The sequence below is a fragment of the Companilactobacillus heilongjiangensis genome (genome assembly GCF_000831645.3).
Lineage (GTDB): Bacteria > Bacillota > Bacilli > Lactobacillales > Lactobacillaceae > Companilactobacillus > Companilactobacillus heilongjiangensis.
In genome coordinates this window covers 2710561-2768231 of sequence record NZ_CP012559.1, presented here as the reverse complement: position 1 = coordinate 2768231, position 57671 = coordinate 2710561, and the positions used below count along the sequence as shown (strand labels likewise).

Annotated in this window: 51 protein-coding genes and 1 pseudogene (2 of these 52 only partly in view); 17 read left to right on the top strand and 35 right to left on the bottom strand. The window is 38.1% G+C overall.

The window, feature by feature from the left end; translation table 11 throughout:
- On the bottom strand, window positions 1-1155 hold the 5' portion of the coding sequence (locus JP39_RS12310; protein ID WP_041499066.1) for an NAD-dependent succinate-semialdehyde dehydrogenase. It extends 261 nt beyond the left edge of the window; the window shows 1155 of its 1416 coding nt (coding positions 1-1155); its start codon is at window positions 1153-1155; its stop codon lies beyond the left edge, outside the window.
- Window positions 1156-1351: 196 nt separating this feature from the next.
- On the opposite strand from JP39_RS12310, the gene JP39_RS12305 reads away from it, so the two are divergent.
- Complete coding sequence (locus JP39_RS12305; protein ID WP_041499065.1) at window positions 1352-2290, top strand: AEC family transporter; 939 nt, start codon at window positions 1352-1354, stop codon at window positions 2288-2290.
- Between the two features lie 37 nt (window positions 2291-2327).
- Here JP39_RS12305 and JP39_RS12300 read toward each other — a convergent pair whose 3' ends face one another.
- Complete coding sequence (locus JP39_RS12300; protein ID WP_041499064.1) at window positions 2328-3497, bottom strand: MalY/PatB family protein; 1170 nt, start codon at window positions 3495-3497, stop codon at window positions 2328-2330.
- Window positions 3498-4019: 522 nt separating this feature from the next.
- Here JP39_RS12300 and JP39_RS12295 point away from each other — a divergent pair.
- The 3 genes from JP39_RS12295 (at window position 4020) to JP39_RS12285 (ending at window position 9858) form a co-directional block, all read left to right on the top strand.
- Window positions 4020-5408, top strand: coding sequence for an amino acid permease (locus JP39_RS12295; RefSeq protein WP_048699242.1), 1389 nt, complete (start codon window positions 4020-4022; stop codon window positions 5406-5408).
- Window positions 5409-5651: 243 nt separating this feature from the next.
- The gene (locus tag JP39_RS12290; RefSeq protein WP_041499062.1) at window positions 5652-5852 is read left to right on the top strand and encodes a cold-shock protein; all 201 of its coding nucleotides are present in this window, start codon (window positions 5652-5654) and stop codon (window positions 5850-5852) included.
- A 259-nt stretch (window positions 5853-6111) separates the two neighbouring features.
- Window positions 6112-9858, top strand: a complete 3747-nt coding sequence (locus JP39_RS12285) for an SLAP domain-containing protein (protein WP_041499060.1) — start codon at window positions 6112-6114, stop codon at window positions 9856-9858.
- A gap of 365 nt (window positions 9859-10223) precedes the next feature.
- Here the strand turns inward: JP39_RS12285 and guaB are convergent, their stop codons facing one another.
- Window positions 10224-11702, bottom strand: coding sequence for an IMP dehydrogenase (gene guaB, locus JP39_RS12280; RefSeq protein ID WP_041499059.1), 1479 nt, complete (start codon window positions 11700-11702; stop codon window positions 10224-10226).
- 131 nt (window positions 11703-11833) lie between these two features.
- Entirely contained in the window at window positions 11834-12079 is a 246-nt protein-coding gene (locus JP39_RS12275; RefSeq protein ID WP_041499058.1) for a hypothetical protein, read from the bottom strand.
- Between the two features lie 256 nt (window positions 12080-12335).
- On the opposite strand from JP39_RS12275, the gene JP39_RS12270 reads away from it, so the two are divergent.
- The 4 genes from JP39_RS12270 (at window position 12336) to JP39_RS12255 (ending at window position 16396) form a co-directional block, all read left to right on the top strand.
- Window positions 12336-12647 carry a nucleoside triphosphate pyrophosphohydrolase gene (locus tag JP39_RS12270; protein WP_041499056.1) on the top strand — a complete coding sequence of 104 codons (312 nt, stop codon included), beginning with the start codon at window positions 12336-12338 and terminating at the stop codon, window positions 12645-12647.
- 587 nt (window positions 12648-13234) lie between these two features.
- Entirely contained in the window at window positions 13235-13606 is a 372-nt protein-coding gene (locus JP39_RS12265) for a DUF1304 domain-containing protein (RefSeq protein ID WP_041499055.1), read from the top strand.
- A 541-nt stretch (window positions 13607-14147) separates the two neighbouring features.
- Window positions 14148-15764 (top strand): putative polysaccharide biosynthesis protein, encoded by a 1617-nt coding sequence (locus JP39_RS12260; protein ID WP_041499054.1) that lies wholly within the window; start codon window positions 14148-14150, stop codon window positions 15762-15764.
- 155 nt (window positions 15765-15919) lie between these two features.
- Entirely contained in the window at window positions 15920-16396 is a 477-nt protein-coding gene (locus JP39_RS12255) for a nucleoside deaminase (RefSeq protein WP_041499053.1), read from the top strand.
- A gap of 40 nt (window positions 16397-16436) precedes the next feature.
- Here JP39_RS12255 and JP39_RS12250 read toward each other — a convergent pair whose 3' ends face one another.
- From JP39_RS12250 to JP39_RS12235, 4 genes are all read right to left on the bottom strand, one after another.
- Window positions 16437-17858: a glycoside hydrolase family 32 protein gene (locus JP39_RS12250; protein WP_041499050.1), complete on the bottom strand. Its 1422-nt coding sequence runs from the start codon at window positions 17856-17858 to the stop codon at window positions 16437-16439.
- 11 nt (window positions 17859-17869) lie between these two features.
- Entirely contained in the window at window positions 17870-19222 is a 1353-nt protein-coding gene (locus JP39_RS12245) for a right-handed parallel beta-helix repeat-containing protein (RefSeq protein ID WP_041499049.1), read from the bottom strand.
- Between the two features lie 320 nt (window positions 19223-19542).
- Window positions 19543-20898 carry an MFS transporter gene (locus JP39_RS12240; protein ID WP_041499048.1) on the bottom strand — a complete coding sequence of 452 codons (1356 nt, stop codon included), beginning with the start codon at window positions 20896-20898 and terminating at the stop codon, window positions 19543-19545.
- A 134-nt stretch (window positions 20899-21032) separates the two neighbouring features.
- A complete protein-coding gene (locus tag JP39_RS12235) occupies window positions 21033-22019 on the bottom strand; it encodes a LacI family DNA-binding transcriptional regulator (RefSeq protein ID WP_041499047.1) in 987 nt (328 codons plus the stop codon).
- A 169-nt stretch (window positions 22020-22188) separates the two neighbouring features.
- On the opposite strand from JP39_RS12235, the gene scrK reads away from it, so the two are divergent.
- Both scrK and JP39_RS12225 read left to right on the top strand, forming a co-directional pair.
- On the top strand, window positions 22189-23061 hold the full coding sequence (gene scrK, locus JP39_RS12230; protein ID WP_041499045.1) for a fructokinase ScrK: 873 nt from the start codon (window positions 22189-22191) through the stop codon (window positions 23059-23061).
- 138 nt (window positions 23062-23199) lie between these two features.
- Window positions 23200-23922, top strand: a complete 723-nt coding sequence (locus JP39_RS12225) for a TVP38/TMEM64 family protein (RefSeq protein ID WP_082330705.1) — start codon at window positions 23200-23202, stop codon at window positions 23920-23922.
- 176 nt (window positions 23923-24098) lie between these two features.
- On the opposite strand, the gene JP39_RS12220 is transcribed toward JP39_RS12225, so the two are convergent.
- The 10 genes from JP39_RS12220 to JP39_RS12175 form a co-directional block, all read right to left on the bottom strand.
- A complete protein-coding gene (locus JP39_RS12220) occupies window positions 24099-24506 on the bottom strand; it encodes a GtrA family protein (protein ID WP_041499044.1) in 408 nt (135 codons plus the stop codon).
- A 511-nt stretch (window positions 24507-25017) separates the two neighbouring features.
- The gene (locus JP39_RS12215; RefSeq protein ID WP_041499043.1) at window positions 25018-25815 is read right to left on the bottom strand and encodes a metal ABC transporter permease; all 798 of its coding nucleotides are present in this window, start codon (window positions 25813-25815) and stop codon (window positions 25018-25020) included.
- 3 nt (window positions 25816-25818) lie between these two features.
- The gene (locus JP39_RS12210) at window positions 25819-26484 is read right to left on the bottom strand and encodes a metal ABC transporter ATP-binding protein (RefSeq protein ID WP_048699252.1); all 666 of its coding nucleotides are present in this window, start codon (window positions 26482-26484) and stop codon (window positions 25819-25821) included.
- A 2-nt stretch (window positions 26485-26486) separates the two neighbouring features.
- Window positions 26487-27362, bottom strand: coding sequence for a metal ABC transporter solute-binding protein, Zn/Mn family (locus tag JP39_RS12205; RefSeq protein ID WP_041499040.1), 876 nt, complete (start codon window positions 27360-27362; stop codon window positions 26487-26489).
- Window positions 27363-28386: 1024 nt separating this feature from the next.
- On the bottom strand, window positions 28387-28947 hold the full coding sequence (locus tag JP39_RS12200) for a hypothetical protein (protein WP_041499039.1): 561 nt from the start codon (window positions 28945-28947) through the stop codon (window positions 28387-28389).
- 73 nt (window positions 28948-29020) lie between these two features.
- Window positions 29021-29758, bottom strand: coding sequence for an aspartate/glutamate racemase family protein (locus JP39_RS12195; RefSeq protein WP_041499037.1), 738 nt, complete (start codon window positions 29756-29758; stop codon window positions 29021-29023).
- A 4-nt stretch (window positions 29759-29762) separates the two neighbouring features.
- Window positions 29763-31292 carry a UDP-N-acetylmuramoyl-L-alanyl-D-glutamate--2,6-diaminopimelate ligase gene (locus JP39_RS12190; protein ID WP_041499036.1) on the bottom strand — a complete coding sequence of 510 codons (1530 nt, stop codon included), beginning with the start codon at window positions 31290-31292 and terminating at the stop codon, window positions 29763-29765.
- A gap of 360 nt (window positions 31293-31652) precedes the next feature.
- Window positions 31653-32891, bottom strand: coding sequence for a D-alanyl-D-alanine carboxypeptidase family protein (locus tag JP39_RS12185; RefSeq protein ID WP_041499035.1), 1239 nt, complete (start codon window positions 32889-32891; stop codon window positions 31653-31655).
- 27 nt (window positions 32892-32918) lie between these two features.
- Complete coding sequence (locus JP39_RS12180) at window positions 32919-34007, bottom strand: sensor histidine kinase (RefSeq protein ID WP_041499034.1); 1089 nt, start codon at window positions 34005-34007, stop codon at window positions 32919-32921.
- Window positions 34008-34009: 2 nt separating this feature from the next.
- A complete protein-coding gene (locus tag JP39_RS12175) occupies window positions 34010-34696 on the bottom strand; it encodes a response regulator transcription factor (protein WP_041499032.1) in 687 nt (228 codons plus the stop codon).
- Window positions 34697-35184: 488 nt separating this feature from the next.
- Between JP39_RS12175 and JP39_RS12170 the strand changes: the two genes are divergently transcribed.
- Complete coding sequence (locus tag JP39_RS12170) at window positions 35185-35382, top strand: hypothetical protein (RefSeq protein ID WP_041499031.1); 198 nt, start codon at window positions 35185-35187, stop codon at window positions 35380-35382.
- A gap of 27 nt (window positions 35383-35409) precedes the next feature.
- The gene (locus tag JP39_RS12165) at window positions 35410-35736 is read left to right on the top strand and encodes an iron chaperone (protein WP_041499030.1); all 327 of its coding nucleotides are present in this window, start codon (window positions 35410-35412) and stop codon (window positions 35734-35736) included.
- 256 nt (window positions 35737-35992) lie between these two features.
- Here JP39_RS12165 and JP39_RS12160 read toward each other — a convergent pair whose 3' ends face one another.
- A complete protein-coding gene (locus JP39_RS12160; RefSeq protein ID WP_041499029.1) occupies window positions 35993-37408 on the bottom strand; it encodes a DASS family sodium-coupled anion symporter in 1416 nt (471 codons plus the stop codon).
- Between the two features lie 13 nt (window positions 37409-37421).
- The gene (locus JP39_RS12155; RefSeq protein WP_041499028.1) at window positions 37422-39200 is read right to left on the bottom strand and encodes an FAD-binding protein; all 1779 of its coding nucleotides are present in this window, start codon (window positions 39198-39200) and stop codon (window positions 37422-37424) included.
- Window positions 39201-40080: 880 nt separating this feature from the next.
- Here JP39_RS12155 and JP39_RS12150 point away from each other — a divergent pair.
- Window positions 40081-40962, top strand: coding sequence for a LysR family transcriptional regulator (locus JP39_RS12150; protein WP_041499026.1), 882 nt, complete (start codon window positions 40081-40083; stop codon window positions 40960-40962).
- Here the strand turns inward: JP39_RS12150 and JP39_RS12145 are convergent, their stop codons facing one another.
- The 7 genes from JP39_RS12145 to rsmG form a co-directional block, all read right to left on the bottom strand.
- Window positions 40963-41382 (bottom strand): nuclear transport factor 2 family protein, encoded by a 420-nt coding sequence (locus JP39_RS12145; RefSeq protein WP_041499025.1) that lies wholly within the window; start codon window positions 41380-41382, stop codon window positions 40963-40965.
- 289 nt (window positions 41383-41671) lie between these two features.
- Window positions 41672-42424, bottom strand: a complete 753-nt coding sequence (locus JP39_RS12140) for a DUF1129 family protein (protein WP_041499023.1) — start codon at window positions 42422-42424, stop codon at window positions 41672-41674.
- A gap of 15 nt (window positions 42425-42439) precedes the next feature.
- Window positions 42440-43543, bottom strand: coding sequence for a redox-regulated ATPase YchF (gene ychF / locus JP39_RS12135; RefSeq protein ID WP_041499022.1), 1104 nt, complete (start codon window positions 43541-43543; stop codon window positions 42440-42442).
- 3 nt (window positions 43544-43546) lie between these two features.
- A complete protein-coding gene (locus tag JP39_RS12130; protein WP_041499021.1) occupies window positions 43547-43810 on the bottom strand; it encodes a DUF951 domain-containing protein in 264 nt (87 codons plus the stop codon).
- A gap of 9 nt (window positions 43811-43819) precedes the next feature.
- Window positions 43820-44689, bottom strand: a complete 870-nt coding sequence (locus JP39_RS12125; RefSeq protein WP_041499019.1) for a ParB/RepB/Spo0J family partition protein — start codon at window positions 44687-44689, stop codon at window positions 43820-43822.
- Window positions 44670-45446 (bottom strand): ParA family protein, encoded by a 777-nt coding sequence (locus tag JP39_RS12120; protein WP_041499017.1) that lies wholly within the window; start codon window positions 45444-45446, stop codon window positions 44670-44672. The genes JP39_RS12125 and JP39_RS12120 overlap by 20 nt, the downstream gene beginning before the upstream one ends.
- A gap of 577 nt (window positions 45447-46023) precedes the next feature.
- Window positions 46024-46749, bottom strand: a complete 726-nt coding sequence (rsmG, locus tag JP39_RS12115; RefSeq protein WP_041499016.1) for a 16S rRNA (guanine(527)-N(7))-methyltransferase RsmG — start codon at window positions 46747-46749, stop codon at window positions 46024-46026.
- Window positions 46750-46914: 165 nt separating this feature from the next.
- On the opposite strand from rsmG, the gene JP39_RS12110 reads away from it, so the two are divergent.
- Together JP39_RS12110 and JP39_RS12105 are read left to right on the top strand one after the other, a co-directional pair.
- Window positions 46915-47349 (top strand): GNAT family N-acetyltransferase, encoded by a 435-nt coding sequence (locus JP39_RS12110; RefSeq protein ID WP_041499015.1) that lies wholly within the window; start codon window positions 46915-46917, stop codon window positions 47347-47349.
- 11 nt (window positions 47350-47360) lie between these two features.
- Entirely contained in the window at window positions 47361-47888 is a 528-nt protein-coding gene (locus JP39_RS12105) for a GNAT family N-acetyltransferase (RefSeq protein WP_041499014.1), read from the top strand.
- A 356-nt stretch (window positions 47889-48244) separates the two neighbouring features.
- Here the strand turns inward: JP39_RS12105 and JP39_RS12100 are convergent, their stop codons facing one another.
- Window positions 48245-49867: an ABC transporter permease gene (locus tag JP39_RS12100; protein ID WP_041499012.1), complete on the bottom strand. Its 1623-nt coding sequence runs from the start codon at window positions 49865-49867 to the stop codon at window positions 48245-48247.
- Between the two features lie 5 nt (window positions 49868-49872).
- Window positions 49873-50784: an ABC transporter ATP-binding protein gene (locus tag JP39_RS12095; RefSeq protein ID WP_245626335.1), complete on the bottom strand. Its 912-nt coding sequence runs from the start codon at window positions 50782-50784 to the stop codon at window positions 49873-49875.
- A 199-nt stretch (window positions 50785-50983) separates the two neighbouring features.
- Between JP39_RS12095 and JP39_RS12090 the strand changes: the two genes are divergently transcribed.
- Window positions 50984-51586 carry a TetR/AcrR family transcriptional regulator gene (locus JP39_RS12090; protein ID WP_041499009.1) on the top strand — a complete coding sequence of 201 codons (603 nt, stop codon included), beginning with the start codon at window positions 50984-50986 and terminating at the stop codon, window positions 51584-51586.
- Window positions 51587-51803: 217 nt separating this feature from the next.
- On the opposite strand, the gene JP39_RS12085 is transcribed toward JP39_RS12090, so the two are convergent.
- The 3 genes and pseudogenes from JP39_RS12085 to JP39_RS12075 form a co-directional block, all read right to left on the bottom strand.
- Window positions 51804-52079 (bottom strand): helix-turn-helix domain-containing protein, encoded by a 276-nt coding sequence (locus tag JP39_RS12085; RefSeq protein ID WP_041499008.1) that lies wholly within the window; start codon window positions 52077-52079, stop codon window positions 51804-51806.
- Window positions 52060-52439 (bottom strand): annotated as a pseudogene (locus JP39_RS12080) (type II toxin-antitoxin system RelE/ParE family toxin). The gene JP39_RS12085 and the pseudogene JP39_RS12080 overlap by 20 nt, the downstream one beginning before the upstream one ends.
- 96 nt (window positions 52440-52535) lie before the next feature.
- The gene (locus JP39_RS12075) at window positions 52536-54875 is read right to left on the bottom strand and encodes an ABC transporter ATP-binding protein/permease (RefSeq protein ID WP_041499007.1); all 2340 of its coding nucleotides are present in this window, start codon (window positions 54873-54875) and stop codon (window positions 52536-52538) included.
- Between the two features lie 191 nt (window positions 54876-55066).
- On the opposite strand from JP39_RS12075, the gene JP39_RS12070 reads away from it, so the two are divergent.
- Window positions 55067-55609: a TetR/AcrR family transcriptional regulator gene (locus JP39_RS12070; protein ID WP_041499006.1), complete on the top strand. Its 543-nt coding sequence runs from the start codon at window positions 55067-55069 to the stop codon at window positions 55607-55609.
- Window positions 55610-55743: 134 nt separating this feature from the next.
- Here JP39_RS12070 and yaaA read toward each other — a convergent pair whose 3' ends face one another.
- The 3 genes from yaaA to JP39_RS12055 form a co-directional block, all read right to left on the bottom strand.
- On the bottom strand, window positions 55744-56490 hold the full coding sequence (gene yaaA / locus JP39_RS12065; RefSeq protein ID WP_041499004.1) for a peroxide stress protein YaaA: 747 nt from the start codon (window positions 56488-56490) through the stop codon (window positions 55744-55746).
- Window positions 56491-56895: 405 nt separating this feature from the next.
- Window positions 56896-57435 carry a DUF1697 domain-containing protein gene (locus tag JP39_RS12060; protein ID WP_041499003.1) on the bottom strand — a complete coding sequence of 180 codons (540 nt, stop codon included), beginning with the start codon at window positions 57433-57435 and terminating at the stop codon, window positions 56896-56898.
- 143 nt (window positions 57436-57578) lie between these two features.
- Window positions 57579-57671, bottom strand: the 3' portion of a protein-coding gene (locus JP39_RS12055) for a CopY/TcrY family copper transport repressor (RefSeq protein WP_041499002.1). The gene runs 357 nt beyond the window's last position; 93 of the gene's 450 nt are visible here — the last part of the coding sequence; its start codon lies beyond the right edge, outside the window — the gene reads right to left on this strand; its stop codon occupies window positions 57579-57581.

The following is a 57671-nucleotide window of genomic DNA, read 5'->3' as shown; positions in this document are numbered from 1 at the left end:
TTCAGAATCATTGGCTAAATCGATTGCCTCTTGATCAGAACTGACCTTGAATACTTGAGCAACAGGTCCAAACATTTCATCGTAAAATTCAGGGTTATCAGGAGCAATGTCAGTCAAAATAGTTGGTTGAATAAATTGACCAGGCAAGTCGATTGGTTGATTGCCATAGTAAACCTTAGCACCACCAGCAACAGCTTTGTCAATTTGACCTTGCAACTTCTCCTTAGCACGCTTGGAATTCATTGGGGCAATCGTAGTCTTTGGATCCATTGGATCGCCGGGAACCAATTTTTCAAAGTTAGCTTTTAGTTTCTTCAAGAATTCATCGTACAAATTGTCAGCAACGATAAATCGCTTGGCTGAAGTACATACTTGACCCGCGTTATAAATCCGGACACGCCATGCCAAATCGACTGCTTTATCAACGTCAGCGTCTGACAAAACAACAAAGGCATCGGAGCCACCGAGTTCCATTGAGTTCTTCTTCAAACTCTTGGCTGCTGATTCGGCAACTGATTGCCCACCACGCTTGGATCCGGTCAAAGCAACGCCTTGAACACGAGGATCAGCAATGATATCAGCTACTTGGTCGTAACTGGCAAATAAGTTTGTCAAACTACCCTCGGGAGCACCAGCATCTTTAACAATCTTTTCAAATGCGGCAGCTGAGCCAGGAGTATTTGAAGCATGTTTCAAAATCATCGGATTGCCGACCATAAAGTTAGGGGCAAAGACACGCATGATTTGATAATATGGAAAGTTCCAAGGTTCAACCATCATCAAAACACCAGTTGCTTGGTGTAAAATTTCGGCATCCCCAGTATTGCGACTGCTGAGTGGAGTTGGTTTCAACATGTCGGTGCCGTTGTCAGCATAATAGTCAGCGATGATGGCACAGAGTTCAACTTCACCTTTTGATTCAGCGTAAAGTTTACCCATGTCAGTTGTTGCGATTTTTGCCAATTCGTCTTCATTCTCACGCAAACGGTCAGCAATTTCGTGCAAAATAACAGCTCGACTTTCGACAGGTTCATCACGCCACTGTTTATATAGTGCATGTCCAGTGCTCAATGCTGTTTCAATTTCTTCAGATGTAGCGTCAGGGTACGATTTTACGAGTTCATTTGTATATGGATTGACTGTTTTATAAGCCATAATCAATTCCTCCTATTTAAAAGGTACTTATTATCTTATGGTTCTATTGTAAGACAGCGATTACATTTTACAAGAATTTAGACTCGTCCACTTTTTATATTGGACCGTACCTATTTTCACTACAATATTCTCTTTTCAAAATTTTTCAAAAAAGTGTAACATAAGCCGTATATATAATATGAAAGGTGTCCTTTATATGGGTGTTTTCTTTTCCAGTATTCAAGGAATTCTAATAATCATCGGTTTAATCGCTGTGGGCTACGGCCTCAGTGCACTTGGTTGGTTTTCTGAAAATTCAACTAGATTAATCGCCAAGTTAGTCACACAAGTGGCTTTGCCAACATACATGATTTCGACCATTACTAAAGATTTTACGGCCGCAAAGTTGATCAAATTGTTGCCCGACTTGGCAATTCCTGTCATTTCAATGACCATTTTGATCTTTATTTCAATTCTCCTGATTAAAATCCTCAAAATTGACCCCAAACATAAAGGACTCTTCTCTTCCATGTTCTTTAACTCCAATACCGTCTTCGTTGGCTTACCCGTCAACATGGCACTCTTTGGAGAAAAAAGTTTACCCTACGTCCTTGTTTATTACATGGCTAACACGACATTTTTCTGGACATTGGGAACATACTTAATCCAAATGGATGGTGAAATTAAGGGTCATTTCAAACTCAAGACAACTCTCAAGAAAGTATTCTCCCCACCATTAATGGGATTCATCATTGGTTTGATTTTAGTAATGCTCAATATTCATTTGCCAAAATTCTTGATGTCTGACTTTGAATACTTGGGTGGGCTAACTATTCCGTTATCAATGATATTCATCGGTATTTCAATCTATAACGCCGGTCTCAAAAATATTTCTTTCCACAAAGACAACTGGGCAATCCTCTTTGGACGCTTCTTATGTGCTCCACTGTTAATGGCAGCGTTGTTCCTCTTCATACCTGCTACACCATTGATGAGACAAGTCTTCATTGTTCAGGCAGCAATGCCCGTTATGACAAACGCCCCCGTTGTTGCCAAACTTTATCACGCCGATTCAGACTACGCGGCAATCATGGTTACCGAAACCACTTTGTTGAGTTTAATCGTTGTGCCAATTATTATGGTTTTAATTAAATAGCAAAAAACGCTGAGATTTTTTAAGTCTCAGCGTTTTTTTATTTCCTATTAGTAAACTTATTAATACCTTTTCTCAATCTCTCAACACCATCTTCAACGTTACATCTAGGTGTAGCCAAATTCATTCTTAAGAAACAGTTCCCATTGCCACGATACTTAGTACCTTCAGCCAAATACAAACCAGTTTCGTCACGCAAGAATTGATTAAAGTCATCCGATTTATCAGTCAATTGTCGACAATCGATCCATGCCAGATAGGTTGATTCAGCTGGGATAACTTTGATTTCGGGGATATTATCTTGAACAAATTTTTCCAAATATTCACGATTACCTTGGATATATTTACGCAATTCATGAAGCCATTCGTGACCTTCAGTATAAGCTGCAATTGAGGCATCGACTGCCAAAATTCCAGGTTCATTTATACCGTCAACGGAAACAGCTCTGGTAGCTCTTTGACGCAATTGTTCATTTGGAATAATCATTGTTGCGGCGTGCAGAATAGCCACATTAAACGTTTTACTTGGTGAAACTAGGGAAATACTATTGTCAGTCACATCAGAATCTAATGAAGCAAATGGAACATAGTCGTGACCTGGCATCGTTAAATCGCCATGAATTTCATCAGAAATAATTAGGACATTATGTTGCTTAGCCATCTGCCCAATCTTAGTTAACGTTGCCTTATCCCAAATATGACCACTTGGATTGTGCGGATTGCAGACAATCATGACGCTAGTTTGGGGATCAAGCATCTTCGTTTCCAAATCTTTCCAATCAATGCTGTACTGCCCATTCTTGTAAGTCAGCTCACTGTTCAAAATGTGACGGCCATTGTTTTCAATTGCTTGGAAAAATGAATTGTAATTGGGCTCTTGAATCAAAACGTTGTCACCAACATCAGTTAAGTGGCGCAAAATCGAACCAATCGTTGGCATTATTCCGTTGCTGAAAACCAACCAATCAGTCTCTGGCTCAAAGTTGTGTTCAATCTTGTACCAACTGGAAACTGCTTTGAAATAGGCTTCTGGAACATATTGATAACCAAAAATACCACGGTCCACATCTTTGTGCATAGCTTCCACAATCGCTGGAGCCGTTTGGATATCCATATCAGCGACCCACATTGGTAGCTCATGTTCCTTGACGTTCCATTTCACAGAGTTGGCGTTACGACGATCATTTATCTTATCAAAATTAAATTGCATTGGTCTCACCCCTTCTTTATTTACCTAAAGGGTATCACTAAAGCCGTCTGCCGTCTCCAGAGCTGAGAGTATTTCGCCTAGTTATAATCAGTTAATCTATAGAAGTAATATCCTAATCATCAATTATTAAAATATCTGGATATTTTTGTAATTAAGAATTCTATATTAATGAAATAATTGTGTTTGTAGTATTAATTCATCAATATTCTTAGCAATCCGTGAAAACAAAAAAACTTTGGCCTCCGGTTTCGAGATAGTGAAACAGCAGTGTGTGTGGCGTTAAGCTGACGATTTTCCAGTCTTACACCACAGGTCGACTTTTGAGACGTGTATTTCGGCTCAAAAGCGAGATTCGAGACCACCCTGTGGCTCGATTTGGCCCACACGCAGGCTGCCTATCTCGAAACCGGATACGGCATACTTATTTACATTAAATTTAAGCTAATTACATTAGATAAAACTGTAAATTTAATACCTAACATGTCATAATGAAATGTACATTAATTTAGGGAGCGCTCATCTATGCCATCGCTGTTTCGTAAAAAAGATATTGTTAATGATTTACTACATGAACAAACCAGTTTAGCTCGAACTTTAACTGCTAAAGACCTCATTATCATGGGTGTCGGCGTTATTGTTGGCTCTGGTATTTTTATCACACCAGGAATTATTGCCGCAAATTATGCTGGCCCGGGTGTTATTTTAACGTATCTTTTAGCAGCGTTAGTCTGTATCGGAGCGGCGTTTTGTTACTCTGAATTCTCCTCAACAATTCCTTTAGCAGGTAGCGCTTATACTTATTCTTACTCAGTTTATGGCGAAATTATTGCTTGGATCGTTGGCTGGTCGCTGATTTCAGAATATCTATTTGCGGCATCATCAACAGCTGTTAGTTGGTCCGCTTACTTCCGAAATCTCCTAGCTGGCTTTGGCATTCATTTACCAAAAGTTTTGCAATCAGCTGCTGGAACTGTCGGCAACCCTGAAGGGCGTTTTGACATCGTTGCATTCGTGATTGTTTTAATCGCCACAACGTTGTTATTGCAAGGCATGACGGAATCCATGAAAGTTAATACCATCATGGTTTATATCAAAATATTTGTTATTTTATTATTCGTTGCCGTAACGGTGTTCTATGTTAAACCTAAGAATTACAATCCATTTCTACCATTCGGTTTGGGCGGAATCGGTCGTGGTGCAGCGGTCGCTTTCTATGCCTTTCTCGGATTTGACACCGTTTCTTCAGCCAGTGAAGAAGTTAAAAATCCCAAACGTAATATGCCGATTGGAATTATCGCCTCATTACTAATAGTTGCTATTCTTTACAGTTTGGTCTCACTCGTTTTAGTCGGAGCGGTAAATTACAAACAACTAAACGTTGCCGATCCTGTTTCACATGCTTTGAATATTTTAAATCTCAATTGGGTCTCAGGTATCGTTTCATTAGGTGCCATTATGGGAATGACAACCGTTTTGCTAGTCGTTATCTACGGTGGAACACGTCTGATTTTCTCGCTCAGTCGTGATGGCTTGTTACCTAAACAATTCAAGAATCTCAGCAAACAAGGTGTTCCCGTTCGCAGTACTTTCTTAGTCGGCCTAGTTGCCGCAACAGTCGCAGCCATGGTGCCAATTGAAAAAATCACTGAATTAGTTAATATCGGAACACTTTTAGCTTTCGCCGTAACATCGATTGGCGTTATCTCACTTAGACACAGTAAAAATACCCGTGATCTGAAACCAGCCTTTAGAATCCCACTATATCCAATCTTCCCCATTGTTTCCTTCATAGCCTGCGTTTACTTAATGACACAACTACAAGCCTTCACTTGGAAAATGTATGCCGGTTGGACTGCCATTGGGTTAATTATTTACTTTGGTTATGGCTACAAGCATAGTAACGAAAAGTAAGTTTATGTAAAAAGAGTCAAATAACGATATATCATGATGGTTTTAATGCCATTTACGTTTAATAAAAAAATAAATAGTACAAATTAGCACAAAACAGTTTCTTTTTCAGAGAAAAAGGGGCATAATACCACTATTGTGTTAAATAGTTGGTTAGAAGTTTAATTTTTCGATTGAATGGTTACTTTCTGATATTGGCTTAAAAATGCAAAAAAATTTGCGCAATAGCGCTGGAGGTTCTCATTCATGGAACATGGTACAGTTAAATGGTTTAACCCTGATAAAGGTTTTGGTTTTATTACTCGCGAAGATGGTAGTGACGTTTTTGCTCACTTCTCAGCTATCCAAGGTGACGGATTCAAGACTTTAGACGAAGGTCAACACGTAACATTCGACGTAGAAGACGGCGATCGTGGACCACAAGCTGCTAATATCGTTAAAGACTAATTAGTAGATTATAAGAAAAGTCACAGAAATGTGGCTTTTTTTTGTGCCCTAAAATATCATTAAGCTTCGATTAAATAATCACATAAACTTCTACCCTTTATTTTAAAATATAATTTTCAAAAAATGATTAATTGATAAAAACTACCTTTTTAGAAAAAGATTCTTACAAAATATGAAATATCTAATTTCCTTCAAATACTATAATTTATTAGTATCATTATAGGAATTTCTTATTTAATAAGAGGATAGAGGGTAAATTATGAGATTTCAACAATTAAAACGTGACCCTAATTCAGTCATGAGAAAAAAATTAGTTAAATCTAAGAAGGCATGGGTTGTGGTAAGCAGCCTTTCAATTGCCGGTGGATTGTTAATGATGACAGCACCAAGTTATGTCGCTAAGGCCGAGGTAACTACTGCTGCACCAACAACTCAAACAGAAACTAAGCCTTCCAGTACGGGGACTACTTCGCAAGACAGTTCAAAAGTAACTGTTCCTGCAACCTCAGCCCCAGCACCAACTACTACTGACGATGGCAGCGGTTCTAAAACTGCTGAAGTACCTACAACTAAGCCAGCAGTAGAAAGTGGTACTGAAGTTAAAAGTACTGAGGACACTTCAGACTTAACTAAAGAATCAGCTCCAGAAACAACACCTAAAGAAACTAGTGAAACTACACCAACTGTAGAAAAGCCTACTGTAAAAGATGCTCCTATTGAAGCTCCTAGTACAGAAACAGAAACTGCTGCTCCAGATACTAAGGTTGCTGCTTTATCTGTTGCCGCACCAGCTACTGGAGTAGAACAAGAAACTACAGTTCCTGACGGTTCTACTGATGAAAAAACTGTTGTAACTCCTGCAGATCCAGAAGCCACTGTTCCTGATGGTGAAGATACTGAAGTTAAGGCTGCTTTAGACTCATCAACACCTTTAGATTCTAAAACATTAGGTAAGACCGCGGTAAATGGTTTACTTGCTGACGGCTTGACTGCTGAAACCCTCGCTGCTCCTGTAGCTGAACTAGCACCTGTACCCGTTCCAGACGTTGATGATAAAGGTACAGGTTGGACTTATACTTCATCTAGTAAGAATCTGGATATTAATGGTCCATTAACAGATTTCAAGGCTGGGGATACAGACCATTGGAATGGTCATGCAAGCACCATCACCAATATTACAGTATCTGCACCAGTTACGGCCCCTACAAATTCATCTTATATGTTTGCTAATATGGAGAATCTTAAAACCATAAATATAGATAAATTTGATACCCTGACTACCACCAATATGGAAGGCATGTTCAAAAATGACCCTAACTTACTTTCAGTGGACTTTTCCCACGGCAGTGTTCATTCCGCTAGTAATATTAGCCACATGTTTGAAAATGACACTCTTCTAGAAACATTAAAATTTTCCAATTCCAGCTTTAAATCTATTGAAAACGGAAGTTATGCTTTTGCTAACTGTACATCACTAAAAAATCTCATAAATACAGACGTAACTACTGGTAAAATTAGTACATCTACTTGGCAAGCTTCTAATGCAACTGATTTAAGAGCAATGTTTAAAAATGATATTTCACTTAAAGACATGAACGTAGCTAGTTGGGGATGGACACAACAAGGTAACAGACCTATCGCTGAATGGCCTAATACTGGAGACTCATCTAAAGGTGAAGGTATGTTTGACGGAACTAGCTTTGATACTATAACGTTAAATGAAAACTTATACTTTAGTCCAGAGACTGGGTTAACATCTAACGACGGAACAACGTGGACCAGTGACGATGCTGCACATACACATACATTTTCTGGAATTCCAGTATTTACAAATGGAAAGATAACTAATGGTCTTGGATTTACATATGATGGAGTTGATGATAAAGGTCAAAGCATTAAACTTTCAACTATCCTTGAATTCAAACCTTCTGGTAAAGTTAATACAAATGATGCAGTTACTAACTATGTTACTGTTCCTATAACACTTAATGGAGTTCCTTCTACAGTTACAGTTAAAACATCTGGGAACCTTGGAAAACAGTATGACACTGCTAGTACTGATCCATCTATGACTATCGATGGAATAACTTACACAACAACGAACGCGAACTCTCGTGTTGTACTTGGTCAGACACAAGCCAAAGCATTAGATACAATTGCATATGTTTCGACACCTGCTAAAGGAGGAACAATTTCAATACCTACCAATGTCAATGGACAAAATATAACTGTCACTGTTCCTGACTATTATGAGAATGGACAAAAAAGTGTAACAATTGATGAAACAGATTTACCAGAAGGTTACCATCTAACTGATAGTTCTGTTAACACAGTCACCGTTACATATAATGGTGACTCAGCTGATAGTAAATTTACTATAGACCCATCAAACGTTCAAATTGCTGGTGATAACGTACCCGCCGGTAATATTACTGTATCAACTGATCACGGTGACGTTTCTATTCCTGTTGAGCCTGGTTCAGTTGGCGATACTAAGACCGTTAACGTCGCCGACGCTGTTCTTCCTGCTGGCTATCATTTAGATCCAAATCAACCTAAGACTATCAGTGTTACTATCACTGCTGATAAGGACAATCCTTATTCTACTAAAGACCCTGTTGCCATCGCTGGTGACGACGTCCCAGCTGGTAGTATTACTGTATCAACTGATCACGGTGATGTTTCTATTCCCGTTGAACCTGGTTCCGTTGGCGATACTAAGACCGTTAACGTCGCTGACGCTGTTCTTCCTGCCGGCTATCATTTAGATCCAAATCAACCTAAGACTATCAGTGTTACTATCACTGCTGATAAGGACAATCCTTATTCCACTAAAGACCCTGTTGCCATCGCTGGTGACGACGTCCCAGCTGGTAGTATTACTGTATCAACTGATCACGGTGATGTTTCTATTCCCGTTGAACCTGGTTCCGTTGGCGATACTAAGATTGTTAACGTCGCCGACGCTGTTCTTCCTGCTGGCTATCATTTAGATTCAAATCAACCTAAGACTATCAGTGTTACCATCACTGCCAATAAGACCGCTCCTTACGTCTTTAACGCAGAGGAAGTTAAGTTGACAGGTACTTCAAATGATCCTCAAACATTAACAATTAAAAATCCAAATGGAACAATATCTAAACTACCTATTCCTGGTGGTAATTATGGCGATAGTCCTCAAACAATTACAGCTCCATCAGTAGCTGGTTATACTGCTCCATCAGTAATCGTTACCTACAACGCTAGTGGAATCCCAACAATCACTTATGCCATAGATACTACAAAGGCAATCACAGCTGACGATGAACTTTCATACACAAGAATCCCATCATCTAGTGGTTCAAGTACCGTCAAACCCGTAGATCCAACTGAAGGTGTAATTGAACAAAAAGTTCAAACAATCTCAACTTATTCTGACAAACCAGACGTTGAACTTTATCAAATCGGTTCTGACAATAAGATGTCACAAATTTCAAATCGTGATCTTGCTACTGCCTCAAACTGGTATAGCGATGCCACCGTCACAATTGATGGTGTTAGTTACTACCGTGTTGCTACTAACGAATGGGCTAAGATGAGTCAAGCTTATCCATACCAAGCACTCAACTTACATATCAGAACTTATAACGACTCTGAAAAAGCTTTGTACAAAGCTGAAAACATCGTTATAAGTAATGAAACACTCGCTCCAAGCAGCAGCTGGATTACAGACCGTGAAACTTACGTTATCAACAATACTAAGTACTATCGTGTTGCTACTAACGAATTCGTTAACGCTGATGATGTCTATGTTTACTCACCAGTAAGCATGGTCGTTACAACTCACGCTAACCAATACACAACTGTTTACAACGCTAAAGGCGCTGCGGTTACCGACAGATCATTAAATAGTGATAGTAGTTGGAAAGTTGATAGTATTGCATATATCAACGGTGATAAATATTATCGTGTTGCTACTGATGAATTTGTTAAAGCTAGCGACGTTGACGTTAATACTCTTCGTTAAAAAGATTTAAGCATTCAAAAAATACAATAGTTACCAAAAAGACCTACCTAAACTTCTTATGTATGAAGTTTAGGTAGGTCTTTTTTCTGTTTATATATGCAGTGGCTTTAAAACGAGTTCCGACAGGGCAACTCCTTCCGCTTTTCATATTCAAGCAAATCACACGCAAAACCAGCGTGCAATCCACTTAAATACGAAAGTGCTCGGGAGCTGACCGCCCTGTCTCCACTCTCTGATTTTAAAACGAGTTCCACAGGCCAATTTCTTCCGCTTTGCCTAACTTCCCAAATCATCCGCAAGGTACGCGGACAATTCGTGAAGTCATGCAAATGCTCGGAAATTCCCGGGCCTGCTCCACTCTCTGATTATTTCACTGAATAATTAGGTGCTTCTTTAGTAATAGTAACATCATGTGGATGTGATTCTCTCAAACCTGCATTTGAGATTTGAACGAATTGGGCATCTTGTAATTCTGTTAGATTATGAGCACCAACGTAACCCATACCTGAACGTAATCCACCAAGTAATTGATAAATTACATCGCCGACAGCACCTTTGGCAGCTACTCTACCTTCGATACCTTCGGGAACTAACTTATTAGCTTCGTTAACGCCACTTTGGAAGTAACGATCTGAAGAACCATGTGACATTGCGGCAAGGCTTCCCATACCACGATATGTCTTGAAACGACGACCTTGATAAATTTCGAATTCACCGGGTGCTTCGTCAGTACCAGCCAACATTGAGCCAAGCATAACGGCGTTACCACCACCTGCTAGAGCCTTTACGATGTCACCTGAATACTTGATACCACCATCAGCAATAATTGTCTTACCGTACTCGTGAGCAACACTAGCGGCGTCATAGATAGCTGTTAGTTGAGGCACACCGACACCGGCAACGATTCTTGTTGTACAGATTGAACCAGGTCCGATACCAACTTTAACAACATCAACTCCGGCATCATATAGAGCTCTAGTTCCTTCAGCGGTTGCCACATTACCAGCAATCAATGTAGCTTCAGGAAACTTCTCTCTGATTTGAGTAATCTTTCTGAGCACACCGGCTGAGTGACCATGGGCAGTATCGATGATAATTGCATCGGCGCCAGCTTTAAGCAAGGCTTCGGCACGTTCAAAAGTATCGCTTGTTACACCAACAGCTGCAGCAACTAAGAGACGGCCATATTGATCTTTAGCCGCATTGGGAAATTCTTTAACTTTTTCAATATCCTTGATTGTAACTAGTCCGCCGAGACGACCATTTTCGTCAATCAAAGGTAATTTTTCAATCTTGTGTTCTTGGAGAATTTGTTCAGCTTCTTTAAGTGATGTACCAACTGGCGCAGTAATCAAGTCTTCACTAGTCATTACAGTACCAATTTGTACTGAGTAATCTGTGATAAAACGAAGATCACGGTTCGTAATAATACCAACTAATTTCAAATCAGTTGTGTTAGTAACGATGGGAACGCCACTGATACGATATGTACTCATCAACTTTTCAGCTTCACTAACTTTATCGTCAGCAGTTAAGTAAATTGGGTCGATGATAACCCCATTTTCAGAACGCTTAACTTTTGAAACCTCGTCAGCTTGTTGTTCAATACTCATATTCTTGTGAATAACACCTAATCCACCTTGACGAGCCATTGCGATGGCCATTGGTGCTTCGGTAACTGTATCCATACTTGCACTCAAAATTGGAGTGTTTAGTTTAATATTCTTAGCTAATTGAACTGATAAATCTACTTCATTTGGTAAAACGTGACTCTCTGCTGGTATCAATAAAACATCATCAAAAGTGAATCCCTTTTTATCAAATTTTGTATCCCATGCCGACATGATGTTCCTCCTAAGATTTTATCTTTACCTATTAGTGGGTAAAATTTATAAACATGGTATCTAATTTCACAGCGTTAGTCAATTAAAGTTTGTGAAATAAAAAAGGGCCTGCCCACTGAAAGACAAGTCCATTAATACATTTTTATCGCTATAACTTTATAATTTAATAACTTTTGTTTTTTCAAATAAAAGTCAAAACTGCGTTTCTTCAAGCACAGCTTGTATTTGATAACATCATTTTTCTTGGAGATCAGTTCATCGATTCGATACAAACCATCGTTATGATTGCGTTTCAAATAATCAGCAGTCGCATTATCAACTGAGATTTTGGCAATTATGTCTTTATCTTCTAAAACATCCTCACAGGCCTGGATCATCCTCCTACGAATAAAATCATTTATGAATAAAGTAATAATTATACCTATTATAAACAGTAAGAGGAGTCCACCAAATACTTCCGTAAAAATCAAATTTGATAGATTCATAAGCATCAACACTTTTTATAATTTTATTTAAATAAATCATATCACGCTAATATTATTGTTATCAAATTGCCTGCTTGTCTATTATGACTTGGTACTTTTTTATCTTCATGGTAAGATTTCCCTACAGACGTTTTAGGGGGATCTACATATGAAAAAGTTAGTTCGGGACAAAATACCCGATATTCTTTCCGATGTTGCCGAATTCGAAGTTCTCTCCAATGAGGACTACCGATCATCACTCCGCGACAAAGTCACCGAAGAAGCCATCGAAGTCAAACAAGCTGAAACACGGGCCAATCTAGTCGAAGAATTAGGGGACCTAGAGGAAGTCATCCGTGCCATTTTAGAAGACGCTTCAATTACTTATGAAGAAATGGACAGCCTTCGCCAAGCAAAAATTAATCAAAAGGGTAAATTTGCGCAAAAATTTGTTATGATAAAGCCTGATGAAGAATCGTAAAATGTTATGGTTCTTCTTTTTTTTCCGTCTCCAGAGCTGAGAAATATTCACTGGCTGTGCGGACCGGCTCGAGCCACAGTGCGGTCTCGAACCTCGGTTTGAATGCTTGCACAAACCGCAAGTATCCAAACACGCCCGGTGATGTAATGGCTAAAGCCATAACATCACTTCCACTGCCCACAAATATTTCTCAGCTCTTCCGACTAGTTATCTGTTATTAAATTGAGTGTATGAATACTAGATATAATCGTTGCTGTAGCAGCCTAAATTATGGTTTATTTAGCAAGTCAATTTAATACTTTATTATTCGTAATATATAGAAACCAAACCAATCGGAAGGTATGAGAATATTTACCAGCTGTGGGTGTGGCGTTAGAGCTTTAGCTCTTACACCACCGGGCAAGTTTTGAGATTCGCGTACTTTGCGAAACTCAAAATCGAGGTTCGAGACCGCACTTCGGCTCGGACCGGTCCGCATAGCAGGTAAATATTCTCATACCTGGAGACACCCTCACCAAAGCTTATTTGTACAACAATTCAAAACAGTTTATTATGGTACTTATACTTTTAATAGAAAGAAGATTACAATGCAAATCTTAACTTTATTTTTAGTGGCATTAGTTGCCCTAGAACACATTGGAATTGCCGGTTTAGAGATGTTTGCCAAACCAGATATTCAAGCTAATGCTTTCGATATGCCAGTTAACTTTGTAAAAACCAAAGAAGCGCAAACTGCACTTTCTAACCAAGGAATTTACAACGGTATGCTCGGCGTTTTAATTTTAATGATGATATTATTTTTCACAGGTTCGACTTTAAAAACAATTTTAATTCTGTTGATGATTTATATTATTGTAGTGGCAGTGTATGGCGCCGTTACAGCAACCAAGAAAATCCTATATATGCAAGGATTACCAGCCCTAATCGCTTTGATATTTGTGTTGATTTTTTATAAGTAATGCCGTCTCCAGAACTGAGAGTATTTCGCCTGCTGTGCGGAACGGTCCGAGCCAAAGTACGGTCTCGAACCTCGGTTTGAAGCCTTACCATAGTTCGGTAAGTCTCCAAACACGTCCAGTGGCGTAATGGCTAAAGCCATAACACCACTTCCACTGCTGGTGAATACTCTCAGCTCTTCCGACTAGTTTCATTTTTTGATTGATACTTTTTCTTAACAATCAATTTCAGTATTGCTCTAGTTTAAAGCATATCTAAACCAGTCCACTAAAGGAAAGATTTAAATATTCCAAATATTATGAAGTATAGAAAACCCGAGCCGGAGGCAGGGAAACATGGTCAGCAGTGCGTGTGTTGTTATGGCTTTAGCCATTACAACACCGATGTATTTTGAGATTTGCGAACCATGCAAAGCTCAAAATCAAGGCGCGAGACCTCGGCTCGCACCGGTCGCACAGCAGACTATATTACAGTCAGCCTCCGGCGGCACTTTTCAATACCTTCTATAATATATAAGTAATCTTATAAAGAATGGAAAACAAAATGAAAAAAGATTCATTATTAAAAAGTTCCCTCTGGATTTCGCTAAGCGGAATTCTTTCTAGGATTCTGTCCGTTATCTACATCATTCCATGGAACATCTGGATTGGACCTATTGCTGTTGGGGCTGCGAATGCCCTATACGGTAAAGTCTATAACATTTATAACCTCTTCTTGATCATTGCCACTGCCGGTATTCCTTCAGCTATTTCAAAAGAGGTTGCTGCTCACAATGCTTTAGGACGTTTTGATCAAAGTGAAAAGCTCTTTAAAAAATATACGATTTATATGTCGTTAGTCGGTGTCGTCTTAGCCTTCATCATGTTCTTTGGAGCAAAATATGTGGCTATCGTTCTAGCTGCCGGCGATATGCGTGTTGTAACGCCGATTAAATATTTGAGTGTGGCAATGCTAATCATCCCTGCCCTCGGTATTCTACGTGGTTACATCCAAGGTTATGCGTTTATTTCTTACTCCGCCTTTTCTCAAGTTATCGAACAAATTGCTCGTGTTGCTTACATGCTTTATGCCACATACACAATTATGATTCTTCAAAAAGGTAACTACATGACTGCTGTTAACCAATCAACTTTAGCTTCATTCATTGGTGCAACGCTCGCTTACTTATTCTTACTGTGGATTCGTATCAAAGTTCGCCGTTCTGTTACCGTTACAGACATCAAAACGACAACTGACATTCCAACAGACGAAAATACACCTGACATTAACTTCAATTCCATGCTTCGTTCAGCTATTCCATTCCTATTAGTTGATACGATTATGACCGTTTTACAGTTATTCGATCAAACAACATTCAGTTGGATTTATGAATTAATTTTGCACGCTAGTCAACGTACAATCGATGATCTTTACGCTATGTTTGGATTCCAAGCTAACAAATTAATCATGGTGTTAGTTTCTCTAGCAATTTCCGTATCATCTTCAGTTATCCCAGCACTTTCAGCTATGATTAGCCGCAAGGTCGGTACAGAACAAATTCAAAAATTGATGCGTAACATCGTTCAATTTACAGTGTTCATTATTTTGCCAGCAACTTTTGGTATGATTGCCATCAGTCGCCAATTATGGACAGTCTTTGTTTTCTACGACCAAAGTATCCTCGGTTCTAAAGTGCTGATGGTATCCTGTTTTGAAGCATTTTTCTATTGTGTCTTCATGATTTTGGAAAACATTTTACAAGTTTCACATCACGTCAAAAAATCACTCATCTACCTAGCAATTGCCTACCTACTTAAAGTTGTCCTACAATTGCCACTAACGCTGGCTATGGGCGTCTATGGACCACTGGTAGCCTCAACAATTGCCTTCATGGTCATGGGACATTTTGCATTTAGATTGATCAACAAACAATTCCAAGTTGTCGATAAAGCGTTGGGTAAAAAATTACTCCGCATTCTAATCGACGGTTTAATCATGCTGGTGGTAGTTGCTGTAGCCGACTTCCTAGTGGTCAAAGTTATTTCTGACGCAACTAAGATTGGCGCAACAATTGTCATCATCATCTGTGGTTTGATAGGAGTCGCCGTTTATGGATTCCTCAGTTATAAAGATGGCTCGTTGAACATTTTGAAAGATATTCGTGATACAAAAATTTATTAATACGATAGTATGACAAAACATGGTCAACTTTCGAGCATTAAGGCAAATATGGACTGTAATCCGATTTTGGATTACAGTCCATATTTATATACAACATATTTAAAATACATATATTTTTGAATTATAATAATCATAAATTAGGGGGTGTTTATTTAATGGCATATGAAAAGAAGTTTATGGAACTGGCTGCTAACGAGGCTCAAAAAAATGTTGATACCGACGTTGGCGGTCCATTTGGAACTGTAATTGTTAAAGACGGCATAGTTATTGCTCAAGGTAGAAACCACGTTTTATCAAGCAATGATCCCACAGCCCACGGTGAAATTTACACTATTCGGAAAGCCTGTCAAAAACTAGGCACACATGACCTATCCGGCTGTGAACTCTATACGAACGCTTACCCTTGTCCAATGTGTCTCGGTGCAATTATCTGGTCTAATATCAAAACTTGTTACTATGGCAACACGGCTGAAGATGCTAAAAATATCGGTTTTCGTGACGATGCTATTTATCAATTTATGGAAGATGGCCTTTCAGATAAGAGCGTCCTTAATCTGGAACAACACGACCGCGATACTACTATTAGAGCGTTCAACAATTTTGATAAAGATGCTGAACGTACGATTTATTAGGAAAAAAGAAGCTCGGATTTTTAAAATCCAAGCTTCTTTTTTAGAATTTAACAGCTTTACCTTCCAATTCATAAACATCTGCTGAAACATTAGTTTCTTTATCAGTAACTACGTTCAATTTAGCTTCATCAGCATAGAATCTTTCGGTAAAGGTTCTAACACCATCATTAACAAAAATCTCAACGGAACTCGTATCCACAAACAAATGTAACTTCAAACTACTACCAACATTTAACAAAGCCTCACGCTCGCCATCGTCACCTGTTCGATTCAAAATCGCCTTACCACTTTGATACTTCAAACTGAGAATATCTTTATCCTGAGAGTCCTTCAACTCAATCCCAGTACCCTCTAAGTCTGTCGCTTTAAAGTCTAATAAAGCTTCGTACTGCTTTGTGCCAGAAGTTAATTGTTTAGATCCATTCACTACACTATTTTCATGAACCAAATCGCTAGTTCTCAATTGTTCCAACTCTTTAATCGGTCTCATTTGTAGAATGCCATCTTGGTAAATCAGCTCACGTGGCAATGTCAAAGCTCCAGCCCAACCATCTTTACTTTCAGGCATAGCGCTTTCCCACATATCCATCCAACCGACGACAACTCGACGACCATCTGGGGTCAAAGTCGTTTGAGTAGCATAGAAATCATGACCGTTGTCCAATTCAGTAAATTCGCCATGTTCAAAGTAATTAGTAGCATACTTATAATTGCCAACTAAATAACCAGTATTAAACAAATTCTTAAATCGACCATTATTTTCTTTGATACCTTGAGGCGACATCAATAGAATATCGTTATCTGCCAATCTAAAGAAATCTGGACACTCCCAAACATAACCTTGTTTTTCAACTCCAATCGATTTAGCAAATGGTCCAACATAATTCCAATCGGTCAAATTAGCTGACTTATATAACAGCGTCCGACCAACTTTTGACTTATCTTGACTGCCCAGAATCAAGTACCAGTTCCCATTGTTGTACCAAACCTTTGGGTCACGGAAATGGATTGTATTGTCTACTGGAGGTGTAGCGATAATAGGATTATTTTTATATTTCTTAAAATGAATGCCGTCTTCACTAATAGCTAAATTTTGATTTTGCCAAAAATTATCTGGATCTCCATCGCCATAATAATGGTGACCGGTGTAAATCAAATACATCTTGTTATTGTAAAAGACCGCACTACCTGAGAAACAGCCGTCTTTATCTTCTTCATCACCTGGTGTCAAAGCAATAGGCAAGGTTTCCCAGTGGACTAAATCCTTGCTACGAGCGTGTCCCCAGTGCATTGGACCCCATTTGGAATCGTTGGGATAATGTTGATAAAAGATATGGTAATATCCTTGGAAATAACAGAATCCATTGGGATCATTGATCCAACCAGATGGTGCCATGATGTGATAGCCCAATCTGTAACGTTTATTAGTTAATTTGATAGGTTCAACTTTTAATTCTTGCATGATTTCTCCTTTTAATCTTTATCTTCAGCGAATGAAATTGTTGGTGTAGCTCTAAATCCATTGACCATTTTGTCGATAATAACTTGATTGTCATTTCCAGAATCAAGCACCATATTTCTTTGTGACTTATCTTCAACCAATACCGTTGTTACGTCGAATGAGGCTGATTCTTCAGTCGTCAACAAGGCATCAACCTGAGAAGCAAATGCGGAATCTCCGCTACCTGAATGAGCTTCTGAGGCGACAACATTGTTATTAGAAATATAATTCTCACTACCCGCAGCAATTCTTATGATGACTGGTTTAACTCCAGCTGGTTTCAAATATTCTTTATCCATGATTTCAGAGAAATGATTGCCAATAACTGAATTATTATTGCCACTAATGTATAGCAATCCGTAAGAATCATCGATGCCATTGTCATGTTTTTGCATTGGTTTCCAAGGTTCACGATCATGTAAAAAGTGATTGGACGAAATAAGATTTTCAGAACAGCTTTGGCTGAGAACTACCATACCAGCATAAAAGGCATGCAAGATATTATTCGAAACTAATGAACGAGTAACGGTATCAAAGTAAATTGTGCTAGCACCACGTGGAAAGATATTATTTGCAGTGATTAACAATTGGGCAAAGTTTTGAGCATAAATGGAATAACCTTTGAAACCCGCACCCATCAAATTATCGGTGACTTTCGAAGCTTGACCCCAACCACGTAACTCAATACAGTTGCCACATTCAGCGATAAAGTTGTTGTGAATCGTCAATGCATCGGCGTTATAAACCGTAATTCCGTGTTCCAAATAAACAAAGCCCATACCCGTGATACGGAATGAATCTTGGGCGCTACCAACGTAAATACCAGTTTTTCCATTAACATAAGTATTATCAGGATTTTCTTCGCCAGAACCATCGTCAACAAAATGAACACCATCGATACAGAAATCAGAAAATTCAACCGAACTAATTCTTGGATCACCTTCTCTTTTAACTAAGAAAGCTGCTCCTTCAGACTCATCAGCAGTTGATTCCAAATCTACCAAGACACGACTACCACCGGGCCACAACTCATGTAAATTAGACCATTCATTTTGAGGTACATTGAAACGAATACTTGAAGAAGTAAACCCATGTCCAGAACCGACAATTTTTAGAAAACTAATATCGATGACAACTTGAGTTTTTAAATGGTAGTCAGCTGGTGGCAGATAAATTACAGCACCAGGTTTGCCACCATTGTTGTCGTCACTGTTATTTTGTCTTTTCTTAATATCTGCAATAATACTGTTGATTACAGCGCCAACATCTTCATATGGATTACCTACTGGCCATTCAGTTACGTCATAATAATTTTTATTACTCATTTTTTATATCTCCTTTAGTACATCATGTGTTATTTAAATATCTCGTCTTCAGAGCTGGGAAATATTCAAATGTATTTATTTTCAGTTCATTCTTGATACTCAATCTAATTTTAATTATTCATACTATGTAAAAATAAATCAGTTGGAAGAGCTGAGAGTATTTATCCGCAGCGAAAGTGGCGTTATGGCTTTAGCCATTACACCACCGGACGTGTTGGAGACTTGCTGGTTTTGCAAGGCTTCAACCGAGGTTCGAGACCGCTCTTTGGCTCGAACCGTGCCGCGCAGCAGATGAATACTCTCAGCTCTGGAAACGGCAACTAGGCATTAGCTAAATCTGCTCTAACCTTTGCTTCATTATTTTCAAATCTAGAATAGAAGAACATCGGAACAGCCGCAGCAATAAATAGAATTGCTGGCAACCAAACGAATGAAAAATTGATTCCGAATAATGATTGCTGACTTTGAACTTGGTTAGGAACGTAACCAAAATATTGCATGATTTTTGATGGAATGAATCCACCGATACCACTGCCTGCTTTAACGCAGAAAGCGCTACCAATTGATGTCAAAAAACCACTGGCACGAATACCATTTTTCCATTGTCCATAATCAACGGCATCGGCTAACATCAAGAATGGCATTGAAGCAGCCATACCCGTGCCGATTGAACCGATACAATACAATGTAACGATAGCAACTCGGTTACTACCAACGAATTGGAATCCGATATTTGCCACAGCTGCCAAAAATAGTGAGGCAATGAAAACTGTTCTCTTATTGGTCTTTTTAACAAACATTGGAATCAAGATCATTCCAAGAACGGCGACAACGGATAAGCCACCAGCCACTGGTACTAATGATTTAGCATGAATATTATATTGGAAATAGTAAATCATACCTGAACTTCTGACGGTTGTTCCAATCCAGTACAATAAGTTCGTTATAACGATTAAAACCCAAGGCCAGTTGCTCTTAGTTGCTTTAACACTCTGTTTTAGTGAAATAGATTTCGTATTAGTTACGTTAACTTCACGTAAATTCCAAAAGGCAATTAAAAAAGCAGTGATTGATACGATGCCTAATACTAAAAGCGTATATGAATATCCTTTACGATCATTACCTTGTCCCAACAATTGAACCATTGGCAAAACGACACTGTTGGCAACTAATAGACCAATATTTCCACCAACCATCCGGTAAGAGTTCAAAACTGTTCTTTGTTCAGGGTCATTAGTCAAATTTGGCAAAATTGATGTCATTGGTGTACTGATACCGGTATATAGAATACCCGAAAGAACATAGGTAATTCCGGCGTAAACAATCTTACTAGTTCCTGTTAAACCCGGCGTTGTAAATGTTAACCAAGTAAAAATTGCGAACGGTGCACATAACCATAGAAAGTATGGCCGGCTTTGACCCCAACGTGTGTGCGTGTGATCAATCAAAAATCCCCAAATTGGTGCATCAACCATATCTAAGAGTCTAGTAACCAAAAGGATGGTTCCGGCAACTCCAATTGCTAATCCAAAAGTATCTGTATAAAAATACAATAAGTACGTGCTAATACTTACAAATAGAACATTCCCACCAAAATCAGTGAGCGAATAACTTAACTTACGAAACAATGGAATTTCTTCAGATTTATCAACTTTTTCATCTATCTCTGTTTCCATGTTATCTTCTCCATTTCTTAAACTAGCAGCTTTAATGTCAACCGGTTGACATATTGCTATAAAAAAATAAGCACTTAACAAAACGTATTGTAAATGCTTACATAAAATATGTCAACCGGTTATCATCTTTTTCTTTAGACTGTTTTTCCACGCCAGACTTTGACAGGTAACACTTGATCATATCCAGCACTATTGTCAGTAATTCTTTCAATCAACATATTGACTGCAATATCAGCCATTTCATCGATTGGCTGCATAATGGTTGTCAACTTAGGTAACAAAATCCGCGTAGCTTCCGCCCCATCGTATCCGACAATCTTTAAATCTTCAGGAACTTTATAACCAAGGTCTTCAGCAATATCAATCACTTGAGCTGCATCCATATCATTAGAAATGAACATACCATCAACATCTGGATGCTCTTTGAATATCTGTTTGATAAAGTCAACTTTTTGATTAGCTCCATTATCAATATCAGTAAAATCTGACGTGTAAATTATCGGTATCATGCCATTTTCTCGCATAGTATCTTCATAGGCCTGACGTCTTTTTTGAGCAGGTGATTTTAAATTTTGTGGGCCATTAGTATGAATAATTACTTTAGCACCGCTATCTATCAGGAGTTCAGTTGCCAACTTTCCCCCTTGATAGTTATCGGATGAAATAACAGGGATATCTTTATTAACGATTCGATCAATCGCAACAATTGGCAAATTAGTATGCTCGTATTCGTCAATACCTTGGTTGTGGGCACCAACAATTAGACCGTCAACTTGATGTGACATTAACTCTTGAAGATATAATTTTTCCTTATCTGGATTATTCATTGAGTCGCCAAGCAATACTTTAAAACCGGCATTGAACAACTTTTTTTCCATTGTCGCAACTAATTGACCGAAAAAAGGATTATTGACAGTCGGAAAAATTAAACCAACTAATTTAGTCTCCTGTTTGAATAACTGGCGAGCAACTGCGTTGGGTTGATAATTCAGTTTGTCCATCGCATCGTGAACTTTTTTAATAGTTTTTTCACTCAAATAACCGCGTTTATTCAAAACTCTTGAAACAGTAGTCTTTGAGACGCCTGCTAATTCAGCAACATCATCTATTCTTACCTTCATTATTTCACCCACACTATTTTCTCAGTAGTTCAATTATATCATGCCATTTAAGCTAACTTTAGTTTTAAAAATACACAAGTACCAAAACAAAATTTAATTTGACGTAAAAAAAAATTAATAGTATCGTAAGTCGGTGAAAACGATTACTTAAATTTGAGGAGAAATAAATATGCTAGTAGGAAGTATTGAAGCTGGTGGCACAAAATTTGTCTGTGCTGTCGGTGATGAAGATTATCGTATCAAGGACAGCGTCCATTTCCCCACTACTACACCTGAGGAAACTTTACAAAAAGCCATCGATTATTTTAAGAAATTTGACATTGAAGCTCTTGGTATTGCATCATTTGGACCAATTGAACTTCGCAAAAACTCACCAAAATATGGTTACATCACATCGACACCAAAACCAGGTTGGAAAGACACTGATTTCATCGGCAAGATGAAAGAAAACTTTGACGTACCAATGTTCTGGACCACTGACGTTAACGGATCAGCTTTCGGTGAATATACAATGTCGACTCTAGCAAACGAAAAAATCGACTCACTAGTCTACTACACAATTGGTACTGGTGTTGGTGCCGGAGCTATTTCTGACGGTAAATTTGTCGGAAATATGGGGCACCCCGAAATGGGACACACATTCTTGAAACGTCACCCTGACGACCTTGATTTCAAAGGTATCTGTCCATTCCACGGCGACTGTCTTGAGGGATTAGTTGCTGGACCAACATTTGATGCTCGTTTAGGCAAACCCGGTAAAGACGTGCCATTGACTGACCACGTTTGGGACATCATGGCTTACTATGTTGCTCAAGCTGCTATCCAAGCAACTTTGATTCTTCGTCCAGACAAGATTGTCTTTGGTGGCGGAGTTGTCAGCGAGCCCTTCTTAGTAAAAGTACGTGCTCAATTCAAAGAACTTCTTAACGATTATGTTGAAGTTCCTGACCTCGAAAAATACATCACGATGCCAGTAGTCAAAAATAACGGTTCTGCAACGTTAGGTGACTTTGCTTTAGCAATTCGTGAATTACAAGACTAATCAATTAATTAATACAAATAAAGCTAGTAACCTTCAAAGATTACTAGCTTTATTTGTATTTTCACTGGATCTATTACGTTACTTTCACAAACAACTATGCTAAGTTGAACTTATAAATATTCTTTTTGGGGGCAATTAATGAAGCTTTGGCATAAAGTACTTTTCATTTCACTAGGCATCTTAGGACTAGTTGGACTATTATTTGCCATCTGGATCAATTATCGTGAAGTAGTCACGACTTTCTTTGCCTATGCCTTCGATCGCCAAACGCTGATTAATTTATTGCGACACCAAGGAAAGCATAACGCCGTTTTGTTTATGGCTGTAATTGCGATAGGATCGGCGATCCCTGGTATGCCCATAGCGGCTGTAGCGGTGTTGAGTGGAGTCTGTTTTGGTAGTTGGTTAGGCTTTGGAATTAACATTGTCGGAATCTTCTTCGGCAACCTATTAGCTTTATACATTTTAGGAGAATTTCCACATAAAGCCAGACCAAGTCGTTTTCGTCCCATTGCTGACCGCCTAAAAAATATGAATCATCCAAGATTGGGATTAAGTATCGGCTATGCGGTCCCAATGTTGCCGACATTATTGGTTAATTATGCCGCAATCGAAATGAAAATGTCCTTACGAAATAAAGCCATTTGTATCCTAATCGGATCACTGCCAGTCTCATTCCTATACGCTTTCGGTGGTGATGCACTCCTAATTGGAAATACTAAAACAGTCGTTATAACGGTGGTTCTGATTCTCTTATTATTCGAACTGTATGAAGTTATCAGACGAGACCAACGCGTAACATTGAAAATGCCAGCTAACTTAACAAAAATTCACGAAGAGATTAAAAATGAACGCAGTTAAATAGCCAAATAAAAGGGGCCATGACATAACTCTTTTTTCTTAAACATGCAGCATAAACGTGCAACAAAACATAGCTTTTTCCGCTTAAAACAAACAAGACTAGCAATCCAAAATCGGATTACTAGTCTTGTTTGCCTTAATGCTCGAAAGCTGACCATGTTTTGTCACACTCTCTGCTAGTTTCTTTTTCTAAAAATAATAAATTTACTAAAGACATAATTAAGTAAAACAACTACAACATTAGCAATCAGCTTAACGATAAAGCCATTGCCATGTAACAGAATCATTCCGATAAACATCGTTCCTTGATCAATCAACCAAGAACCACCTCTAAATAAGAAGAACGAACCCATTTCTTGGAAAAAGGCTTTCCAAGTAGTCGTATGAGAATCGAAAACCCATAGTTTGTTAGTAACGTAGGCAAAAATAACCGAGATCAAATATGCAATAGCGTTAGCAATTTGAGAATTCATACCCATCATTCGCCATAATAAGGCAAAGGCTGCGTAATTTACTACTGTAGTTAAGACTCCGAAAAACAAATAAGGAATCGCATCCTTATATTTATTCCACAATTCTTTCATAATTTACTACTTTCCTTAGTTATTGGCCGTCTGGCCGTCTCCAGGGCTGAAAACATTTACCTGCTATGCGGACCGGCTCGAGCCAAAATACGGTCTCGAACCTCGGTTTGAAGCCTTGCACAGTTAGCAAGTCTCCAAACACGCTCGGTGGTGTAATGGCTGAAGCCATAACGCCACACCCACAGCTGGTAAATATTTTCAGCCCTTCCGACTAATTTATGAATCTATACATATCAATACTAATTATCTAATAAACGTTTAAGTATATTTAAAAATATCATAAACAATAAAATTCAACGATTATAAAAAATGTAAAAAATACATTAGCCGGAGGTTGGCAGTGATTTTGTACGCTGTGGAAGTGGCGTTAGAGCTTTAGCTCTTACACCACAGGGCGACTTTGGAGACTTGCCGAACTATGGCAAGCCTTCAAAGCGAGGGGCGAGACCTTGGCTCGTCCCGGTCCTCATAGCGGACAGAAATCACTGCCAACCTCCGGCGGCTCCCCAATCTAATGATTAAGTTTCCAGTTTTTATAACTCAAGCCCAAGAAGTAGGCTATAACTTCAAAGCCCGAAATAAAGAATGTAACTGGCCAATTGGTAATAAATGCCAAATACAATCCTAACCAAACTCCAGCCAATGACAAACCAACTGAAACCATAATCAACTTAGGCACGGTGTGAACGACGTATTTAGCTGTCGCACCTGGTAATGTCAAAAGTACAAAAACCAATAATGAACCTACGATTTGAGCCCCGATACTGACGCTTAGAGCCAATGTTACTAAGAAAGCAATCGATAGTAATCTGGTCTTTAAACCGGCTGCACGGGCGCCTATATGGTCAAATGAATCAAATGAGAGTGGTTTATAGAAAATAATGAAGACGAATATGACGAATAATGCCAAAATCATCAACTGATTGACTTCTTTGGAACTGATTCCCACGATACTTCCAAACAAAATATTTGTTGCATAACTGCTTGATTCCGAAGATAGCGATAAAAACAGGATTCCTAAACCAATAAATAATGACGAAATCGCACTGATTGAAGCTTCTCGACGTGACGATTCCGAACTCAAACTACCAACGGCAACGGAACTGACCAATGTAAAAAGGATCATCCCTGCTAATGGTGAAATTCCAATTAAAATACCAAATGAAGCACCCGCAAAACCGATTTCTGACAAGGTATGAGACAGAAATGACATGTTTCTAGAAACGACGAATACTCCGACTAATCCGGCTGTTATCGCAATAAATGTACTAGCAATAAAGGCCTCGCGCATAAATTCATACTCAAACATAATCTAACCTCCCATATCAAACATATCTTCAGAAACATCGGCCACGTTCACTTCTTCAATCGTCTTGTGCTTGAAGAAAAGTGCTCGACTAGTGTACTTTTTCGTCAACTCATAATCATGAGTAATGAAGATAACAGTTAAATTATATTTGTGATTCAATTCTTCCACGAGATCCATCAGTTGCATCTTAACTTCAACATCCAAACTGGCCGTGGACTCATCCAAAATCAAAACTTTCGGGTCATTTAACAACGCTTGAGCTAAATAAGCCTTCTGTTTTTCACCGCCAGATGCTAAACCTAACGGACGATTTTTCAATTCCGTCAACTTAGTTTTTTCCAAAATTTCTTCAATAATGGCATTATCGTGACGGCGTTTGGTTGGACTTAAAGTGAACTTCAAATTCAGACGAACAAACTGCTCAATATCCAAAGGATAATCGATATCAATATTGCGAAATTGGGGCACGTAACCAATTGTCTGCTTGTCGATTTTTAACTCGCCGCTAGTTTTCTTTTCTAATCCCATCATGATTTTAACTAAAGTCGTTTTACCTGAACCATTGGGACCAATCAAACTAATAAAATCACCCGCTTGAATCTTGAAATTCAGATTCTTAAAAACGAGTTGTTTTCCAAAGCTTTTGCTTAAATTTTTTGCCTCAATCACAGCTATTTCTTCACTATCCTTTCAATCTGAGCGACGTTTCCATCCATCCAGTCATAATATCCTAAATCACTAGGCAACGTTTCCGTAAAGTAAACGATTGGCACATGGTATTGCTTAGCTAAACTGGTCATCTTAGTAATAATACCGCTGGTAACTTGTTTATTAACAACTAAAAAACTGACCTGATGATTCTTCAAACCATTTTCCATATCCTTAACATCTTCAATTGAAGGGTCAGTATCATCCTCAATCGCTTTAGCAAAGTGTGGATTGGCAATCGTTACGCCGAGGTCTTTTAGCAGATAATAAGGCAAAGGTTCCGTGACATAAGCCTTTTTCCCATTAGTATACTTTTTCAAAGCATCTTCTCTTTGGATTAAACTATCTAATTTTAAATCATATTTCTTAAAGTTAGCTTGATAATAAGCTTTATTTTTGGGATCAACTTTACTCATACGTTGATAAATTGACTGGCTCAACTTTTGAACATTCCGAACGCCAAACCAAACATGTTCATTGTCGCCATCTTTTTTATCAAGCACATCCCCGGCAAAATCAATCAAATTTTTATTCTGACTATTTGCGGTAACAATTTTGTTGACCCAATCGTCATAACCCAAGCCACTCGACACAACCAATCGCGAATCCGCAATCAATTTAGCATCGTTACTTGAGGGCGAAAAACTGTGGGGATCAACATTAACTGACTTGATGATCGATTCCACTTTATATTTATTACCCACAACACTCTTAATTGGCTCAATGTAAGTATTGACCGTTGTTGTGATGATTTTTGGAGATGTTGGTCGATGACTGCATCCCCCGATAAAAATCAGTAGCGAAAATAAAGCCAATAATAATCCTTTTCTTTTCCGCATTTATTATCCTCTGTTTATATATTTGCTTGTTGCCGCCTCCGGGTTCGAGGGAGATAGGTTAACCTGCTGTGGGGACCGGTGCGAGCCAAAGTGCGGTCTCGCACCTCGATTTTGAGCCGAAAACCACGTCTCAAAACTCGTCCTAGTGTTGTAATGGCTGAAGCCATAACAACTCTTCCCACTGCTGGTTACCTATCTCCCTCGAACCCTCCGGCTAATGCATTTTTATACAATCATCAATAATACGTTGAACAAATAATATTCAGCTTGTATATCAATGATTGAAATCCCTTAATGGTTCTTGCTTTTGAACTTATGTTTTTAGTTCCATAACGCATGGATTATATTTCAGTATATAAAACTGGTTGAGCATAAAAACAATTGAATACTCTTACGTTCAATTAATATAGATCAATTAGTCGGAAGAGCTGGGAAATATTTGTGTGCCGTGGTAGTGGCATAAGTACGGGAGGAAGCTCCCGTACTTATACCACCGGGCGTGTTTGGAGACTTGACGCACTTTGTCAAGGCTTCAAACCGAGGTTCGAGACCGTACTTTGGCTCGGACCGGTCCGCACAGCTTGTGAATATTTCCCAGCTCTGTAGACGGCATATTTAACCAACACTACCCATTTCTATATATTCGAACCAATTTATAAAATTAATTCTACTATCAAATATTAAACAATAATATGTTCAATACGTCTGACCAATTAATTTTAAACCAAAACCCGAGCCTCCGGTCGTCAGTAATGTAGTCCCAGCCATGGAGGTGGCGTTATGGCTTTAGCCGTTACACCACGGGACGAGCTTGGAGACTTACCGGTTTATGGTAAGGCTTCAAGTCGAGGTTCGAGACCGCACTTCGGCTCGGACCGGTCCCCATAGCGGACTACATTACTGACGACCGGAGGCGGTATATTTCATTACCAACCAAAATAGAGGCCAGAACAAAACATAAATGTTTTGTACCGACCTCCTAAAAATATAACTAATTATTATTGTAAAGGCAAGCTACACGCCATTACCAAATTTGGAAATACTGTCCATTTGCGGGAACTAAATAGCTTCCAACAGGTGAATCGGAATTTTTACTATAGATATTTATTTGATATCCAGTAACGTTATCCCAAGTAACTTTTCCATTGGCAACATATTGCGTTGTTGACTTGTCATATGTTGAACTCAATTTATCTGCCAAGAATTGAACTGCTTGATCAGCTGTTGTTAGGCTAACTTGTGTCTGTTGTTGGCCTTGGCTTTGTGATGTCTGATCATCATTAGTTGTACTTGAATCATTTGTATTGCTGTTATTAGTACTGTTGTCATTCGTTTGGTTAGTATTACTATTATTTGATGAATTTTGACTATCTGTTGTCTTTGATTCATCCGAACTTGAATTTGTATCTGAAGCACTCTTAGTGTCTGCTGGAGCTGACTTGGTCGTCTTAGCAGGGGCTTTTTTACTACTACTTGTAGAAGTATCAGAGCTTGATGTTGATTGTGTACTTGCTGATTGTTGTGAACAACCCGCTAATAAAATCCCTGAGAAGATAACTGCGAAGATAGATAATCTTTTAAGCATTGGAAAATACCTCCTTATACACCCAACATTATATCGAATGCCGGTTTATTTTCGCAATGTTTCTCATGAAACATTAATAAATCTTAGTAAAATCGATTTTTTCGCCACGACGAATTTTTTCGGCAAATTCAATGGACTTGTCAACGATAATCCCTTGTCCATCAATCACGTTGTAAGGATGGTCACCGGCTTTTTCTTGAGCTAGCGACAACTCTGTACAGCCAAGAACAATGACATCACAACCAAACTTATCGTGCATTGTCTGCAAAATATGGTGATACTTTTCGGCGTTAACTTGACCTTTGACTTTAATATCGTCGTAAATCAAACTTTCAACCTGATTCTGAACTTCTTGGTCACCCAAACTATATTCGAAACCAGCATCTTTAATTTCATTTTCGTAAATATGATCAGCAATCGTACCCTTAGTAGCAATCAAACCAATTCTTTTAGCATTAGGATACTGCTTTTTCATTACGCTAATAGCCATGTGTGGCATGTGAATCAAAGGCACATCAGTGGCCGCTTGCAATTCTTTATAGTAATAATGAGCTGTATTACAGATTAAAACCATGAATTCAGGATGAAACATGCTCTGTTGCTTGATATCCTCAACCAATGGAGGTAAAAAACTAGGTTTACTGTTGTCCAAGATATGTGCTGTTCGATCAGGAACTGTTGAGTGATTTACCAAAATATAGTCCAAGTAATCTTGGTCCTTTTCAGTTGGTGTCCGTTCATTCAACAAATGCACATAACTTTCAGTGGCTAAACTTCCCATGCCACCTAATACGGTAAAGAATTTTTTCATAATTCTAATCCTCAATATCCTTCAAAATTTTCTTAGCAACTACTGGGTCGCTTGGATATGGTACGTCCACGCCTTTCGTCTTTTGATAGGCATCGTTTCCTTTAGCAGCAAGGACCACAATGTCATCACCGTGACTAGATTCAATCATTTCACGAATAGCAGTTGGACGGTCAAGTTCAATCTTCACGTCAACTTTCGTGTGATCGATTCCGGAATCAATTTGGCGACAAATATCAGCAGGATCTTCGAATCCAGGGTCATCAGTTGTCAAAATAGCGGCATCGGCTAATTCAGTTAAAACTTTAGCAAAGCCGGCACGTCTAGAAACTCCCTTATCACCGGGACTACCAACGACTACCTTGATTCTTGAGTCTGGATATTCACGTCTTAGAAAACTCAATAAAGCATTCATACTAGCATAATTGTGTGCATAATCAACAAATATTGTCCCATGAGCTTTGGTATTAATGTGTTCCATTCTGCCGGGCACAAAAGCTGACTTCAAACTTTCAGCAATTATTTCGTTTTTAACACCAATCTTCTTAGCAGCAATAATTGCGGCAGCGGCGTTGAGTTCATTGAAATCACCAACAAGACCTAATGCATAAGTATATTCACTGTGTTCTTGCAAATCTTCAGCTTTATCGCTTTCAGCTGTGAATGTGAAGACGGAATCGTTTAAATTAGACTCTTTGTTACGGATACTGAAGTCTGTGTCACCAACTTCATTTTTAGCAAAACGATAAATATCTTTATCATCACTTGTTTGTTTAGCGGCCGCATAAACTGTGTCATAGTAATCAGTTTGACGGTTAATAATATTAACTTTCGAGTTGATCATCAATTGCTTCTTGCAGTTCAAATAATCAGCGTAAGTAGGATGTTCGTTAGGTCCGATATGGTCGGGTGTAATGTTCAAGAAACCACCGATATCAAATTTCAAACCGTAAACACGGTTCTTCTTATAGGCTTGGGAAGAAACTTCCATAACCAAATATTTGATGCCATTGTCAACACAAGCACGCATATCGTGGAATAATTCCATTGATTCAGGAGTTGTTAAATCTGATTTAAATTCATCTTCAGGCTTTGGTCCAACAATTCGGTCAACAGTTGAGAATAGTCCGACTTGTTTTGGATAAGCACGTTTTAAAATATCGTAAAGAAAATATGAAGTTGTTGTCTTACCTTTAGTTCCAGTGAAGGCAACAATAAATAAGTCATTTTGAGGATTCCCATAAAACTCTGCACTCAAGAGTGACAAGGCTTTAGAAGCATCCTTAACAATTAGACGGTCAATATCAGTGCTGTATTCTTTTTCAGAAACATAGATTGCGGCACCATTTTTAATTGCTTGATCCAAGTATTCGCCCTTGAATCCGTTCCCTTTACAAAAGAAGATTCCGTTAGTTTGGTCTTCTTTTGAATTGTAACTAATCTTAGTTACTTCGAGGTTTTCATCTGTTACTGAACTTGAAACCAGTAAATCGTGTTCCTTTAAAATTGCTAAAGCATTCTTGATCTTTAAACTCATATTACACGCTCCTTAATTTAAAAGGTAAAAGTTTATTGCCGCTTCCGGTTGACAGAGAATTTCGCCTGCTGTGAGGACCGGTCCGAGCCAAAGTACGGTCTCGAACCTCGCTTTTGAGCCGAACACCGCGTCTCAAAAGTCGTCCTTTATAATCAGGTCTTTCGCCCTGATCATAACTTCACTGCTGGTGAATTCTCTGTCAACCTCCAGCTAGGTTACTCGTTGTTTGTTTTGGATAAAAACAGTTTACCATCACAAGTTTACACATATTAAATGAGTCGAAAGAACTAATGAATAATCTCCGCTCTTCCGACTAATTTATTTCTCTATATGTACAAATATAATTACATTCTTTCACTCCTAGAATAGATGCTGAAAGAATTCTATTATTTGATCCCACCATGATTTATGGTTGGTCTCCTTATGAATTGCTTTTTTAACAATTGTTTGTTTATAAGGTAGATAGCCACCGTCTGTGTTGGTTGCAATCAACTTCACTGTTTTCTTATTGTGAATCGCGGTAAATCCTAAATCGTTTCTGCTTACATTATAACGTAAATTTTCAACATTATTATTTTTTAGGAGCCAAGTATAAACAGGTTCATATGTTTTATATTTTTTATTATTAATAGTTATGGTCTGATTTTTTTTAATTACTTCTTTGCGTTCATAATTATCGGCTAAGAAATGGACTAACTTTTGGGTGCTACGGAAACGTTTGTCGCGGTCTTCTTTTTCACCTTGAGCGTTCAAAACAATTGTTACCATTCTGGTATCTTGGATTGGCAAGGTTCCTACGAATGATTCGCCAGCCGCATCGGTTGTTCCGGTTTTTAGGCCGTCAAATTCATAGCCTTCTTGGTAATCACGATGTCCTTTTAACAATAAATTCAAAGAATCATATGTCTTTGTTTCATTGCCTACTGGGAAATCTAATTTTGCTTTAGATGTTGTTTGTAAAATTTCAGGATATTCATCTAGCACGTGTTTGACGATAACACCGATGTCATTAGCTGATAGTTTGTTTTCATCTTGGTCGGTTCCTAAATACATATCAGGTTGTAAATCTGAATTATTCAATCCGGACACATTATAGAGTTCGGCACCTTTAATGCCCCAGTCTTTGACCGTCTTACGCATCAATTTGACGAATTCACCTTGACTGCCGGCAACTTTATCAGCCAACATCATGGCAGCTGAATTGGAAGAAACTATCCATGCAGCCTCATATAAATCTTTGACACTGTAAGTTTTATCTGCATCCAAACGAACATTGGTTAACTCATTTTTCTGGGTCATATCCGCTTGAGCTTGCGTTGGTCGCAACATATCTTTTTCGGTAAATTTGCCCTCTTTGATAGCCTTTGTGACTAAATATAAGGTGACAATTTTGGTAATCGAACCGATGGCAACTTTCTCATCCGCGTCTTTTTTGTAAACTACTTGTCCGGTATGCTCGTCAAAAATCATCCCAGCTGTAGCATTCATTTCTAACTGTGGTGTAGCGGTATCCTCAGCGTGAACAGTTGATGCAAAAACTGGTAACGTCAAAATGATGATCGACATTACCAATGTTAATTTCTTAAAAAACTTCCTCATATTAAACCTCACAAATCAATCTTGAAATTAAGAAATTGGAAAATGGCTAATAAATGATGTTTTCTCATCATCAGATGTTACAGCAATCGTTCCACCATGCAATTGCACCATACTCTGGGCAATCGCCAAACCTAAACCAGTTCCACCGGTCTTTTTAGAACGAGAATCCTCAACCCGATAGAAACGGTCAAAGACATGTTTTAAAGAATCCTCAGGTATCGGTTGACCATTATTGGCAACTGTCACCACGACTTCTTTATCTTTCTTTTCAGCCGTTAACCAGATATGAGTGGCACCTTTACCATATTTCAAGGCGTTCATGATCAAATTATTAAAGACACGACCGAGTTTTTCCGTATCGCCCTTCATGAGAATCTTGTCTGGAGTGGAATTAACCATAATTTCCATCCCGCGTTTATTGGCTTCTAACTCAAAGTCAGCTGACAATTGATCCAACATTTGGGCCATATCGAACTTGGTCATATTCAAACGACTTGTTGCATGCTGAACATTGGCATACTCGAAAAGTGAGTTGACCAAATTTTGCATTTCTTGCGATTTTTTATAAGCGATATGGGTGTATTTTAAAATCTGACCCAAATCGTTATAATTTTTACTTTCAATCAATCCTAAATAGCCAATCACGGACGTCAAAGGCGTTCTAATATCGTGACTGACATTGCTGATCAGTTCATCCTTACTCTCCTCAGATTGCCGCTGCTCTTCAGCTCGACGGTTCATATTGGAAATTAACAGGTTAAAACTATCAACAATACTTTGGAGACTCTGGTTGACCTTAATATCGACTGGCTTGGTTAAATTATCATCGGCAGTCTTTTGCAAAATTCGTTTGATTTGGTCCAATTCCATCCGGTGATAAACACTAATTACAATTAAATAAGTCAGAAAAATTTCCAATGCCAAAACAACGACGACGACCCACAACTTATCGGCTATTAAACTTTGCCAATTTGTTAGCAAGTTCGTCATCAATTTAGCCTTACCAATGTTACTAATTAAAATTACGTTTATTATCTGAAATAAAAGAAAGGTGCCTATTCCTTCAACAAGGAGGACACCTTTTTCTCCTACATTCAGTTTGATTCGTTTGTTCAAAATCAAACCTCCACTTTGTAGCCTACACCCCAAACGGTTTCGATAACTTTTTCACCGTTGGTAGCTTCTTCTAGTTTGTCTCTTAAATGGCTAACGTGTACCATAACTGTCTTGGCCGAGACAACACTCTCTTGTTTCCAAACACGTTCAAAGATTTCATCTGCTGAAAAGACACGATTTGGATGACTAGCAAGTAAATAGAGCACGCCAAACTCTAAGGCTGTGAGCTGAACCTTTTGTCCAGAATCAGTCACAACTTCATGAGAATCTTTGTAAATCGTAATTGGGCCAACTTCAAGTTTATCAGGAACATTCTTTGAAGTTTGTTGGGTACTACGACGTAGCAATGATCGAATACGAGCCATAATTTCCAATGGATTAAATGGCTTGGTAACGTAATCGTCAGCACCAGTAATCAGACCTTGAATCTTATCCATATCGGTAGTTTTAGCCGATACAATAATAATTGGTATTTGTGAGTTCTTGCGAACACGTTTTACAACTTCAATACCATCGATACCAGGCATCATAATGTCCAAAACCATCAGCGCTATATCGCTATGAGCAGACAATTGGTCTAGTGCCTCTTGACCAGAGTTAGCCGAAACCGGATCGTAACCCTCGTTCTTTATATAAATACTGAGTAATTCTACAATTTCTTTATCATCATCGACAACTAAGATTTTCATTTAAATAAACCTCACAAGCGAACATATATTTACAAGTCTACAACTAGTTAGTATTATACAATAAGATGTAAGTAGATTACTAATTGGTTGGTGGGCCGTCTCCAGGAATGAGAATATTTTACCCGCTATGCGGACCGATTCGAGCCAAGGTCTCGAATCTCGGTTTGAAGCCTTGCCAAAGTACGGCAAGTCTCCAAACTCGCCCGGTGGTGTAATGGCTAAAGCCATAACGCCACACCCACAGCGGGTAAATATTCTCATTCCTTCCGACTTATTGGGTGTTTCATGTGTAACGCTTGCTTCTAATAATAAATAAAATTTAAATTCCTATAAAAAGCAATCAATCCAATATCACCGGATGAGTTTTGAGACTACTATTTGGCTCAGACTGTTACGAACAACCATTTAACATTTCTCAGCTCTGGAGACGGCCACATCAAACAATTACCAGTTTTTAAAATCCTGCATGACTATGAAAGAGAGCCTACATGGAATACTTAAAGAAAAGAATGAAGTTCATTTTGATTATGATCTTCTCTGTGGCAATTATTGCCTTTGTACAATTCGAAATTCACTTTGATTCTAATATCTCGCTTAAAAAAGTTGGTTTTATGATGACCATTCTGCAAGCCGCCGCTGGTGGTTACGGATTATATGGTCTGGTTCAATTCTTTAGAGTTAAATAATATTATTAAAAAGTTGAGGACAAATTTATGGATGAATATCTTCAAACGCACGATGACCCCAAGGATCAAGCTTTAACTAGAAAAATGTATCAAATAATTTCTGAGGTTTTACCTGATGCTGAGGTTCGTTTGTCTTACGGATTAGTTGGTTTTTATCAGCCTAAACAAATATGCTTCTTTGGAATTAATAAGCAACATATTGGCTTTTACCCCACTGATAAACCGATTGAACATTTCAAAGAGGAAATTGCCCCTTATTTGAGTGGGAAAACTACTTTGAAGTTTCCTAAGGATGAGGCGGCTATTCCGGCGGAATTAATCCAGAAGATTGCTGTCTGGAATTTAGAGAATTAAAAAAAGTATCTTAGTGCCAAAAAATTCACTTCCCTATATGGAAAGTGAATTTTTTTGTTTACTCATAATAACTAGTCGGAAGAGCTGAGAGTATTAACCAGCTGTGGGTGTGGCGTTATGGCTTTAGCCATTACACCACCGGGCGTGTTTGGATACTTGCGGTTTGTGCAAGGATTCAAACCGAGGCCTGAGACCGCTTCTTGGCTCAGGCCGGTCCGCATAGCAGGTTAATACTCTCAGCTCTGGAGACGTCAACCTACCAATAGCCGATAACTTTAGTCCACAAAAGACCGCCGCCTAGCCAGATAATATTATAAATAACACCAAAGATGGCACTTAATCTCCACCAATCTTTTGACTTAACATAACCTGTCGTCGAAAGCATCGCTGCTGGTCCGGCTGAATATGGTGTTGTTGAACAGAAAATTGAGCCGGCAAATCCTAACATCAAACCTGCCATTAACTTTGGTACTCCGGCGCCCAAGGCGATTGATAGGAATCCGGCCAAGAGTGCTGAAATTTGAGTTGTGATACTTGGGAAAATATAGTGTAGATAGAAGTAAGCCAAGAATAGGATTACTAATACCCAAACCCAGTTAACGCCGTGTAGCATTGATCCGAGTGTCTTTGAAAACCATGGGAAGAATCCTAAAGTCGTTAATTTAGCTGACATCAACATGATAATTGATAGCCAGATTAGTAAATTCCAAGCACCTTTTTGAGCCATCATATCTTTGACGCTGATAACTCCGGTGACCAATAGGATTGAAACGGCAATAAATCCAACCATTGTCGCATCGATGCCAAATTTTGCTCCAACCAACCACAACAATAATGCGATTACGAAGACACCAGACATGATTTTTTCAGAGACGGACATTTTGCCCATTTCATCAAGTTTCTTGGTTGCCCAACCGTTGGCATGTGGTGTTTCTTTGACCTCGGGTGGATATAATTTGAATAATAAAAATGGCACTAATATCAATGAGATCAAACCTGGTACGATAGCTGCCATGAACCATTGCAACCATGAAATTGTAATACCTTGAGCGTTCGCAATTCCCAACGCCACCATGTTTCCGGCCAATCCTGTCAAAAACATAGTTGATGTAACGATATTAACTTGGTATTCGTTGAAAACTAAATATGAACCGAGCTTTCTTTCGGTACCCTTTTTAGGATCTGAACCCATTTCGTTGGAAAGTGAGTTGATAATTGGATACATAATTCCGTTTACACGAGCAATATTACTAGGAATAGCAATCGCCATCAGTGTTTCAACAACTGACAATGAGTATGCCAAGCCCAAAGTTTTCTTACCGAAAGCTTTGACGAAAATATAAGCAATTCGCTTACCTAATCCAGAATTGATGAAGCCAGCTGACATGAATAAACACATGGCAACTAGCCAAGCAGTCGTATTACCAAAAGCTGCTGTAACTTCTTTCGTTTGAAAAATCTTGAAAACCAGTCCAATTGTCACGGCAATTAAAGTTGTCGCTGTCATTGGCAATGGTTTGGTGATACAAGCCACAATTGTTGCAACGAAGATTGCGAACAGATACCACGCTTCAACACTGATGGCACCTGGTCTAATTGGAGTGCAGAGCCAAATGAGAATGCCAAGCACTAGTGGCAAAATAAATCCTTTATAGTTTACTTTAGCTAACATGAACCTCTACCCCCTATTTATTTTTTTGATCTAAAGCTTTTTTAACAGCATTTTTGAAACCTTTACTTGTAGCAGATGCTCCAGAAACGACATCGACATCATAAGTATTTTGTTTCAACATTTCATCACGTAAAACGGGAATTGCTTTACCGCCGATATCTGGCGTTTCAGCTTGTTGAAGTGTTTCGATATCGGTCATCTTATCCCCGTCAACCGTTACTCGAACAGCAATTGGCAAGTCGCCCATACCTTGCTCAGCGATACCGATATATTGGTTGTCGCCCGCTTCAAAGTCTGCGGAACTTTGCTTGGCATCTGATCTTAAATCTTCACCTGCTTTGGAAGCTGAAGTAATGATATCAATTTCAGGAGCTTGGTCTTTAGCTTTAGCAGCATTAGTACCAGCCAAACGACCGGAAACAAGCAAGTCAGCGACTGAACTGCCACCGATATATTTCGTAGCGAATGGATCTCCCAATTCACCGGCTTCATAAAGATGTGGAATAACTTGACCTTCCATATCCAAAACTTCACAGTTGCTATTTCTTCTAGCGCCACCATGTGTGTGCAAAATATTATGACGAATGGCGATTGCATAAAATGGTCCTTTAGCAAATTTTCTCATTGTATCAGCGGGACGGTCAGCGACATAATCACGACCTTGGTCAACGAAGAAATTGAAATCAGTTACGGATTGTTCCAATCTTGGAGCGTTAATTTTATCAGCTAATTCAGCCAATGTATCAGCCTTAATTGCATGCGTAATAACTTTCTTAACTTGACCAGCTTTAGGTGATTCATCATTTTGAAGTTGTTCATATTCTGCTTGATCCATCACGATATGAGGGTGATTTTGGTTAGGCAACATTACATAATCACCGTGATTATATTGGTAACCGTGGCGGTCTTCACATTGTTCATTCAAATATCTTGTACCATCATCGCCGGCAATAAAGACACTACCTGTGAAAAGTGATTTCCATTGAATCATGTAAGCAAATTGTTCGTGTTCCTTACCTTCATTGAGTGAGAAAGCGTGGGAATCAAAGTTCGACATATGCCAGAGACGGGCGCCCGCTTCAACGGCTAAATCAACACCTTTACCTTTGTTATAAAGTGTTCCGATTGGAGCTAATGAACCGCGGCCCAAGAAGTTTTGAACCATTTCTGGATTATTTTCATAACCACCAGAACTCATCACGACACCATTTTTAGCAGCGATATTTCTGAGTGTTCCTTTGTGATTAACTTGGACACCCAAAATTGTTTGCGTCTTAGGATCTTGAATCAAATGTTCAGCTGGCGATTCATACCAAACGTCAATATTATCCAATCGGTCATAAACACCTTGGTGCAATAACTTCCAAAAACTACCGTCATAAAGTGTGGTCATTGACTGGTGAACCATGCCGTCAGAATTTTTGAATTCGTAATATTCGCTACGTTTGTGCATTCCTGACTTGTGAGGTTCTTTGCCAAAATACTTTTCAGCATAACCAGGCAATTGCATGATTTCTTTAACAAAGTTATTCAAAGTATCTTCGTCGTGGTCGAATGGCGCAAAACTTTGGAGGTAATAATCCTTAGCTTTGTCAAAATCAACTGCTGTGGCAAAAGCACCAGCCGCATAGCGAGTATTTCCACCTTCGCTACCTTCCGGTGCGGCGTCGATCAACAATACCTTGGCATCTTGATCAGCCGCAAATCTAGCTGCAGTGGCTCCAGCACCACCGAATCCGATAACTACAACATCATATTTTGTATCCCATTTAAGATTATCTTGATAGTTCATATCGATAACCTCCCCTAATTTATTTAATTACTAACTAAAAGTTGAAAGTTGACCGTCTCCAGGGAAGAGAATATTCACCTGCTATGCGGACCGGCCCGAGCCACAGTACGGTCTCGAACCTCGGTTTGAAGCCTTACCAAAGACCGGTAAGTCTCCAAACGCGCCCGGTGGTGTAATGGCTAAAGCCATAACGCCACACCCACAGCGGGTAAATATTCTCTTCCCTTCCGACTAATTTATTTTTTAAAATCAATAAAGAATTCTGATTATTTAAATAAATTGTTACATTGAGGGCTATATCAAATTTCCATCTTTTAGTTACTACTGATAATTTGTAATATAAACCTGATTTACTTATATATCTAATTTATCTTTGTGAATAAAATACTCCTTTATATCATGGATATCCCTTGTTATTACTAGACTAATTGTATTTGTGAAACTCATAACTTATAATAAAATAAAATCTACTTATTAATATTATTTATAAGTGTGGGTGCAGATGACGGCTTCGAGAGATGGAGTTTGCCTCAGATAAATTCCATGCCAGTTCAAGGATTCTTACACTTATATGCAATGTACAAAGTAGAATTCTGATTTATATACAAATGATTCTTTTAATTATTGAGATATATTAAACATCTAATAAATACAAAAGAATCAATGAAATAAACCAGCCGGAGGTTGGAATTAATATAGCCTGCTGTGAAAGTGGCGTTACGGCTTTAGCCGTTACACCACAGGACGACTTTTGAAATTCGCGTACCTTGCGAAGTTCAAAATCGAGGGTCGAGACCGCACTTTGGCTCGAGCCGGTCCCATAGCGGCTATATTAATTCCAACCTCCGGCGGCATCCCTCAAAATCCAAAGGAGAAAACCATGAATGACAGAGATTTAATGTATTTTTGTAAACTGATTGAATTGGGTTCTTATACTAAAACTGCAACTTTTTATGAAGTTACTCAGCCAACGATTTCTTCGGCAATTAAGCGTCTAGCTCAAAAGTACAACGACCCGCTGATTACACAAAAAAACCGCAAAAGTAAGCTTGAACTTACTGCTGCGGGTACTATTCTTTATCAAAAAGGTTTAAAAATTATTAGTGATATCAAGAGTCTGAATCACGATGTCGAACACGCTAACGACAAGAAAATTCGGATTGCCTTCTCTGGTATTGCTGGTGGATTCTACATGCCCGATATTGTCGTGGAATTTTATAAAGCGGGGATTTCTTCCATGCTTGATCCAACTTTTGTCCGCTCTTCTTCGGCTTTGAAAAATCTTTCTAACGGTAAAGTTGATGTCGCTGTCTATTCTTGGAACGTCCCTTTTAACGACCCCAAATACTATCTACGAACGCTGGAAACTACCGAATTTGTTGTCATAGTTAAATCGGACGACCCTTTGGCTGGACTGGATAATATTCCGATTTCTACTTTGAGAGAGTTCAATTTTATTGCCCGTTCGCGTGGCTATTTAACGACTGAGGCACTATTGGAAACTTGTCATAAAGAGGATTTTCAACCCAATATTATTTATAATTCTACGACCATGGAATTGATGATTAGCTTGGTCCAACGTGGTATGGGTGCTGCTTTTGTGCCGGAAAATCGGATTAAAAATATCCCTGGAATTTCAATTATTCATATCAATCATGAACATCGTATGTATTCTTATTCTCAAATTGCTATGCGGAAGAGTTTCATCCCTAATAAATATCAGCGTAAGGGTATCGAGATATTACGTAATTTTCGAAAATAATTAGACTAAAGGTTTTTTAGCATCGAAATTCACGTCCATTGGTCGGATGATTGACCATGTTGAATGAACCACTTTCCAGTCGTCGCCTTCACGTTGGTAAATTTCAATACAGTTGTAACGCATATCGTTCAATGATGTCTCGGCAAATAATTGGTAAGTCAAAATGGCTGTATCGCTGTTTAGTTGTACTCGTGGATCTCTGAAATCGTATGTATCGGCGAATAGTTTACCTTCAACGTTTCCGAGAACAAACTTTTTAATCTCTGCATATGTATCGACACGGTGATTCATAAAACTATCAAAATATGTAAAGTTTTTCTGTGACCAGAGATTTAGATATCCTGATGTATCGCCTTTGAACCATTTGTTTAGGGCGTTTTTTTCTAAAGTTATAATTTCATTTGTTTGTTCGTTATTCATTTGCTCGTATCTCCCTTGGTTTTGGTTGATTATGTTATTAATTTAGACTATGACGTTGCGTTACAGTCAAGGAGATGTTTGGGATTAAAAAAACTAGAGTATTTAGAAGCCCGGATTGGGATTTCTTTATACTCTAGTTTTTTTTATATATGCAGTGGCTCTAAAACGAGTTCCGACAGGGCAACTCCTTCCGCTTTTCATTATTTAGTAAATCGCCCGCAAAATCGGCGTGCAATTCACTAAACAACGAAAATGCTCGGGAGCTGACCGCCCTTGTCTCCACTCTCTTCTAAAAGAACGATCTCTCTTTATATCCTGTCATTGAACGGAACAAGAATCTTCCACCGAATGCTACAATTGCTGCAATAAAGTAGCCGATTGCATTTAGAGGTGGGTTGATTGTTGTTGGTATTACTGACATTGCTGCTAGGAATACAAACATGAATACCATTCCGACTACTAAGTAGCCGATTGTAATTCCCCAGCCTGGTCTTTCAGATTTAGGTTTCTTCATTTGGTTGTTGAACCATGATAATAAAGCACCCCACATAGCTGATAAGACAATCAACGTGATGATACCTGTTTGACTGTTAGGGTCATTCTTAGAACCGTTTCCTGTCAATGCGACAACCCCATATAGCAATCCAAACAATGAAAAGAACAACAATGAAGTATCTAGCCATGAAGCCCAGAATGGTGTCTTCTTAGGTTTCTTAACTGGATGAGTTATGGATTGAGCTCTTTGTGTTACAGGTCCATACAATTGGTTTGCTGGGATACCTTTAATTTGGTTTTCGATGATTTCTGGTAACAACTTGTCAATTTCTGCCTTGGCTTCGTCTTCCTTAAATCCATCGTCCATCAAGTATTTATTGAGTTTAAAAATGTATTCTGCATTCTTGTTACTCAACTTTTTGCGCAAATCATCAGCGTTGGCACTGTAGATTTCGCTCTTAACTTCTTCTTTTTTCTCATTCTTTGCTGAAACAACTTTTTGCTTTTCAGCAGCTTGTTTATTCTTTTCTCTTAAATCCTCAGCCATTTTACTCCCCCTGATTTAGACATTGAAGCGGAATTCGATGATATCACCGTCTTGAACTTCGTAATCCTTACCTTCAACACGTAATTTACCGGCTTCTTTGACAGCTTTTTCACTACCTAATTCGTCTAGATCACTGTATGCCATAACTTCAGCACGAATGAATCCACGTTCAAAGTCAGAGTGAATAATACCTGCAACTTGTGGTGCTTTCATACCTTCATGGAATGTCCAAGCACGTGTTTCCTTACCACCGGCGGTAAAGAATGTTCTTAGGCCTAATAGCTTGTAACTGGCTCTGATCAACTTATCAAGACCAGATTCTGTAACGCCTTCAGCTTCAAGGAATTCTTTTCTTTCGTCATCATCCAATTCAGCAATTTCTTCTTCAGTCTTAGCTGAAACTCCGATAACTTGAGCGTTTTCCTTTTTAGCATAATCTTCAATGACTTTGTAATACTTCGAAGCTTCTGGATCAGCCATGTCATCTTCAGCAATGTTAGCTACGTACAAAACAGGTTTTGATGTTAACAAGAACAAACCTTTAACGATTTTTTCTTCATCTTCATCAAAGTCGATTGATCTAACTGAGCCGCCTTCTTCAAGGACTGGTTTGATCTTTTCAAGTACAGCAAATTCAGCTTGAGCTTCTTTATCTTTAGCACTCTTAGCAGCTTTTTCAACACGTGTATAACGCTTGTTGACACTGTCAAGATCGGCTAAACCAAGTTCAAGATTAATTGTTTCAATATCGTCTAGTGGGTCAACTGTACCTGTAACACTAGTAATATCATCGTCATCAAAAGCACGAACAACGTGGATAATGGCATCAACTTGACGAATATTTTCCAAGAACTTGTTACCAAGTCCTTCACCTTTACTAGCACCTTTAACGATACCAGCGATATCAGTAAATTCGAAAGTTGTGTGAATTAATTTTTTAGCAGGAATCAATGAGTCGATTCTTGATAGACGTTTATCCGGTACTTCAACCATTCCAACGTTAGGATCAATAGTAGCGAAAGGATAGTTGGCCATTTCTGCACCAGCTTTTGTAATAGCATTAAATAAAGTTGACTTACCAACATTGGGTAGTCCGACGATTCCGGCAGTTAGAGCCATTAGTTATTCCTCATTTCTTTTAATAAAATTTGATGGCATTAATTGATTTTGTTTCAAATAATGTTCTTCATTTTCAGGTTTGACCTGGTCAGCTTGAGTTAAAACTTTCTTGAATTTCTTCTTGAATTCAGCTCGTGGAATCATAACAATATGTCCACAACCTAAGCATTTAACTTTAATATCCGCACCTAAGCGAATAACTTCCCAGCGATTTTCCCCACATGCATGGGGCTTTTTCATTACGATAATATCTCCAAGTTTAAACATACAATTCCTCTAATCTAAATGGATTCCTAATATGTCTAAAATACGGTTTAAATCTTCCGTATTCGTAAAATCGATTTCCAGTTTTCCATGACCGCTACGAGTTTCTTTAACCGCAACGGCTGTGTCGAAACGTTCAACCAATTTTTCTTCGGTCGCTTTGATGTAAGGTGACTTCTCAGCAACTTTCTTTTTCTTCTTGCTGTCATGTTTTGATTCAGTAGCTAACTGTTCCAATTGACGAACAGTTAAATCTTCGCTGACCGCACGTTTAGCAAGTTTATCAATTTGATCTTTATCCTTCAAACTGAGCAATGTTCTAGCTTGTCCCATTGAAAGTTCACCATTTTGAACTAATTTCTTAGTTGCATCGGGCAAATTCAATAGTCGCAAGTAGTTAGCGATGTAAGGGCGACTCTTGCCAAGGCGTTGAGACACTTGTTCTTGGGTCAGATTCAGCTTCGTAATCAAAGTTTGATATGCGTCAGCCTCTTCCAATGGTGTTAAATCTTCACGCTGCAAGTTTTCCAAAACAGCAATTTCCATCATCCCTGATTCGCTCAACGGACGAACGATAGCAGGAATAGTAGTCTTTTTGGCAATTTTACTTGCACGGAAACGTCTTTCACCAGCAATGATCTCAAAACCATTGACACTTTCACGAACAATAATTGGTTGGAAAACACCATTTTGTTCAATCGAACGAGCCAGTTCATTTAGCGCATGCTCGTCAAAAGTTTTTCTAGGTTGGTATGGGTTAGGACGAATGTCATCGATGGAAAGATCAACAACTGTCTCACTATTTTCATCAATAGCTTCGAATTCAGAGAAAATCGCGTCGATTCCTCTACCTAAGCCCTTTTTATTTTTGCTTGATGCCATTACGCTTTAACACCTCCTTAGCAAGATCACGATAAGCTTTAGCCCCCTTTGACTTTCCGTCATAGTCAACGATAGGTTGGCCATAACTTGGTGCTTCCGCTAATCGTGTATTTCTAGGAACGATGGTTTTATATACTGAATCGCCGAAATATGATTTAACTTCGTCGACAACTTGTGCGCCCAAATTAGTTCTGACATCGAGCATGGTAATCAAAACGCCTTCGATAGCCAAGTTAGTATTGAAATGTTTTTGAACCAGACGAATCGTGTTCAACAATTGACTCAAACCTTCCAGCGCATAGTATTCGCTTTGAACTGGAATAATGATGGAATCACTTGCTGTAAAAGCGTTGGTTGAAAGTTGTCCTAATGAAGGTGGGCAGTCGATCAAGATAATATCGTAATCTGAATCGACTTCTTCAATCCCAGCACGCAAACGAGTTTCACGCGCCATCATTGAAGTTAATTCCATCTCTGCACCGGCCAATTGAATTGTTGCGGGAACAATATCAAGATTTTTATGTTCAGTATGAATAATCGTCTTTTTAAGCGGATATTCATTTACTAAAACATCGTAAACATCTTTTTCAACATTGGCTTTCTTAATACCTAATCCACTGGTGGCATTTCCTTGCGGGTCAGTATCGATGATCAATACCTTTTGACCCAAATCAGTTAAACATGCTCCCAAATTGATGGTGGTTGTGGTTTTTCCGACACCACCTTTTTGATTTGCAACAGATATTTTTCGTGCCATTTTATTCCCCTATCTCTAGAAATTGCAGAACAACTTCACAAAATATTTATCTATGGTAATCACTTTTTTGGCGCTTTTGCCATAACTATATAATTTTATCATTTTTTTAGCTCCAGAGTTGAGTGTATTCACCTGCTATGCGGACCGGCCTGAGCCAAAGTTCGGTCTCAGACCTCGGTTTGAAGCCTTACCAAAGACCGGTAAGTCTCCAAACTCGCCCGGTGGTGTAATGGCTGAAGCCATAACGCCACACACACAGCTGGTGAATACACTCAACTCTTCCGCCTCTTTCGTCACTCAAGGTATTGAATTAATTAAAAATAATTCATCCGAATTCGAGTTTAATCATATTATATATTTTCAGTCTTAGTTATATTAATGACCCATAAGCATAAAAATACCCTAGCCGGTGGTCGTTAGTAATATAGACTGCTGTGGAGGTGGTTTAACAGCTTTAGCTGTTAAACACCACAGGACGACTTTTGAGACACGGCTTTCGGCTCAAAATCAAGGGTCGAGCCGGTCCCATAGTGGCTATATTACTAACGACTTCCGGCGGCATCATTTCATAGAAAATTTATTTCACGAGTGGTTTTTTAGCAGGTGTTCCTGGTTTACGAGGATATTTTTTTGGTGTCTTAGCAACTTTACCAACAAAGATAAAATTACGTATTCCGGCATCATTTGGTAGCTCGACTGACTCTTGTTGTTTAATCTCTCCACCAAGTAACTTGATTGCAAACTTAGCTGTTTCCAATTCTTCAGGTGCTTTTTCAGATTTCATGGCAACAAATTGTCCACCAACTTTAACTAGTGGCAAACAGAATTCTGTCAAAACATTCATTGCTGCAACTGCACGTGCTGTTACAACGTCGAATGATTCTCTAAATTGTGGATTTTTACCAACTTCTTCGGCACGTCCGTGAACCAAATTGACTTTATCCAAGTTCAATTTATTTACTAAAGTGTCCAAGAATTTAATTCTCTTATTCAAAGAATCAACGATGGTAATCTTCAATTTAGGATTGATGATTTTCAATGGTAATGATGGAAAACCAGCTCCTGATCCGACGTCACATAAAGTTAGTTCTTCGCTTAACAATTTTTCATCAACGAATCCTAAGACGATTGAATCATAAAAATGTTTTAAATAAACTTGTTCCTCATCAGTAATAGAAGTCAAATTCATGACCTTGTTAGTCTCAACCAATTCGTGAAAATAAGTTGCAAACTGTTCCTTTTGAGTCGCGTTCAAAGCAATACCCTTTTGGGCTAGAGCCTCAAAAAATTCTTCCGGTTTCATTGACATACCTCCACTCGTGAAACACATGTTTCACACCCTTTTATCCTATATTAATGAGAGAGTTAATTCAATCCCGAGTTCACAAAGCATTTTTAATTTATTGTTGCATTTGCAACAATAAAGTTTTATTATAGTCAACAATAATTATTTAATCGGAGGTCGCTTATGATTATCGTCAAAAGCACAAATGAACTTAGTCCTAAAGAATTAATTGATATTTTGAAAGCGCGTGTAAAAGTATTCGTTGTCGAGCAAAATTGTCCCTATCAGGAAGTTGATGAGGATGATTACAATGACCTAAACGTCTGCCTAGTCGAGAATGGCGAATTAGAAGCCTACACGCGCATTATAGATAAAGGCGACCATATTACTTTCGGTCGTGTATTAGTAGTTGAGAAGTTTCGTAAGGCCGGATTAGGCACAAAAATTGTTCAGGCTACTATTGACGAGATCAAACGACGCTTCCCTAAACAACCAATTCAAATCCAAGCTCAAGCCTACTTACAAGAATTCTATGGAAGTTTCGGCTTCAAAGCTATTTCCGATGTGTACTTAGAAGACAACATCCCTCACTTGGATATGCTATTAACATTTAATTAGGAGTGATTTTTATGAAAATTTTCACCTTACCAATCGACATCAAAGAAGTAGACTCTTCTGATCTACCAAAATTGCACCGTTTGAGTGTTGAAACATTCAATGATACCTTCAGAAATAATCAAACTGACGAATTTCCAGATTACACCAATAAAAATTATAATTATGGTCAATTGGCCAGTGAAATTATTAATTCCCAATCATTCTTTTATTTCATTTATTACAACCACAAGTTAGCTGGCTATTTGAAATTGAATATCAATGATGCTCAGTCACAAAATATGGGACAAGACGCTTTGGAAATCGACCGTATTTATATCCGTCATGGTTTTCAATATATCGGCTTGGAAAAGAAACTGCTAGATCTTGCAGTCAAGAAAGCCCATAAATTCAATAAAAAAGTCATCTGGAGCAGCGTTTGGGAACATGATTCTTCAATTCTGCATTTCTATAATCAATTTGGATTCAAAACTATCGAAAAGCAACCTTTCACATTGGCTGGTCAGGCTGAACACGATTTAGTTATGGAAGTTGCGATTTAAGTTTTAGAGAGTGTGACAAAACATGGTCAGCTTTCGAGCACTAAGGCAAAAAATACTAGTAATCCGATTTTGGATTGCTAGTATTTTTTGTTTTAAGCGGAAAAAGCTATGTTTTGTTGCACGTTTATGCTGCATATTTAAGACAAGAAGAGTTATGTCACATCCCTTATTTTTAGCACTTTAACCATAAGAAATGCCCATTAGTAGTGAAAAGTATAACCGTAAAGCTCTGCTACATTTTTTTGACAGAAAATTTTAGGTTACTATTTATCGGTTAAATACTTTTATATTCAATTAACAACGATTAATCAGTCGGAAGAGCTTGAGAATATTTCCCAGCTCTGGAGACGGCATATTTAATTATCACTCTTCAAATCACGTACATGATATCCGATATAACCAATAATAATTAATAATACGGCAATTCCAATTTGCCACCACATTGTTCCAGCATCAAGTTTATTAACTGGAACATTCGGAATATATCCAAATGGCGTTAACTTACCAACCCATTTTGGCAGATCAATCAACTTACCAAAATAGCCGACAAACAGTGCAAATCCAGCATACAGGTAACCAAATGATGAAATCTTTGGCAACCAACCGACGACACAAGCTGACAAACCTAATATCACAAGTACTGGTGAAATATAGGCATAAAAGGCTTTGATAAATACTGATAGCTCAATAGGATGTTTCATAACTGAAGCTCCGCCTAATTGCAATCCCAGCATCCCTGCAAATAAAGCTGCTAAACTCGTTAAAATACCAAGCACCAATACGCTAGTGAATAGATAATTTCGACTTACCGGTTTTGAATGAATCAATTCCAAGTAACCTTTAGCTTCACCAGTTTTCAAATAGTTGATGATTTGAATACCAGGGAAAAGAGCAAGTACTCCAAAGACAATCATCAAAATTGCTACAAAGTGTTTAATAATCAAAATATTAGCTTTGTGAATGGCGCCTGCTCCGAATAACGTTGCCATAGTAGGATTGGTCTTGAGAATATCACCAATAGTATTGAAGATTGATCCGTAAGTGAAACCAAGAATCATTAGTCCAACTACCCAAACGATAATAGATGTACGATTAAGTCTCCAAAATAGACTGAGTGGTCCACGTAAAAATGCAGAAGCCTTGGCACGTCCTGGTTTAGTAGCGATGATACCAGAACCAATATCACGATGATTATTGACCCATAACGCCGCTACACTGAGGATTAATGATAGGCCAAGCATTAGAAAAACAGGTAGCCAGTTATTTTCTTGGTATGTTGAGAACTTTTCCACCCAACCAAATGGCACAAACCATGTTGCTTTGGGATTCGAAACATCTGTCGACATTCTAGCGATGTACATAATACCAAAAACGATATACGACAGAATAGTTGCAGAACGTGAGTTATCAACTAGTTGAGCAAGAAATGCCGCGATGGCTGCAAACATAAATCCAGAAGCTCCTAAACCAAGTCCTAACAAAAAGTTACCGTTAGTGTCAGTTCCTGATAAATTAGCAACTTGTAATCCGATACTGTAGAACAATCCAATAAGTAAGTTGATTATGAACAATTCAATCAATGAAGAAGCAAGATTAGATAACTTTCCAACTGAATGCGCTTGAATTATTTCTAGTAATCCTGAATCCTCTTCACCACGAGTATTTTTGATAATAATTGAGAAGTTCATGATTGCGGCCATCATAGCCATAAAGACAGTCATTTCTCCGGCAAATACATCAGCTGTGGTATATGGTGCACTACCTGATAATTTACCGAATAAAGAAACCATCGATGGAGATTTTAAAGTTTTGACGATTTCATCAATGGACGATTGTGAGCTGTAAATATCTGTGAACTTAGCAGCAACCGCTCCAAATAAGACAATCAAAGTTACTGACCATAGTACAAGTTTTAACCAGTCACGCTTTAAACTAAAACGTGTTAAAAACCAAGTTTGATGAAAGTTGCGACTTTCCATAACCTTTATCTCCCTTCATCTGAGCTGTAATATCTCATGAACAAATCTTCAAGTGTTGGAGGTGTCGATTGCAAAGAAACAATTTGTCTATCGGCAAGATAATCCATAACTGAACTCAACTTGTCGGAATCAACTGAAAATGTTGTTAAACCATTAGCTTCAAGCGTCACATTGTAAACACCATTCATATTCTGGAGTTCTGGTGTTGGTTCCATAGTTTGGAATTGGATAACAGTCCGAGTGAGATGGCGCATATCAGATAATGAACCAGTTTCTACGATTTCACCGCTTCGGATAATACCAATTCGATCACACATCTTTTCAACTTCAGATAGGATATGACTGGAAAGAAGTACTGCCTTGCCTTGTTTCTTCAACTCCAAAACAGACTTTTGAAAGACTTCTTCATTCAATGGATCCAATCCAGAAGTAGGCTCATCAAAGATATAAAAATCGGCATCAGTTGAAAAAGCAGCAATCAAAGCAACTTTTTGACGATTACCTTTTGAGTAAGTCCGTGCCTTTTTGGTTGGATCAAGCTGGAATCGTTTGATCATTTCGTCAGTCTTACGGTTATGCTTGGTATTGCCAAGTTTTAGAAATAAATCAATGATTTCCCCACCCGTCAAATTGGGCCAGAGATAGACATCCCCTGGAACATAGGCTAGGCGTTTGTGAATTGATACTGAATCCTTATAAACATCTTTTCCAAATAACGTAGCTGTACCGCCAGACGCACGTAGTATTCCTAGCAAGGTACGAATGGTAGTCGATTTACCTGCACCATTAGGTCCGATGAATCCAAATACTTCTCCTGGATATACATCAAAAGTAATATTTTTAAGTGCTCGGAATTTACCAAAATTCTTTTGTAGATGATCAATATGTAAAATAGCATTATTTTTTTGTTGCATCATACTATCCCCTTAGGTGATTTATAAAATGAAATATTTTTATTGAATAGTTCACTTAATGAAGTGTATATTAGTTGTGCAATTAACCAGTGTCAACAGTAAAGATTGGCCAAAGTGAACTATTCAGAACCTCTAAAATCACAATATTGATACACCAATAAAAAAAGTGAAATATTCAAATAAAATATTTTCGGGGAAAATTATGGCAACTAATAAAAAACGTAAAGAACTGAAGAAAAAAGAGATTTTAAATGCGGCAACTAAAGCATTCGTTACCAACGGATACAAAAATACCTCCGTCGCAGATATTGCGAAAGAGGCTCATTCATCACAGGTTACTCTGTATAAATACTTTCCAAGCAAGATAGAACTTGCCAGAGAAGTCATAATTCAAATTGTTATTGATGGTTATGCGGAATATGACCGGCGCCTAGATAAATCAAATATGGGTTTTAAAGAGAAAGTCGCAAGTATCCTAAACTTTGGTACATCTGAAGTTAATTCGATCAATAAAGACTTTATGGATTTTATGATTGACGAATTCCAAGGCTCTAATGGCAATCACCGTGTTATGGAAGCATATGACAATGGCAAGAATGCTTTTTGGGGTAAGTTAATGAAACAAGGTCGCGCCGAGGGAGTAATCAGCGATGAGATTCAGGATGAAGTTATCTTAATGTATGTAGATATGATTTTGAATTACTTTATGAATCCAGCTACATCAAAAAAGACTAAAAACTTGGTTACTAAAAAATATTCAAATGGTTTAGCACGAATTTTCTTTTATGGAATACTGGGTAAGTAATCGTATTAGTTTTGTTTTCTGCTTTTGAGTGTTGTTTTTGATCTGTTTAACAGAGGGATATGACATTACTATTTTTGTCTCAAATATGTAGCCTAAATGTGCAACAAAACATAGGTTTTTTTGTTAAAAAAAACAAGACTAGCGATTCAAAATCGAATTACTAGTCTTGTTTGCCTTAACGCTCTAGAACTGACCATGTTTTGTCATACTCTATTTATTATGATATGGATATTTTGAAGGTTTTTCCAAGTGCACGTGCTAGTTTGTCTAAGGTATCAACACTTGTATTATCCCCACGCTCAATTCTCGCAATAGTTGATTGAGGGACTTTTGCTATACTAGATAGCTCACGTTGAGTTAGGCCAGCTTTCTCTCTAGCCTTGTAAAGAGCGATAGCACTTTGTAACTTGGAGTTTTCTGAATCATATCCCTTTTTGAACTCTGGATTCTCCAATTTTTTATTTAGAAAATCATCAAATTTTATAGTTGTCATTTCGTATCCTTTCTTCTTTAAAAAATTCCTCTCGAATATTCATTGCACGCTTAATTTCTTTTCGGGGAGTCTTTTGGGATTTTTTTGTGAATCCATGCGTAATAATGAACCTAGATTCTACAACGTGAAAATAGAGTATCCTCTGAATGTTATTTCCAAATTTAGAACGAATTTCGTATATATTATCATTTATTTTTTTACAATTTGGGTTTTAATCGCAAATGTTATTCCCTCTTGCTCAATATTAGCAATTGTTGCAGATACTTTTTGCTGATCCTTTAAAGGTAATTTATTAAAAAATTCAACAAATTCATTATGTCCGTTTGGACGCGTATAAAACTCAAAGATGGGCTTCTGTATAAACATATAATACAATATATGCTATCAAAGATATAGTAAAAAGCCTAAGGCATTAATAACATGCCTTAAGCTTTTTCGACTTAAACTATTTATTATTTATTCTGAACGTAATGCTGTAGCAGCATCTTTCTTAGCTGCCATACGAGCTGGAATATGTCCACCAAGTACGGTTAGAACAGTACTTACGACAATCAAGATGATTGCATGGATTGGATTTAGTTGAGCAACGTTTGTTAAATCTGTCATGCTCTTCAATACGGCATTAATTGGGATGGTTGCAAGGTAGGCAATGACTACACCTAGTACACCAGATGCCACACCTAAAATGGTTGTTTCAGCATCAAAGACTCGAGTGATATCTTTCTTTCTAGCACCCAAGGCTTTCAAAATACCGATTTCCTTGGTACGTTCTAGCACTGAAGTGTATGTAATGATGGAAATCATAATCATACTTGTAACTAGTGAAATACCGGCGAAAGCTACTAAGACGTACGTGATGGCATCCATTAATCCACCAGTTAAGTTGGAAACTGAACCAGCCATATCAGTATAAACAATCTTATCAGCTTTCTTTTTGCCATTATTATATTTATCTAAGTATTTAAGAATTTTGTCTTTATTCTTGAAGTTATTTGGATAAATCATAATGCTTGAAGGTGTCGTTGAACCACCAAGATAGTTGATCAAAGTAGCTTTCGTTGTAGCGTCTTCAACGTTTGCTCCAGTTAAGACATTAGTACTACTGCCCTTTTGAGCTGCAACAATATCTGAATTCTTATTATCATTAATAATGTTCTTAGTTAGTTGGTCGCTATAAGCGATACCTGAAGCTAAGATATTTTCGGATGATTTTGATTTAACACGTAAAATACCTGATATTTTCAAAGTCTTATTTGAACTGTTGTCATAAAGTTTTGAGTCAGCCGAGTTAGGTAAGAATGTGCCAGTAGGTAGTTTCTTATAGTAATCGTTATTGTTAACAACTTTGAATTCTTTACCAACTAGTTTGTTGAAATCTAACTTTTGGCCATCTTTAACTGTTAAACCAATATTCTTAAGTGCATTGATGTTAGTCGAATTGTCACTATCAACAATTAAAACAATATCGTTGGCACTAGCAGGCATTGAGCCAGAAACGACTTTGTAGTGTTTTTTCAAAAATGCTTGACCGCTTTTGCCACTTGGGTAAACGGATCCGCCAATACCAGTTGATGTCGCCATGGCACTAGACATTGCACTTGCAGAGTTAGCACCTTTACTAGTATCAGTATTAGAGAAAGTGGCAGTTTTTATTTTGCCATTATTTTCACTGAGAATATTCATCCCAGTTGAATAAGTATAAGTCACGGTCTTACTCAATTCTGGATTGATATTATCAATATAGTTCATATATTTTTTAGTGATTTTATTAATGTGAGTAGCTTTGTCAGCCTGACTTAACTTGGCTGTCACTTTTGTCTTTTTGGCTTTAGTCAGCTTCTTATCATTATTTTTCGGTGCGGTTTGATTAGATGCAATTTGTGAAATAGTAATCGGAAATTGTGCTAAAGTGTTCGACTGCGTCTTGTCGATTTGCTTTTGGAACCCTGACGACAAGGCTAAAACAATGGCGATACTGATAATACCAATACTTGAAGCAAACGCAGTTAAGAAAGTACGTGCTTTTTTAGTTTTGATATTTGTATATGACAATTTCAAGGCTGTCCAGAAAGTCATCTTGGTTTTCTTTAATTCAAAATTATCTTTATCAGTATCTTCAGAATAAGGATTTGAATCATCTTGGATTTTACCGTCAGCAAAGTTGATAATCCGATCGGCGTATTCTTTAGCCAAAGCAGGATTATGAGTAACCATGATTACTAGTCGTTCTTGTGACAACTCTTTGATAAGTTCCATGATTTGAACACTAGTTTCAGTATCCAAAGCACCAGTAGGCTCATCACAGAGAAGTATTTCAGGGTCATTGGCAATCGCACGAGCAATCGCAACACGCTGCATTTGACCACCAGATAGCTGATTAGGCTTCTTGTTCATATGAGGTCCCAAACCAACTCGTTCTAGTGCCTTAATAGCTTTTTCTTTCTTCTCGTTATTAGGAACACCACTAAGTGTCATCCCCATTTCAACATTATCCAGAATGCTCAAATGTCCAATAATATTGTAACTTTGGAAAATGAATCCGACTGAGTTATTACGATAAGCATCCCAATCTGCCTCAGAAAAGTCTTTAGTAGATTTGCCTTTAATAATTAAATCACCAGAATCATAGATATCCAAACCACCAATTCCATTGAGCATGGTAGTTTTTCCAGAGCCACTTGGCCCTAGAATAGCAACGAATTCTTTAGGTCGAAACGATACTGAAACATCATCAAGTGCCTTAGTTACAGAATCACCGACGTAGAAATATTTTTTTATGTGTTTTAATTCCAGCATATTTTGTTTCCTTTATTTAAGATTTGTAATGTAACCGAGATTTTTGATACAATCCCATTGTTACAACACCTTGTTCCATATAATAGAAATTTTTTACGTAAAAAACAATCATCAATTATAAATAATTTGTTGTATATTTAACGTAAACGAACAATGTGTTGCATAAATGAAGTGAGGAAGTGTCTTATTACATGGTAGGAATTAAAAATAATCGTAGAGCACAATACACTCGACAAGTAATCCAAGATACAGTTTTATCTTTACTCGAAAATAAGGCTATTAACGCTATTACAGTAACGGAAGTTTGTAAGTTGTCTGATATTAATCGGTCGACGTTTTATCGGTATTATGACGATGTATATGAATGTGTTGATAGTATTGAAACAAAATTTTTAGAGTCCTTTGATCTGGATTCGGTGGAATCTCCAATTCAGGGAATGGAAATGGTTTTGGAAGAGTTCTATCAACATAAGATATTGAGTAATTTGGTCTTTGTAGAAGGCAAAACCAGACTATTAGAGAAACTATTCGAGACATTGGGCAATAATGGTCCAGACGTAAATGCGTATCAAGATGCGTATTTGATGGCTGGCATGCAAAGTATTTTGAAGAAATGGGTTAAAGATGGCATGAAGCTCACACCGCATGAATTGACTAAGGTAATTGTTTCAATTGTTTTTGCTGATGACATTCAATATTTACGCCCTTTTATGAACCAAGGGATAAAGCGATAATTGCTTGCCGTCTCCAGAGCTGGGAAATATTCTCAAGCTGTGCGAATATCTGCCATAAATTATCAATTAGAACTGTGCGTTAAATAAGAAGAGCCAATCAAGAAAAATCTTGGTTGGCTTTTTGCGTTAACTAATTACTTTTGGTAAACAAATACTATTTGCTCTGTTGTCGATAGCTCGGTTGATAATTTCCAATCTGGATGACGAAATTTCTTTATATCATTGATCTCCGTGATATTGTTTTCCGCCATATATCTGACCATTTCACCGCGAGCCATTTTTGCAAGTGTAGCTTTGGTCCTTATCTTACCGTCTACCAAACTGCCGAAGATAACAGTAATAAATTTTTGGTTTGGTAATAGATACGGAGTAATTGCTTTGGCGTATTCTTGTGAAGCTAGATTGACGATTGGCTCTGAACCCGTTATTAAAGCCGAATAAATTAAAGTTTTCCAAAAGTCATAAAGATTATTGGAATTATTGACGCTTATTTTAGACTGCATTTCCAATCGATACGGAACTATTCCGTCAAAGGGTCGCAGAATGCCATAAAATCCCGACAGTATTCGCAAATTTTGACGTACATAATCAAGTGCCGGCTCTGTGAATAAATCAGGTGACATGTATTGATATTGGATACCGCTGAATGCCAGAAGTGCTGGAGTTAAATGGTGATGCAAATCTAATTTTTGAAGCTGTTCAAAGTTGGGACGGGCAATTTTATCGCTACATTTCCAAAGTTTCTTGGCACTTGAATAGTTAAGTGTACGTAATTTATTCAATATTTGTTGCGTTTGATCCAAATATTGAGGCAGCGTTTCGTAATTAAATGTATCCGTGTCGGTAATCATTTTTTTAGCTGGAGCAATGATGATTTTCAAATTATAGTATCTCTTTCTTAGAGTAACGTGCAGCATTCCGTCTACAGAGCTGGGAAATATTCTCAAGCTGTGCGGAACGCTCCGAGCCAAAGTGCGGTCTCGGGCCTCGGTTTGAAGCCTTGACACGGTTCGTCAAGTTTCCAAACACGTCCGGTGGTATAAGTACGGGAAGACCTTCCCGTACTTATACCACTACCACGGCACACAAATATTTCCCAGCTCTTCCGACTAATTAATCTATATTAACTGAATATAATGGTATTCAAGCACTTTTATGCTCAATCAATTTATATACTGAAATAAAATCCATTCGAACATCTACAATAAATTATCAACCAGCACTGTGCGGTAGCGTATAAAAAGAGCCGATATTCTGAATCAGAAATCAGCCCTTAGATTGTTCCATTAACGTTCGTTAAATATATTTTTTAATTTATTTGTAGTATTAAAATTTCGAGCACTAGTTTGTTTATACAATGGTGTTCCCATGATTTTGGAATAAAATGACTTGCTGAAATTGATTTTTAAAGTTGAAGTCCAAAGTATTACATTCTCATTGATTTCTATTTGATCGTAATCGGTGATGTGTTCCGTCAACCAATTATCTAAGTCGCTGTCGTAATCATTAAGTTTGAAAAGTGCGTTATGTCGAAGTGTTTTATCTTCGCCCCACCAGCTTGGTACTTGTTCCAACGAATTGAGAAAGGTGTCCTTTGATAAAACCACGAAGGGAATCTTAAATTCGTAATTATTAGTTAATATTTGTGAAACTTTATCATTTATCTTCGATATTCCCAAGTCGGATTTGAAAAAAAGGTTGCCACTGTTGATGTAAGATTTTGTATCCTCAAAGCCAGATTCGGATAAGTATGTGCGCATATCAGCCATGGGAACGCGATTATTTCCACCAACATTGATACCGCGAAGTAACAACAAATAGTCCATAATATTTTCCTCTATGCTAAAGATTTTATCTCAATTTACTGTTGAAATCTACGGCAGTCATCAGCCCTGAAAACGGCATATAAAAAAGGCGCTCAACCAATAATTGATTGAACGCTATGTCGCCCCTGCCAAGGAACTTTATTTTAACACATATCGGCGCAACCTTCGGGTAAACAGTCACATTTAACATGTTCAGGAGCTGTTGCTAATTTTTTATCTAAAGTTGCTTGAAGCAT

What these genes read in the sequence shown, in the direction of transcription:
- JP39_RS12090 (WP_041499009.1), top strand. Translation starts at nt 50,984, where the DNA reads ATGGCAACTAATAAAAAACGTAAAGAACTGAAGAAAAAAGAGATTTTA.
- JP39_RS12195 (WP_041499037.1), bottom strand. Translation starts at nt 29,758, where the DNA reads ATGAAAAAATTCTTTACCGTATTAGGTGGCATGGGAAGTTTAGCCACT.
- JP39_RS12165 (WP_041499030.1), top strand. Translation starts at nt 35,410, where the DNA reads ATGGATGAATATCTTCAAACGCACGATGACCCCAAGGATCAAGCTTTA.
- JP39_RS12095 (WP_245626335.1), bottom strand. Translation starts at nt 50,784, where the DNA reads ATGATGCAACAAAAAAATAATGCTATTTTACATATTGATCATCTACAA.
- JP39_RS12160 (WP_041499029.1), bottom strand. Translation starts at nt 37,408, where the DNA reads ATGTTAGCTAAAGTAAACTATAAAGGATTTATTTTGCCACTAGTGCTT.
- JP39_RS12220 (WP_041499044.1), bottom strand. Translation starts at nt 24,506, where the DNA reads ATGAAAGAATTGTGGAATAAATATAAGGATGCGATTCCTTATTTGTTT.
- scrK (WP_041499045.1), top strand. Translation starts at nt 22,189, where the DNA reads ATGCTAGTAGGAAGTATTGAAGCTGGTGGCACAAAATTTGTCTGTGCT.
- JP39_RS12175 (WP_041499032.1), bottom strand. Translation starts at nt 34,696, where the DNA reads ATGAAAATCTTAGTTGTCGATGATGATAAAGAAATTGTAGAATTACTC.
- JP39_RS12245 (WP_041499049.1), bottom strand. Translation starts at nt 19,222, where the DNA reads ATGAGTAATAAAAATTATTATGACGTAACTGAATGGCCAGTAGGTAAT.
- JP39_RS12155 (WP_041499028.1), bottom strand. Translation starts at nt 39,200, where the DNA reads ATGAACTATCAAGATAATCTTAAATGGGATACAAAATATGATGTTGTA.
- JP39_RS12150 (WP_041499026.1), top strand. Translation starts at nt 40,081, where the DNA reads ATGAATGACAGAGATTTAATGTATTTTTGTAAACTGATTGAATTGGGT.
- JP39_RS12140 (WP_041499023.1), bottom strand. Translation starts at nt 42,424, where the DNA reads ATGGCTGAGGATTTAAGAGAAAAGAATAAACAAGCTGCTGAAAAGCAA.
- JP39_RS12200 (WP_041499039.1), bottom strand. Translation starts at nt 28,947, where the DNA reads ATGCTTAAAAGATTATCTATCTTCGCAGTTATCTTCTCAGGGATTTTA.
- JP39_RS12235 (WP_041499047.1), bottom strand. Translation starts at nt 22,019, where the DNA reads ATGAAGGTAAGAATAGATGATGTTGCTGAATTAGCAGGCGTCTCAAAG.
- ychF (WP_041499022.1), bottom strand. Translation starts at nt 43,543, where the DNA reads ATGGCTCTAACTGCCGGAATCGTCGGACTACCCAATGTTGGTAAGTCA.
- JP39_RS12130 (WP_041499021.1), bottom strand. Translation starts at nt 43,810, where the DNA reads ATGTTTAAACTTGGAGATATTATCGTAATGAAAAAGCCCCATGCATGT.
- guaB (WP_041499059.1), bottom strand. Translation starts at nt 11,702, where the DNA reads ATGTCGGCATGGGATACAAAATTTGATAAAAAGGGATTCACTTTTGAT.
- JP39_RS12250 (WP_041499050.1), bottom strand. Translation starts at nt 17,858, where the DNA reads ATGCAAGAATTAAAAGTTGAACCTATCAAATTAACTAATAAACGTTAC.
- JP39_RS12190 (WP_041499036.1), bottom strand. Translation starts at nt 31,292, where the DNA reads ATGAGTTTAAAGATCAAGAATGCTTTAGCAATTTTAAAGGAACACGAT.
- JP39_RS12275 (WP_041499058.1), bottom strand. Translation starts at nt 12,079, where the DNA reads ATGATCCAGGCCTGTGAGGATGTTTTAGAAGATAAAGACATAATTGCC.
- JP39_RS12145 (WP_041499025.1), bottom strand. Translation starts at nt 41,382, where the DNA reads ATGAATAACGAACAAACAAATGAAATTATAACTTTAGAAAAAAACGCC.
- JP39_RS12075 (WP_041499007.1), bottom strand. Translation starts at nt 54,875, where the DNA reads ATGCTGGAATTAAAACACATAAAAAAATATTTCTACGTCGGTGATTCT.
- JP39_RS12290 (WP_041499062.1), top strand. Translation starts at nt 5,652, where the DNA reads ATGGAACATGGTACAGTTAAATGGTTTAACCCTGATAAAGGTTTTGGT.
- JP39_RS12105 (WP_041499014.1), top strand. Translation starts at nt 47,361, where the DNA reads ATGAAAATTTTCACCTTACCAATCGACATCAAAGAAGTAGACTCTTCT.
- JP39_RS12205 (WP_041499040.1), bottom strand. Translation starts at nt 27,362, where the DNA reads ATGCGGAAAAGAAAAGGATTATTATTGGCTTTATTTTCGCTACTGATT.
- JP39_RS12215 (WP_041499043.1), bottom strand. Translation starts at nt 25,815, where the DNA reads ATGTTTGAGTATGAATTTATGCGCGAGGCCTTTATTGCTAGTACATTT.
- JP39_RS12300 (WP_041499064.1), bottom strand. Translation starts at nt 3,497, where the DNA reads ATGCAATTTAATTTTGATAAGATAAATGATCGTCGTAACGCCAACTCT.
- JP39_RS12270 (WP_041499056.1), top strand. Translation starts at nt 12,336, where the DNA reads ATGAAAAAGTTAGTTCGGGACAAAATACCCGATATTCTTTCCGATGTT.
- JP39_RS12305 (WP_041499065.1), top strand. Translation starts at nt 1,352, where the DNA reads ATGGGTGTTTTCTTTTCCAGTATTCAAGGAATTCTAATAATCATCGGT.
- JP39_RS12110 (WP_041499015.1), top strand. Translation starts at nt 46,915, where the DNA reads ATGATTATCGTCAAAAGCACAAATGAACTTAGTCCTAAAGAATTAATT.
- JP39_RS12060 (WP_041499003.1), bottom strand. Translation starts at nt 57,435, where the DNA reads ATGGACTATTTGTTGTTACTTCGCGGTATCAATGTTGGTGGAAATAAT.
- JP39_RS12240 (WP_041499048.1), bottom strand. Translation starts at nt 20,898, where the DNA reads ATGGAAACAGAGATAGATGAAAAAGTTGATAAATCTGAAGAAATTCCA.
- JP39_RS12185 (WP_041499035.1), bottom strand. Translation starts at nt 32,891, where the DNA reads ATGAGGAAGTTTTTTAAGAAATTAACATTGGTAATGTCGATCATCATT.
- JP39_RS12295 (WP_048699242.1), top strand. Translation starts at nt 4,020, where the DNA reads ATGCCATCGCTGTTTCGTAAAAAAGATATTGTTAATGATTTACTACAT.
- JP39_RS12070 (WP_041499006.1), top strand. Translation starts at nt 55,067, where the DNA reads ATGGTAGGAATTAAAAATAATCGTAGAGCACAATACACTCGACAAGTA.
- JP39_RS12260 (WP_041499054.1), top strand. Translation starts at nt 14,148, where the DNA reads ATGAAAAAAGATTCATTATTAAAAAGTTCCCTCTGGATTTCGCTAAGC.
- JP39_RS12120 (WP_041499017.1), bottom strand. Translation starts at nt 45,446, where the DNA reads ATGGCACGAAAAATATCTGTTGCAAATCAAAAAGGTGGTGTCGGAAAA.
- JP39_RS12100 (WP_041499012.1), bottom strand. Translation starts at nt 49,867, where the DNA reads ATGGAAAGTCGCAACTTTCATCAAACTTGGTTTTTAACACGTTTTAGT.
- JP39_RS12255 (WP_041499053.1), top strand. Translation starts at nt 15,920, where the DNA reads ATGGCATATGAAAAGAAGTTTATGGAACTGGCTGCTAACGAGGCTCAA.
- JP39_RS12085 (WP_041499008.1), bottom strand. Translation starts at nt 52,079, where the DNA reads ATGACAACTATAAAATTTGATGATTTTCTAAATAAAAAATTGGAGAAT.
- JP39_RS12170 (WP_041499031.1), top strand. Translation starts at nt 35,185, where the DNA reads ATGGAATACTTAAAGAAAAGAATGAAGTTCATTTTGATTATGATCTTC.
- JP39_RS12265 (WP_041499055.1), top strand. Translation starts at nt 13,235, where the DNA reads ATGCAAATCTTAACTTTATTTTTAGTGGCATTAGTTGCCCTAGAACAC.
- rsmG (WP_041499016.1), bottom strand. Translation starts at nt 46,749, where the DNA reads ATGAAACCGGAAGAATTTTTTGAGGCTCTAGCCCAAAAGGGTATTGCT.
- JP39_RS12285 (WP_041499060.1), top strand. Translation starts at nt 6,112, where the DNA reads ATGAGATTTCAACAATTAAAACGTGACCCTAATTCAGTCATGAGAAAA.
- JP39_RS12225 (WP_082330705.1), top strand. Translation starts at nt 23,200, where the DNA reads ATGAAGCTTTGGCATAAAGTACTTTTCATTTCACTAGGCATCTTAGGA.
- JP39_RS12125 (WP_041499019.1), bottom strand. Translation starts at nt 44,689, where the DNA reads ATGGCATCAAGCAAAAATAAAAAGGGCTTAGGTAGAGGAATCGACGCG.